Genomic DNA, 57,671 nt, shown 5'->3' on the forward strand with positions numbered 1-57,671 from the left:
TCCCAGTCGCCGATCTTCTGGTTGCCGCCAGCAACGTCGGTGGCAATCGTCTCGATGTTGATACCGGCGTCCTGGAGGTTCTGCTTCACCGCTTCACCCCAGCGCTGCCAGGTTTCGCCATAGGCCAGCGGCAACAGGCGGATCTTCTCGCCCTTGTAGCCGGCTTCCTTCAGCAGCGACTTGGCCTTTGCCGGATCGTACGGGTATTTTTTCACGTCGTCGGTGTAATATTTGATGGTCGAGGCCGACGGGCCGGTCGCGACCTTGCCGAGCCCGTTCCAGATGACGTCCTTGGCGAAATCGCGGTCGATTGCATACATGACCGCCTGCCGCACCCGCTTGTCCGCGAGCGGACCCTGGCGGTTATTGAGCCAGAGCCAGGCCAGCGGGGAGAAGAACTCCCAGCCGGCACCGGTGACGCAGGTGTCTTTCAGCTTGGACAGCCGCGGCACGTCGAAATTCTCGACCGAGCCGCCGGGCAGCACGTCGACCTTGCCGGTCTCATACGCCACCGAGCGCGCCGCGGCGTCAGGAATGATCTGCCAGTAGATCTCGTCGAGATAGGGCTTGCCCTTCTCATGGTAGTTCGGGTTCTTGACCAGGCGGATGAACGAGCCCTTCTGCCACTCCTTGAACATGAAGGGACCGGTGCCGATCGGCGCGTTGTTGTAGGGATTGGTCTTGAAGTCGGTCCCTTCATAAAGATGCTTCGGCACCATCGGCATCGAGCCAACCTCGAAGATGCCGAGAAACGGGCCGAACGGCTGCTTCAGCGTAAAGACCACCGTGTAGTCGTCGGGCGCCTCGACCTTGTCGACCTGGGCGAGGTTGTTGCGGGCGCGCGCGTGGGTCTGCCTCAGCATCTCGACCGAGAACAGCACGTCTGCGGCGGTGAAGGGCTTGCCGTCATGCCAGGTCACGCCCTTCCTGAGCTTGAAGGCGTAGGTTTTCGCGTCCTCGCTTACGCTCCAGCTCTCGGCGAGCTCCGGCTGCGGCTCGAGCTTGGGGCTGTAGCGCAGCAGCCCCTCGAAGATGTTGCCCGACACCATCTGGGTCGGACCGTTCTGGACTATTGCAAGCATCAGGCCGGGCGGCTCGGGCTGGATCACGGCATTGATCACGCCTCCTGTTTTCGGCTCTTGCGCCGGCGCCGGGGCCGTGAGGCCGCAAGCCAGGAGGAGACCAAGCAACACTCGTTTCGGCATGTCTAAACTTTATCAAGCGAGGTCAGCCGGTAACGCTTCGCAACGTGCTCGCGCGCAAAGCGACGGCCGGCCCATCCCAGTCCCCATCCGGTAGCGAGGCTCACATAGTCTCGCTCGGCGCCGCAAGATGAAAGTCGCGACAACGTTCGCACAAAAAATGTACAGCGTGTCCTGTTTTGATTTATCTGCCGCTTATCGCTGTGTAGCGCTGATGTCGGTCGTTGGCCGACATGACCCGCGGCTAGCGACACAGCGTCGCGGGCAGGCCCGTCATCGCAACCCCGCCCGCCGAAATCCTTCCAGATAGTGATTGCGGTCGGCGTCATTGGCCCACGGCAGTTGCGTCGCGATCCAGTGCAGCGAGATTCCGGGCTGGGCGCGGCGGAGTTCGCTCAGCGCCATCTCTGCAAGCTTTGCGTCCCCGGTCATGCCGGCGGAGACCGCGAGCACGCGGTAGGCGCCGGTGAGGTCGCCGCGGTGCCGGATCGCCTCGCGCGCGAGCGCGATCGCCTCGTCATAGTGCCGGTCGGTAAAGCGCGCATAGCCTGCAATGCCGTGATAGATCGCCAGCGAGGGATCGCGCGGCGAGAGCCGGATTGCCGTCTGCGCCGCCTCGAACGATTCCTTCGAGCGTCCGGCATAAGACAGTGCCAGCGCGTAATAGCCCTGCGCCAGCGAGAAGTTCGGATTGAGCGCGAGCGCCTGCTCGAACTCGGACAGTGCGTCGGCCAGCCTACGTGTCGAGAACAGGACGCTCCCGAGCGCGGCATGCGCCCAGGCATCCTCATGGTCGCAGCGCACGGCAGCGAGCGCGGCGGCTTCCGCCACTGGCGCCACCGCGGCAAGCTCGGCCCAGCCGAGATGCACGCCGAACATATGATTTGCCGCCAACACCGACAGCGCCTGACCATAATTCGGATCGATTCCGATCGCGCGCTCCAGCAGCGTCCGGGCGGCCTCGTGATCCTGCCGCGTCACGCGCCAGTAGTGCGACAGTGCCCGCATCAGCAGATCCCAGGCGTCCAGGCTCGCAGGCGGCTTGCGGTGAGCGCGAAAATTTTCGGCCGCGTGGATCTGCGGCTCGATCGCCGCCACGATCGCGTTGGTGATCTCGTCCTGCACGGCAAAGACGTCGATCAGCTCGCGGTCGTAGCGCTCGGCCCAGAGATGGCTGCCCGACGTGGCATCGTTGAGCTGTGCGGTGATGCGCACCCGGTTGTCCGCCTTGCGCACGCTGCCCTCGACGATGTAGCGGACGCCGAGTTCCTCGGCGATCTGCCTGATGTGGACCGCGCGTCCCTTGTAGGTGAAAGACGAGTTGCGGGCGATCACCATGAACCAGCGCTGTTTCGACAGCGCGGTGAGGATGTCCTCGCTGATGCCGTCGCCGAAATAGTCCTGCGCGGGATCGCCGCTCATGTTCTCGAAGGCGAGCACCGCGACTGCCGGGCGGTCTGTGGCGGTGTGCGGCCGGGCAGAAACGGATATGGCGGGCGCAGGCGACGCCGCCACCTCTTCCTGGACCTCGCCGACGAAACGAAAGCCTTTGCGCGGAATGGTCTTGATCAGCCGCTGGGTCGCGCCGTCGTCGCCGATCGCCTTGCGCGCGGCGTTGATCCGGCTGTTCAGGGCGGAATCGGAGACGATGCGGTCGCTCCAGATCTGGCTGATCAGGTCATCCTTACTGACCACACGCGCGCGTTGAGCAACCAGATAGAGCAACAGATCGAACACCTGCGGCTGCAACGGCACGGCTATCCCGGCGCAGGTGAGTTCCCGCAGGTCGCCGTCGAGCACGTTGTTTTCAAAGCAAAATCGCACGTTTTGTGTCGTCTCAAGCAAAAATCAATGGCGTCTCAGGCGAAAATCAATTGTCGGCGAAAGTCTCAGGCCCGTCCGAAGCGCATGGTGGGGCGACCACATAGTGCCGATGTTTTGGCACAACGGAGCTTTCCATGTCTCAGATTGATCAGGTTCATTCGATCAGCCCGGCGGTTGCGGGCTCACGCATGTTCAAGTTCGTCGCCTTTCTGTACGGAATTGCGGCATATCTCGTGTTTTTCGTCACCATTCTCTACGCCATCGGCTTCGTCATGGGGCTGGTCGTGCCGAAGACCATCGACACCGGAACCGCCACGCCCCCGCTTGAGGCCGTCATCATCAATCTCCTCCTGATGACCCTGTTCGCCATCCAGCACAGCGTGATGGCGCGTCAGAGCTTCAAGGCCTGGTGGACGCAGTTCGTCCCGAAGCCGGTCGAGCGCAGCACCTATGTGCTGCTGGCGAGCCTGTCGTTGCTGCTCCTGTTCTGGCAGTGGCGGCCGCTGCCTTCAGTCGTTTGGGAGGTCCAGGATCCCGATTTTGCCGTGACGCTGGTCACGCTGTCCTTCGCAGGCTGGGTGCTGGTTTTCACCTCGACCTACATGATCAACCATTTCGAGCTGTTCGGCCTGCATCAGGTGACCAACCATCTCGTCGGCAAGGAAGCGGCGCCTGCGCGGTTCAAGACCCCGCTGCTCTATAAATTCGTTCGTCATCCGATCTATCTCGGCTTCATCATCGCGTTCTGGGCGGCGCCGGTCATGACCGCGGGCCATCTGCTGTTCGCCGCCGTGACCACGCTCTACATCTTCGTCGGCATCGCGCTGGAGGAGCGCGACCTCGTCGCTCTCTTCGGCGACGAGTACCGGCAGTACAAACAACGCGTGTCGATGCTTATTCCCTGGCGCAGATCGGTATAGTCTTCGCCTCGCGCCAGGCGTCCACCGAAAGGAGGACGCGTGGCTGGCCCGACCAGCAATATCGATCCCAATGGAGACGAGCAAAATGAAACATGTCGGAAACTGCTTCTGTGGCGCGGTCACGATCGAGGTCACGGGCGAGCCGGAGGCGATGGGCTATTGCCATTGCCGTTCTTGCAGGTCGTGGTCGGGCGGACCGGTGAATGCCTTCAGCCTGTGGAAGCCCGAGGCGGTGCGCATCACCGAAGGCGCCCAGAACGTCGAGACCTTCGCCAAGACGCCGCTCAGCCAACGCAAATATTGCAAGAAGTGCGGCGGTCATCTCATGACCAACCACCCGCCGCTCGGCCTGATCGACGTCTTCACCGCCACCATCCCCACGCTCGCATTTTCGCCAGGCGTCCACGTCAATTATGCGGAGACGGTGCTGCCGATGCGCGACGGCCTGCCCAAGCTGAAGGACTTTCCCGCCGAGTTTGGCGGCAGCGGCGAGATGATGCAGGAGTAGGACTTTTCTTGCCCTCCCCTGGAGGCCCCCAGGGGCCGGTAAGCTGTGGCGAGCTACCTCATCCCTGCGCGCCGCAGCCCTTCCAGGTAATGCGCGCGATCCTCGTCGCGTAGCATCGGCAGCTCGCGCGTGATCCAGGCAAGCGAAATGCCGGGCTGGGCGCGGCGCAGGCCGTCCAGGGCGGAGGCGGCAAGGGCCGCATTTCCCGATATACCGGCGGCGGCTGTCAGCACACGATGCGCGCCGACGAAATCGCTGCGTTGCCGCAGCGACTCGCGCGCCATCTGCACGGCTCCTTCGTAGTCGCGGCCGATGAACCGGGCGTAGGCCGCAACTCCACCATAGATCGCGGCGAGCGGATCGCGCGGGCTCAGCCGCAGCGCACGGCGCGCGGCGGCGTCGCCGTCCTGCCATCGCCCCGCGTAGCACAGCGTCACGCCGTAGAAGGCGTACGCCATCGCGAAATTCGGATTGAGCTTGAGAGCCAGATCGAACTCCGCCAGTGCGTCGTCGAAGCGGCGGCGGAACAGATAAGTATAGGCGAGGCCGTGATGCGCCCAGGCATCGTCGCGATCGGCCTCCACCGCGGCCAGCGCTGCGCGTTCGGCGATCGGCACGGTCGCAGCCATTTCCGCCCAGCCCATATGCGCACCGAAGATGTGGCTGGTCGCGAGCAGGCCCAGCGCCTTGCCATAGGCGGGATCGATCGCGATTGCCTTTTCCAGCAGCTCCTGCGCAGCGGCATTGTCCTCGCGCGTGATGCGCCAGTAATGCGACAATGCGCGCATCACCAGATCCCAGGCATCCAGGCTGCCCGGCGGTTTCTGCTGCGCGCGAAAGCTCTCGGCGGCGTAGAGCTGCGGTTCGATCGCCGCGACGATCGCCTCGGTGATCTCGTCCTGCACGGCGAAGACGTCGGCGAGCTCGCGGTCGTAGCGCTCCGCCCACAGATGGCTGCCGGTCGAGGCATCGTTGAGCTGCGCCGAGATACGCAGGCGCTCGCCGCTGCGCCGCACGCTGCCTTCGATCACGTAGCGCACACCGAGCTCGCGTGCGACCTCGTGGATGTGCACAGCGCGCCCCTTGTAGACAAAGGACGAGTTGCGCGCGACGACGAAGAACCAGCGCAGCTTCGACAGGGCGGTGATGATATCCTCGCTGATGCCGTCGGAAAAATAGTCCTGCTCGCGGTCGCCGCTCATGTTGGTGAAGGGCAGCACGGCGATTGCGGGCCGGTCGGGTAGCGCGAGCGTGGTCTGCGCCACCGGCGCCGCGGGACCGGGTTCCTGAACGGCCGCGCCGCGCTTTGCCTCGACGTCGCCAACGAAGCGAAAGCCCTTGCGCGCGATGGTGCGGATCAGCGCCTGGTTCGCGCCATTGTCACCGATCGCCTTGCGTGCCGCGTTGATCCGGCTGGTCAGCGTCGATTCGGAGACGCTGCGGCCGTGCCAGATCTTGTCGATCAGCTCACCCTTGCTGACCACCCGGTCGCGGTTCTCCATGAGATGCACGACCAGATCGAAAACCTGAGGTTCCACGGCAACGGGAACCTGCTCGCGGCTCAGCTCGCGCCGGTCGGTATCGAGGAGATGGTCCCGGAACAGAAATTGCACGTCGAAAACTCAGTCCTTCCCACGACATCGGGCAATACTAAAACCAAATGGATTTCGACTTGAAAATCTGTAAGTCCGCCGAAGGGGCTGTCAGGTTCACCACGATCGCGTGATGCCAGTTATGCTGTCTTCGGATGGGGAATACGACCTCGATAGAATGTGGAGGCTTGGCGCAGAATGCCGCTGGGTTAATCCGCAAGTGTAGCTGCGTCCGCAGTGTCGGACACTTCCCCAGCGTCGTCCTGGCGAATGCCCGGCGAATGCCCGTGGGCATCCGCCAGGACGACCCGGTCGTATGGCAGGCATTGTCGAATAGCATGGCCCGCGTAAGCTGCCTTCACAGAGAACACTCCAACCACGAAGAAATGCCCATGCCCGCTTTTCCCACTGGGACCACCGTGCTCGACTCCATGCTGTTCCGCGACGCCTTCGGCACGCCTGAGATGCGGGAAGTGTTCTCCGATCTCGCGCTGGTGGCGCGCTATGCCGAGGTCGAGGTGGCGTTGGCGAAGGCAGAGGCCAGATGCGGCGTGATACCGCAGGACGCCGCTGATCAGATCTCGGCCGGGACCAATGTTTCCGCGCTCGATTTCGATCTGTTGCGGCAGGAGACCGACATCGTGGGCTATCCGATCCTGCCGCTGGTGCATCAGATGGTGAAGCAGTGCGGCGAGTCTGGCCGCTACGTGCATTGGGGCGCGACCACGCAGGACATCATGGACACCGCGGTGGTCCTGCAACTGCGTGCCGGGCTCGAGATCGTCGAAAGGGACATTGCCGAACTGCGCCGGATTCTTGCAGACCTGTCCAAGCGTTATCGCGATACGCCGATGGCGGGCCGCACCCATCTGCAGCAGGCGCTGCCGGTGACGTTTGGCTACAAGACCGCGATCTGGCTCGCGATGTTCGACCGTCATGCCGAGCGTCTGGCGCAGTTGAAGCCGCGCGTCCTGGTCGGCCAGTTTGCCGGCGCTGCCGGCACGCTGGCTTCGCTCGGCGACAAGGGATTCGAGGTGCAGGAGGCGCTCTGCGCCGAGCTGAAGCTCGGCGTTCCCGCCTCGACCTGGCACGTCGCGCGCGACGGCTTTGCCGAGGCCGTGAACTTCCTGGCGCTCGTCACCGGCTCGCTCGGCAAGATCGCGCTCGACATCATGATCATGGCTTCGACCGAGTTTGCCGAGGTCTACGAACCCTTCGTCAAGGGGCGCGGCGCCTCCTCCACCATGCCGCAGAAGCGCAACCCGATCTCCTCCGAACTGATGCTTGCGGCGTCCAAGGCGGTGCGCCAGCATGCAGGCCTGATGCTGGATGCGATGGTGCAGGATTTCGAGCGCGCCACCGGCCCCTGGCACGCCGAATGGATGGCAATCCCAGAAAGCTTCGTGCTGACCGCCGGCGCGCTGCACCAGGCGAAGTTTGCGCTCGCAGGCCTCATCGTGGATGAGGCGAAGATGAACGACAATCTCGCCATCAGCCGCGGCCTGATCGTGGCCGAAGCGGTCATGATGGGGCTCGCGCCGCAAATCGGGCGGCAGGAGGCGCATGACATGGTCTATGACGCCTGCCGGCTCGCCAGTGAGAAAAGTCTGTCGCTGGCGGATGCGCTTTCATCCGACTCCCGCGTCTTGAACTGCATCGACCGTGCCACAATCGAGGCACTCACCTCGCCAAGAAATTACCTCGGCCTTGCGCCGGCCATGGTCGACCGGGTGTTGAAATCGGCAACGCGTTGAAAACCAACATGCGTGAAACTGCGTATCTTATCGCTGTCGCAAGGTGCTCGCGCACTTGCGCCTTGCGATCCTAGGCTTAGATTGAACGAGAGACGGCAGAGGGCCCCGTATGACTGATCACCGCAATTCCGCTTCTCCCATCGATCCCGCGAAACTCGACCGGCTGGCCGAGGTGGCGGTGAAGGTGGGGCTGGGTTTGCGGCCGGGGCAGGATCTTCTTCTGACGGCGCCTGCGATCGCGCTGCCGCTGGTGCGGCGGATCGCCGTGCACGCCTACAAGGCCGGCGCCGGGATCGTAACGCCGATCCTGTCGGATGAGGAGATGACGCTGGCGCGCTACCGCTTCGGTCACGACGATAGTTTCGATCGTGCTGCCGGCTGGCTGTATGAGGGCATGGCCAAGGCATTCTCGGACAACACCGCACGGCTCGCCATCGTCGGCGACAATCCGATGCTGCTGTCGGGCGAGGATCCCTCCAAGGTGGCGCGCGCCAGCAAGGCCAATTCCATGGCCTATCAACCGGCGCTGGAAAAAATCGTCAATTTCGACACCAACTGGAACATCATTGCTTACCCGAGCCCGTCCTGGGCCAGGCAGGTGTTTCCTGACGATCCTGAGGACGTCGCAATCGGCAAGCTCGCGGATGCAATCTTTGCGGCGTCCCGCGTCGACCGTGAAGACGCGATTAGCAACTGGGCGAGCCACAATGCGGTGCTGCGCGAGCGCACCAGCTGGCTCAATGGCCAGCGTTTCCGCGCGCTGCAATATTCGGGGCCGGGCACCGACCTCACCATCGGACTTGCCGATGGCCATGAATGGGAGGGCGGCGCCTCGCTCTCCAAGAACGGCATCAGCTGCAACGCCAACATCCCGACCGAAGAGGTCTTCACCACGCCGCATTGCCGCCGCGTCTACGGCCACGTCGTGAGCTCGAAGCCGCTGTCCTACCAGGGCACCCTGATCGACAACATCTCGGTGCGCTTCGAGGACGGCAAGATCGTCGACGCAAAGGCCTCGCGCGGCGCGGAGGTGCTGAATAAGGTGCTCGACACCGACGAGGGCGCGCGCCGCCTCGGCGAGGTGGCGCTGGTGCCGCATTCCTCGCCGATCTCGCAGAGCGGACTGTTGTTCTACAACACGCTGTTCGACGAGAACGCGGCGTCCCACATCGCGCTCGGCCAGTGCTACTCGAAATGCTTCGTCAACGGCGCGCAGCTCACGCCGCAGCAGATCGCCGCGCAGGGCGGCAACCAGAGCCTGATCCATATCGACTGGATGATCGGCTCGGCCGAGACCGACATCGACGGCATTCTCGCCGACGGCAGCAAGGTGCCGGTGTTCCGCAAGGGCGAGTGGGCGAAGTAACCTGCTTTACCTCTCTTGTAGGAGAGGTGAGCACGGTGGTTCGCTGTCAGAACCTCGAGCGCGAGGAGCCTCCATGACTCCCTCGATGGTCACGTTCGCGCATTTTGTCGCACCCCCGGAAAAGATGGGTTCACATAGGCCAATTGGCAGGAAATCACGGCGTTAACGCGCTTTGCGGCTTCAACTACGGTCGATTGTCGAGGCCTGCGTAAGGAAGAATTAAAAGCCGATCACTAGCGTTGCGAGGATCATTGAAACAATCCGGGCTCCGACCCGGTCAAACTTATTTCATTCCCTGAGGAAACAGATGTCGCGCGCCATGATTGAGATCGGCAGTTGCAATGTGGATCTGGAGCTGCGGCCGATCGAGCCGTCCTGGATCATCGAGGGTAACCCGGTGTCGCGCTCGCGCGTCCTGTCCACCAGCGCCGACGGCACGGCCCAAACCATCATCTGGGCCTGCACTGAAGGGCGCTTCAACTGGTACTACGATATCGACGAGACGATCATGATCATGGAAGGATCGATCGTGCTCGAAAGCGACGGTATGCCGCCGAAGCGCTACGGTCCCGGCGACGTCATTTTCTTCCGCGACGGCGCGCATGCCAAATGGCATGTCGAAGGGCACGTCAAGAAGATCGCCTTCTGCCGCAAGACCAATCCGGTGATGATCGGCCTTCTGATCCGTGTGGTCAACAAGCTCAAGAAGATGTTCACCTCCAGCGGCGAGCGCCGTCCAGCTTCGTTGATGGGCGCCGGCTAGAGCCCGAACAATACGTTTTCAAGGACGCTTCCCAGCGGCTACGACGGAAGAGGGGTCGGGATCAACATCCCGGCCCCTCTTCTCGTCACGACGGCAGTTCGAGCCGATAGAAATCGATCGCGGTCTGCGAGAACAGCGCCGTCTTTTCGGCCTCGCTCAGGGCCGCTGCGATGCGCTTGAAGGCGTTGAAGATCACGTGATAGCTGCACTGGCCCTTGTCCGGCGGGAAATTGCTCTCGAACATCGCGCGCCTCGGGCCAAATGCCTCGATGCAGGTTTCGACATAAGGCCGCCAGGCTGTGGCAAGCTCCTCGGATGATGGCGGCCTCTCGCGCAGATGGAAGTCATAGCCGAGCAGGCACATCGCGAGCCCGCCGAGCTTAACCACCACGTTCTCGCATTTCGCGATCTCGCGGATCGAGGCGCGCCATTGCGAAAACACCTCCTCGCGCCGTCCCGCAAAGCGGCCGACGCCGGCGGGGCCGCCACAATGGTCGAGCACGATTCTGGTGTCGGGGAAGGCGCGCGCAAGCTCGGTCAACTCCCCGATCTGCGGATGAAACAGCCAGGCATCGAAGCTGAGGTTCAGCGGCGCGAGGCAGGCAAATCCCTTGCGGAAGGTCGAATCCTGCAAAAGGCCCTTCGGCCGGTTCGCATACATGCCGGCGACGACGGGGTCTTCGTCCCAGGCCGAGGAATGCCTGATGCCGCGGAAGCGGCCGTTGCCCGCCGCGATCTCCGCTTCCAGCACCGGCTTGGCCGCGTCGCCCAGCAGCAGATTGGCGTGGCTGACGATGCCCGCACAGATCGCCGCCCTGCCGTAACCACCGCTCGCGCTCATCGCGGCGACGCCATTGGCGAACTCGACCTCGCCGACGGGCCGGAACGCCTCTGGCCCATGCGCACGATACATCGAGCGGCAATCGACGTAGACGGTTGCGACGACGTTGTGGCCGGAGGCGATGTCGGCCGCCATCTCCTCGATCAGATAGCGGTGCCCGCGATTCCAGAGATGGTGGTGAGGATCGACGATCGGCCGGGGCGCATCGATGATCTCCTCCTGGTGCTGCGCAAGCCAGTCCTCGCGCGGCTCGACAAACAGTCCGCTCGTATTGGCGGGCAACCCACTTGCGGCCATCGGCGTTCGCTCCCTCTGTTTTTGTGCTGAGAGCCTAACACCTCATTTCGTCACGCGGCAGCGCGCGTCATGCAACCGCACCCGTCATCGCGAGCACAGCGGCACCCTCGTCAGCCCTCGCGCCGCTTTGCTTTCACATCGACCATCAGCCGCCAGTCCGCTACGGCGGCCGGCCTGACCTCCCCGAGCCAGTGGAAGGAATCGTCGGTGATCTCCGTAAAGCTCCAGCGCGTCAGCTCACCGGCTTCGGTCGTGCCTTCCTGTACGATATCGTCGCCGCGCGGACGGCCGATCTGCTGGCGGAACACGCTGCGGCCTGGATCGAACCAGGAAATCCGCCACGCGGCAATGGTTGGGTCATAGACACGTAGCGTCGTGCCGTACCAATTGCCGGCGATCGGAAAGGCCGGGCTGCCGGCGGGACGAGGAATCATCCAGACGTCCTGCACGGCGCGCCCCTCCAGTACCCAGCCGAAATGGATTTCGCCTGACGCTGTGTGTTTGGTTCCATCGAGCCCGTGGGCGGTGATTTCGGCGTCCCAGTCGCCGACAAAACGACCGTAAAGCTGCAGCGCCGCCGCGTGCTCTGGGTTCGGTCCGTCCGCATGCAACAGTCTCGCAAAATCTGTCATGTCGATCTCCTCTTGCGACGAGATCAGCACGAACGTGCCTTAGTGACTTGGAGAAAATTGCCGTCCGCGGTCGTCAGGTCTGGCGTGGCGACAGATGCCTCACGCCGCGATCGGTCGCGTCGTTCGTTCGCCGGCTCGCTGAACGTTCCGCCAGCCAGATGACGATGATGGAGACAATGACGAGGCCCGCGCCAAGCAGCATCAGACGTGAAAATGGCTCGCCCAGTATGACAGTACCGAGCAGCACTGCGATCACCGGGTTGACGAAAGTGTAGGTCGATACGAACGAGGTCGAGACGTTTTCCAGTAGCCAATTGTAGGCGACGAATCCGATCACGCTGCCTGAGATGATCAGCCAAAGCGCCGCCGCAAGCGAAGTCAGCGAGACGTCGCTCGGCCTGAAGCTTCCGATCTCGCCGGTCAGCCAACTGATTGCGAACAACACGGCACCGCCGATCGTAAGCTGCATGCCCGACAGCAGGATGGCCGACGCCTGGTGCGACATGCTCCGGGACAGGACGGTCCCGACCGACCATGACAAGGCCGCAGCCAGGAGAAGGACGACGGGAAGAATGCTGATGCCGGCCTGCTCGACGTTCTGCCGCGCCACGAGGCCAACGCCGAAGAAGCCGGGCACGAGCGCCAGCAGGGCGAGGGGCTTTGGTCGCTGATCGCCGGGGAACAAGACATCGATCAGCAAGATCCAGAACGGGATGGTAGCGAGCACGATCGCTGCCGCGCCCGAAGGAATCGATTGCTGGGCATAAGCGAGCACGCCGTGGCAGCCGACGAAGAAGAGCAGTCCGCAAAGGCTCGCCCGCGCCCACGCCTGCGAGGATATGCTTGCGACCTGCCCACCGCTCATCGCCAATAGCGCAATGCCGCCGCAGAACGAGCGGAGCGCCATCAGCAAAAATGGCGGGATCGATTTTAGGCCCAATGTGATGGCAAAGTAGGTGGAACCCCACAGCAAATATATCGCGGTGAATGAGCCGAGGATAAGAAACCGTCTGCTCATGATTGCTCCGACCAAGGATGATCTTGAAGCAAACCAAGTCAGAGGACGTTCATGTGTTCCGGCTTCGCGCGTCAGACCCCGTCGAGGATGATCACCGTCGGCTTCGACGGCAGCGCATCCCGCGAGATCCGGAACGACCGCTCGATGCGCTGATCGATCTCGAACTGCTGGCCGATCCGGCGCATGAAATCGTCGAGCGGGGTGGCGAAGCGGTGCATCGGCAGCACCACCGAGGCGCGCAGCCGTTTGGTGATCTCGGAGATGCCGTCCAGTGACATGGTGTAGGTGCCGTCGATCGGCACCATCACGATGTCGAGCCGCCCGATCTGGGCGAAATGGCTGTCGTCGAGCTTGTGATGAAGATGACCGAGATGACCGATGCAGAGGCCGGCGACCTCGAAGATGAAGATCGAGTTGCCGTCGCGGATCATGTCGGCGCCAGAATCGTCGCCGAAATAGCGGCGGATGTCGGTGGTGACGTTGCGGATGAAGGTATCGCCGATGCGCTCCGATATAATCGCCGGCTTGCCATCCACGCCCCAGCCGTGCAGCACATGAGGAATGCGCTTGTCCGGGAATAGGGTGTAGTGCGTGCTGTGCGCACGGTTCATGGTGACGACGTCGGGCAGCGGTCCCACCTGATAGGCGCCGCTATAGTCGGTGGCGATGCGCAGGCCCCCGGGCGTATCGATGAAATAGGTGGAGTGGCCGGCATAGGTGATCTCGACCTCGGCTGAGCCGGCGGCCTGCCGGAACGCGACCGGCAGCGCGCGCGGCGCCGCGTTCGCCATCGCCAGACACTCGCTGAGTTGAGGTGGCTGTTGGGCGAGGGTAGGTGCGAGGGATACGCCGAACAGCACCAAAGCCGCCCAAACCAGTCGCCACATGCATCCGTCCCCGATGACTTCACGAGAAAGTCTAGCGTGCAATGCGGCGCGTGGCCAATGGGCTGCGATCAACAGCGCGTCAGTGTCGCACCTTTCGCTGGCGTGGCTTATTCACGCCGCGGGCTGAACTTCCAGGTGATGGCAATGAGGCTAGCTGTGATCAGGCCGCTGATGAGGCCGGCGATGGGGAGAGCGAGCAGCAGCGCCGCAGTCGCGGCCCAACCGATCGAGGAGAAGGCTTCGGCAAAAGTCGCAAGCCGCGAGGAGGTCTGGCGGCGGCGGAATTGGCTGCGCCGGGCCTGCACCCGGAACCAGAGCTGGATCGCGGTGGCGGAGGCCGCACTGATGATGATTGCGCCGGCGCTAATTGCCGCCTGGATTGGCGAGGCGAAGGCCAGCGCCGCCACCAGAGGGCAGAAGATCACGGCGGTCGCGATCAGCACCACCTCGATCTTGGCACGGATGACGCTGGATGGCGTCAGCGGCGCGGTCGCGACCAGGTCGGGCGCGTCCTCGCCCGAGATGGTCAGCCAGGCAAGCCCGCCGGCGAGCTGTCCGGCCGCCATTACGATGACAGGCGTGATCAGCGTCAGCGCTGCCGAGCTATCGGCAAAATTTCGCCAGAGCAGCAGCGCCGGCGGCACCAGATAGAGCAGCTGCATCAGGGTCTGCGAGATCAGCCAGGGATCGCGCCAGAGCAGCGAAAATTCCTTGCGTCGCAGCGCCTGCTGCCGCGATCCGCCGCGGAACGGGCGCTCCTTCGCGCGCACGCGGCCGGATGCGCCATACGCCGCCGCATCGATGGCAGTATCGGCAAAGCGGCCCGAAAAGATCGCCATGACGCTTCCGAGCAGCACGAGCCCGAGCGCGAGAAGCAGCAACAGCGCCTCGCAGTCGCCCATGGTCGCCCGCGCCGGCCACCACCAGATGCTGTCGACATCGGGCGCGTAGGCGGCGAGGCTACCCGAGGTCAGGATGGTGAAGCGCGACAGCGTGCCGTAGGACATGATCGCGGCGACCTGGAGCGCGATCACGAAGCCAGCGCCGATGACCGCGGCGAGGATCTGGGCGATCAAGCGCGTCCGCGCCGGCCCGATCAGCCGAAACAGGAGAATGGTGACGGCAATAGCGATCGCCGCCGCCGACAGGCCCATCGCGACCACGACGCCCAACGCGCTGAGCCATCGCGCACCGCCGCCGATCACCAGCACGTCGATGAAGGGCGTCGAGAACAGCAGCGCCATCACCGTGACGGTCAGCGCGATCGCGGCAATGCGGACCGAGAACAGGTTGGCCAGCCTCGCCGGCGAGGACATGATGAGGTCGAGATCGGCACGGGCGTAAAACACCCGTGTCACCGATTCGATCGCCTGCGACAGCATCAAGCTCCAGGCCAGAAAGATCGTCGCCGAGATCACGATCAGCGAGGACTTGTCGAGCGGCAGTTGCAGATCGGCGAAGCGGCCGATCACCGCCCAGGCCGGCACGTGCAGGAGTGCTGCGAAGAACAACAGGCCGATGAGGGCGGCGCGCGCTCGCTTGCGCTGGCCGCCGGTCATCATGGCAAACCATTCGCGCCAGGCGAGCCGGAGCTCGTGACGAGCGAACCAGGAGATCGCGGTCGCCGAGCTCATGCGGCGTCCGGAAACGTCACCAGCGCGATGAAAAGGTCTTCCAGGCTGGTATCATCATGGCCGTTCTGCCGGCGCAGTTCGTCAAGCGTGCCTTCGGCGACCAGATGGCCCGATGCGATCACGCCGATGCGGTCGGCCATGCGCTCGGCGACCTCGAGAATATGCGTGGTCATGATGACGGTGCAGCCGGCGCGGACGCGCTCGCTGAGGAGGCCCTTCACATGGCGGGCGGAAACGGCATCGAGCCCCGTCAGCGGCTCGTCGAGGATGATGAGGCGGGGATCGTGCACCAGCGCGCCGGCCAGCGCCACCTTCTGGCGCATGCCTTTGGAAAAGCCTTCGCAGCGTTCGTGCCGATGCGACTCGAGGCCAAGCGAGCCGAGAAGCTCCTGCGCAACAGGTTCCGAGCTGGACGGCGCGATACCCCAGAGACCGGCGACGAACTCGAGATATTCGAGCGGCGTCAGCTTGTCGTAGATCATCGGCTCGTCGGACACCCATGCCATCATCTGCTTGGCGGCGACCGGATTTTGGAGCGCATCGATGCCGAAGATCGAGACGCGTCCGGCATCGGGCCGCAGCAGGCCTGCAACCATGCGCAGGGTGGTGGTCTTGCCGGCGCCGTTAGGGCCGACCAGGGCATAGAATTCGCCGGCATGAATAGTGAGATCGAGGCCATCGACCGCCAAACGGTCAAAACGCTTCGTTAACCCCAGGACTTCCAGCGCCGAGCTGTCCGGCTTCATGACGGCCACACCATCCGGTTTTGCATCGTCCGCGACCATGACTTTAAGATGTTTCGGCACCGTGAATTTACGGCCGACAAATTCCGTCATCCTAAAGGCAAGTCACCGTTTGTTGACAGCGCTTGGCGGTTCAGGCTGAATTGGCCTCGGACAAATGGCGCTGACGCAGCGAAACGACTGCGTAGCGACTGGACACAAGATGCAACAAGGCGGTCAAGAAGAACCGTTGGTTGCGTCGGGAGGATGCGCGGCGATGCTGGATTTCGTTCAGCAGCTGGTCAGCGGTGTTGCGCTCGGCTGCGTCTACGGCCTGATCGCGCTCGGCTTCGTGCTCGTCTACAAGGCCACCGAGGTCGTCAATTTCGCCCAGGGCGACCTGATGATGCTCGGCGGTTTCTTCGCCTTCACCTTCATCGGCATGATGGGTCTGAACTACTGGATCGGCTTTGCCGGTGCCATAGCCGCCATGGCGCTGTTCGGCATGCTGGCGGAGCGCGTGGTGGTGCGGCCGATCCTCGGCTATCCACAATTCTCCATCATCATGGCGACGATCGGCCTCGGCTATTTCTTGCGCTCGATCGCCGGCATGATCTGGGGCACCGACGACTTGAAAATCGAGACCCCCTTCAGCCAGGGGGTGCTGCGCATGGGCTCTCTGGTCCTTGCCTACGACAAGCTCTCGGTGATCGCAGCAACAATGATCCTGTGCGCGCTGCTATGGCTGTTCTTCAACAAGACCACGCTTGGCACTGCGATGCGTGCCAGTTCCGAGAACATGCTGGCGGCCTATTACATGGGTATTCCGGTCAAGCGCGTGGTGTCGATCGTCTGGGCCATTAGCGCGGCGGTCGCCACCTGCGCCGGCGTGCTGCTGGCGCCGATCACCTTCATCCATTCCAATGTCGGCCTCGTGCTCGGCCTAAAGGCCTTTCCCGCCGCCGTGCTCGGCGGCTTCGGCTCGATCCCGGGCGCAGTCGTCGGCGGCGTGCTGATCGGCGTGATCGAGAGCATGGCCGGCTTTTATCTGGCCGAAGGTTGGAAGGACGTCGCACCCTATATCGTGCTGCTCGCCGTGCTGCTCTTGAAACCTGAAGGCCTGTTCGGTCTCCACGTCCGCAAGAAGGTCTGAACGCCATGCGCTTTCTGTTCAAGACCGATTATGAGGACGACATCAAGCTGTTTCCGCACTCGGGCTACGTCGCCACCTATGGCGTCCTGCTCGCACTGCTGCTGATCGCGCCGTATGTGCTCTCCAGCTACCTGATGAGCCAGCTCGTCTTCGTCTGCATCTATGCGACCGTCGGCGTGGCGCTGCTGATCCTGACCGGGTTTACCGGCCAGGCCTCGCTCGGGCACGCAGCGTTCCTCGCGATCGGGGCCTATACCGCGGCGTATTTGCAGAAATACAACGTGCCGTTCCCGGTCTACTTCCTCGCCGCAGGACTGCTGACCGGCATCATCGGCGCGATGGTCGGCTTTCCCGCCCTGCGCCTGACCGGCATCTATCTCGTCATCGCCACCATCTCCTTTGCCTTGATCGTCGAGGAGATCCTGGCGCGCTGGGAGAGCGTCACCAACGGCAATGAAGGCATGCGGGTCAAGACGCTATCGCTGCTCGGCGTCACGGTCCCGCGCGACAGCCCGACCTTCTATTACCTCTGCCTTGCCGTGCTGGTGCTGACCATCGTCGGCACGCTCAATCTGCTGCGCTCGCCGACAGGCCGCGCCTTTGTTGCGATCCGCGACTCCGAGACGGCGGCGCGCAGCATGGGCGTCAATGTTGCGCTCTACAAGGTGAAGTCCTTTGCGATCTCGGCGGCGATCACCGGTTTTGCCGGGGTGCTGTTCGCGCACAAGCTCTCGTTCATCTCGCCGGAGATGTTCACGCTGCAGCTCTCGATCGAGTTCATCATCGTGATCCTGATCGGCGGCGCCTTCAGCCTGCACGGCGCGGTTCTGGGCGCGATCTTTATCGTGATGATCGATCCGTTCCTGACCTATCTCAAGGACGACATGCCCGGCATGATCGCCGGCATCGCCGCGACATTTGGTGCGAGCTCGGCGACTGCGGGCAACATTCAGTCCAAGGTCGCAGCCTTCGCCTCGCTCAACGGCCTGAAAGGCGCGATCTACGGCATCATCATCGTGCTGTTCGTGCTGTTCGAGCCGCTCGGCCTCTACGGCCGCTGGCTCAAGATCAAGCTCTTCTTCCAGCTGTTCCCGCTCTACAAGCGCGCCACCTTCAAGCGGCAGAAGATCTACGTGAAATCGGAGCGCAACCGATGAGCTATTTCCGCGCTGAGAACCTGTCGCTGCACTTCGGCGGTCTCAAGGCGGTCGATGCGGTCTCGTTCGCGATCGAGAAAGGCGAGATCCTCTCCATCATCGGTCCCAACGGCGCCGGCAAGAGTTCGATCTTCAACCTGATCTCGCGGATTTACCGGCCGACCTCGGGCCGCATCTTCTTCGAGGACCAGGACATCACCGAACAGCCGCCCTACGACATCGCCAAGCTCGGTATTGCCCGCACCTTCCAGAACATCGAGCTGTTCGAGAACGCGACCGTGCTCTCCAATCTGCTGGTTGGACGCCACCGCCATTCCACCACGCAACTCTGGCAGGAGCTGCTGTTCCTGCCGAGCGTACGGGCCAACGAGAAGGTGCACCGCCGCCGGGTCGAGCAGGTGATCGAATTCCTCGATCTCGAACCCTATCGCGACAAGCTGATCTCGGGCCTTCCCTATGGCGTGCGCAAGGTCATCGAGCTGGCGCGCGCGCTGTGCTCGGAGCCGAAGCTGATCCTGCTGGATGAGCCGTCCTCCGGCCTCAATGTCGAGGAGACCGACGACATGTCGTTCTGGATCCGCGACATGAAAAACGAACTCGGCGTCACCGTGCTGATGGTCGAGCACGACATGTCGCTGGTCAACCGCGTTTCCGACCGCGTCATTGCCCTCAACTATGGCCGGGTGCTGGCGATGGGCTCGCCGGCCGAGGTGCAGCAGCACCCCGATGTCGTCGCCGCGTATCTGGGGGCCTGAGTCTATGGATGCGACCGCGACACCCGAGACCATCTTGAAACTCTCGAACATCGAGAGCTATTACGGGCCGATCATGGCGATCCGCGGCATCTCGCTGGAGGTACCGCGCGGCCGCATCGTCACGCTGCTCGGCGCCAATGGCGCCGGCAAGACCACGGTGCTGAAGACCATCTCCGGCATCCTCGATCCGCAGAAGGGCGCGATCGAGTTCATGGGCAAGCCGATCCAGCGCATGGAAGCCGACAGGATCGTGCGGCTCGGCCTCAGTCACGTGCCGGAGGGGCGCGAAGTCTTCCCGTTCCTCTCGGTGCGCGAGAACCTGATGATGGGCGCCTATCCGCGCCGGGACCGTGACGGCGTCGCGGAAGATCTGGAGCGCGTCTACGACTATTTCCCGCGCCTGAAGGAGCGCATCAACCAGCCGGCCGGTCAGCTCTCCGGCGGCGAGCAGCAGATGTTGGCGATCGGCCGCGCCCTGATGAACCGGCCGACGCTGCTCCTGCTCGACGAGCCCTCGCTCGGTCTATCGCCGCTGCTGGTGAAGGAGATCTTCACCATCATCCGCCGCGTCAACGAGGAGCAGGGCATGTCGATCCTGCTGGTCGAGCAGAACGCCAAGGTGGCGCTGGAGACCGCGCATGACGGCTATGTCCTGGAGATCGGCCGAATCGTGATGAACGACACCTGCGACCGCTTGATGCATTCCCAGGACATCCAGGAATTTTACCTTGGCGCCAAGGAAGTGGGCGCTAGAGGCGAACGGCGCTGGAAAAAGAAGAAAACGTGGCGTTAGATGGACGAGCCCCTCCGCAAGACATAGACCGCCGGCAAGGCAGGCGACGGAGGGGATCGCGACAAGGAGGAGAGGTGCATGGCCCGACCGGCGGTGCTGACGGTCGCTGATACGATCGCGAAGAGCTTCCTGCGCGCCGTCGAGACGCGGGGCGACAGGCCGGCGATCCGCGAGAAGAAGTTCGGCATCTGGCAGCCGACGAGCTGGCGCCAATGGCTGGATATCTCAAAAGAGGTCGCCTATGCGCTTCGCGCGATCGGCTTCTTGCCCGGCGACGTCGCCTCCATCATCGCCAATGCCGTGCCCGAATGGGTCCATGCCGACATGGGCATCCTGTGCGCCGGAGGCGTCTCCTCCGGGATCTATCCGACCGACGCATCCTCCCAGGTCGAATATCTCGTCAACGACTCCAGAACAAAGGTGATCTTCGTCGAGGACGAGGAGCAACTCGACAAGGTCCTCGCCTGCCGGGCGCGCTGTCCGACCTTGCAGAAGATCATCGTGTTCGACATGGAGGGCCTCGGCGGCTTCTCCGACGACATGGTGATGTCGCTCGACGAGTTCCGCGCGCTCGGCCGCAACCACATGGTCGGCCGCGAGACGCTGTGGCAGGAGATGATCGACAGCCGCGGCGCCAGCGATCTCGCAATCCTCGTCTACACGTCGGGCACGACAGGGCCGCCCAAAGGCGCGATGCATGCCAACCGCAGCGTGACGCATCAGATGCGGCACGCCAGCGACTTCATTCCCGCGCAAGAGGACGAGGACCGGCTGATCTTTCTGCCGCTCTGCCATGTCGCCGAGCGCGTCGGCGGCTATTACATCTCGGTCGCGCTCGGCTCGGTGATGAACTTTGCCGAGAGTGCGGAGACCGTGCCCGATAATTTGCGCGAGGTGCAGCCGACCGTTTTCCTCGCAGTGCCACGGATCTGGGAAAAATTCTATTCCGCCATCACCATCGCGCTGAAGGATGCGACGCCGCTTCAGCAATGGGTCTATCGCCGCGCCATCGGCATCGGCTACCGCATGGTCGATTGCCGGCTCGAGGGCAGGAGGCCGCCGCTGACGCTGCGCCTCGCCAACCGTCTCGCCTATCGCGTCGCTTTCCGCAACATTCGCCGCATGATTGGGCTCGACCGCTGCCGCATCGCCTTCACCGGCGCCGCGCCGATCGCCCCCGAACTGATCCGCTGGTATCTCGCGCTCGGCATCGACATGCACGAAGTCTATGGCCAGACCGAGAATTGCGGGGTTGCCACCATGATGCCGGCGGAGCGGATCAAGCTCGGCTCGGTCGGCACGGCCGTCCCCTGGGGGGAGGTCGCACTGTCGTCCGACGGCGAGATCCTGATCAAAGGTGACTTCCTGTTCATGGGTTACCTGAACCAGCCGGAGAAGACCGCCGAAACCATCGATTCTCGCGGCTGGCTGCACACCGGCGATGTTGGCACCATCGACAATGAAGGCTTCGTCCGCATCACCGACCGGATGAAGGACATCATCATCACCTCGGGCGGCAAGAACATCACGCCGTCTGAGATCGAGAACCAGCTCAAATTCTCGCCCTACATCTCGGATGCCGTGGTGATCGGCGACAAGCGGCCTTATCTCACCTGCCTCGTGATGATCGACCAGGAGAATGTCGAGAAATTTGCGCAGGACCACGACATCCCGTTCACCAATTACGCCAGCCTGTGCCGGGCGACGGAGATTCAGGACCTGATCTGGCGCGAGATCGAACGGGTCAACGGCAATTTTGCCCGCGTCGAGACCATCAAGAAGTTCTACCTGATCGAGCGCCAGCTCACCCCGGAAGACGAGGAACTGACGCCGACCATGAAGCTGAAGCGCGGCTTCGTGAACAAGCGCTACGCTGCCGAGATCGAGGGGATGTATCGCCAGCGTGCGGTAGCGTGACCCACATGCCCCCCGAAGAGTGGGAATCGGTTTTCCGACAGGGCGCATGTGCAGAAAAGAAAAGCCAGCCATTCGAGCAAGCGGAGGAGCGATGGCCCTCGCCCTTCGTCCAACACGGGCCTTTAGGAGAGGAGACGTCAATGTCGAAATCGTTCAGCGCGTTCGGCCTTGCTGTGAGTGTCGTAGTGCTCACCTGTCTGCCGGCCGCGGCGCAAACCAAGGTCACCAACGAAGGCATCTCGCCATCCGAGATCGTCATCGGCACTCACCAGGACCTGTCGGGACCGATCAAGGGTTGGGGCGTCCCGGTCGCAAACGGCATGAAGATGGCGACCGAGGAGATCAATGCGTCCGGCGGGATCAATGGCCGCAAGATTCGACTGGTCATCGAGGACAGCGGCTATGATCCGAAAAAGGCCGTGTTGGCGTCGCAAAAACTGATCGAGCGCGACAAGATCTTCGCGATGGTGGGGCCTATGGGATCACCGACGGTCCTCGCCGCGCAGGACATCCTCTTCGACGCCGGCGTACTGCAGCTCTTCCCGCTGACGGCGGCCGAGTTCACCTTCAAGTTCGATCCGGCCAAGCCGCAGGAGCGGTTGAAGTTCAACAACCTGTTGCCTTACGTCGAGAGCACGCGGGCCGCGCTGAAATTCATGATGGAGTGGAAGGGCTTCAAGAAGCCCTGCATCATGCATCAGGATGACGAGTACGGTAAGAACGTGCTCGACGGCTTCAACCAGCAGCTCACCGCGATGAAGGCTCAGCCGGCTTCGATCACGAGCTACAAGCGGGGCGCCTCCGACTTCAGCGCGCAGATCGCCAAGATGAAGTCCGACGGCTGCGACCTCGTCGTGCTCGGCACTGTGCTCCGCGAGACCATAGGAGCGATGACCGAAGCCAAGAAACTCGGCTGGGACGTCACCTTCCTCGGTGCCACGCCGACCAACGTGATGGAGGTGCCGATGCTCGGCAAGGAAGCCGTCGAAGGTCTCTACGCCGCCAGCGGCTTCGAGATTCCTTACGAGGACACCGCTAAGGGCAAGGTCAAGGACTGGCTGGTCAACTACAAGAAGATGTTTGGCACCGACGCCAACACGCAGGCGATCATCGGCTACAACGCGGTGATGACCTTTGCGTTCTACGCGGAGAAGGCGGGCAAGGATCTCACAGGTCAGAAGATGCTGGACGCGCTCGAATCGGGCGAGAAATTCCTCGACATCTTCAACTCGCCCCCGACCAAGTTCTCCAAGACCGACCACCTCGCCAACACCATCACTCAGGTACAGCAGGTCAAGGGCGGCCGCTGGGTGCTGGTGAAGGACAATCTGATGTTTTGATGCGCTCGCTCTGCCGCGCGAACGCTTCACCCTCTCCACTCGCCGGAGAGGGTGGCTTCGCGAATGCGACGTCGGTGAGGGGTTCTATCCTCACGAGCAGTCTTGCGAGCGGAGACAGAGCCGGCGCTTCGCGCCACCTTCTGCCGCAAGGGGAGAAGGAAGAAAGCGCGACCGGCTACGATCCCCACCCGCCGTCCCCGAATTCACCGGGGCCAGTTCGTCCTCCCTGCAACGGCAGCGGGCAGCGCCTTGCGCCGGCCCGTTGTCTTCATGCGCGCTACAAAGTCGATCACCGCGGCTCGGTGGCTGCGATCGAGAACCGCGCGGGTTCGTCGACATATTTCATCACGGCCGACTGGTAGAGCACGAACAGCGGCTGATAGCTCCGCGCAGCGTCGTCCTCGACCATTGCCATGCGGCGATTGTCGAGCATCAGCCAGTGGCCGTCGAGCCGCGCGGCGGCCACAGCATGCGCCTCGCCGGCGCGGGTGTCGCGCACCACGACGATGCGGAGGTCTTCAGCGGCAATGCCGGCGAGCCGCAGTGCGGCGAGCTTGGCAATAGCGTAGTCTTCGCAATCGCCGGCGCCGCGCTGGAAGGTCGCAAGCGGCGAGCTCCAGACGTCATCGGTGCCGTCATTGACGGCTCGGACGGCGAGGTTGATGGCGCGGTTGGCTTCGCCCAGCCGTGCACGGCCGTCGCGATCACGAGCCTGGTCGACGATGGCGAGCAGCTTCAGGGCCGCAGGCGATGCGCAATTGTCCCGATCGCCATCGCACAGCGCGAGCTGCACCATGTCGTCGTCGAGCTTGTCCTTCAGCGCGAGCCATTTCCGTTGCAGGCCGCCCGACGAGATGGCGAAGGCGAACACGCCGAACGGCTCGGCGGATTTGCGCACAAGGACGCCGGCGCCGGGCGATAGCAGCGTCCCGGCGCGAAGCTCAGCGGCCGATCCGAGCAGGACCAATCCGCACATGACAAGGATTGCGCGCCAAGCGCGCCAGCGAGCAGCGGTCTCCATCTGACATCCCCTTCCGGGCTTCGCGAGATCCCTCTCGATCTCGACGTGCCGGCTTCGTTGCTTTCGGGCAGATAGTGCGAGATGGGCCGTTTTGTTCTGCTTAACGCGCCCGGCAGGGGTCACAAAACCGGGGAACAGGCTGAAACGCGCCTGCTCATATTGCGTAAAATTTTACGGGCCGCAGGCGAGGGGGGACGCCACCGACGCGAAATGGAGCCAACTGCAAGTGATGGTTGTGCATTCGTGATTTCACGCGCTATGGCTAACGACTCGCTATTTCACGCGTTCTGTTAACTGGATCACAGATTTGGCTCCATATTTGCCCCAGTGTGCTGCCGGGCATCCGAATAAAAGCTGACACAAGTATTCCTTACCTATTCTATACTATAGAATACGTGGAGATCGACGAAATGAGCTCGGGCAGCTGAAAATTATACTTCCGAATGTTGCCGGTATTGCCGCGCGTCCTCCAGGAGACTTGGTTCGATGGGCCTCTGCGGCTTCGGTGACGCCAAATCACACAAGCAATAGATGGTTTCGCTAAGGAGTTGGTAATGCTATGCAAGCTTAGGCAGTCGATACTTACTTAGATTTTAACCCTTTTTACGGTGCGCGGTTGAACTACGCTGGCAAATTTGACGCCGCGATCTCCTTGGACGGCCCGGGTTCCCGTTTACCCGCCGATGTTCATGTCGATTTCTCTGCCGCCAAGCCCTTTATCGCAAAGGCACATGGCAATGTGCCCGATGGCGCGTTCGTTGTTCCTGACCCCAGGCTGATCTTCAACGGCGAGTTCAAGCGCGCAGGTCTCGACCTCGTGCTGTCCCATGAGGGTCGCGAGTTCGTCGTTCACGATTATTTCAGGGGCGACAAGCGGACAGCGATCGCCTCGCAAGACGGCGCCCATCTCACCGGCGACATCGTCAATACCCTCACGGGCCATGTACAATATGCGCAGGCTGCGCCCGGCACCGCAGCGGCCCAGGTCATCGGTCACGTCACAAAACTCTCCGGCAGCGCGACCGCGATCCGTAACGGCGTATCGGTCATCCTGAACAATGGCGACAATGTCGAGAAGGGCGACGTGGTCTCGACCGCCGCCGATTCGACGCTCGGCATCACCTTCATCGACGGCACCGTGTTCGGCCTGTCCTCCAATGCGCGGATGGTTCTGAACGAGATGGTCTACGACCCCAACGGGTCGAGCAATTCCTCGCTGCTGAGCCTGGTCGCGGGTACCATCACCTTCGTCGCCGGCGAGACCGCCAAGCACGGCGACATGAAGGTTGACACGCCGGTCGCCACGATGGGCATCCGCGGCACTGCGGTGCTGACCCAGATCAACTTCGTCGTCCCCGCCGGCGGGGGCGATCCGCAGCCGCAGGCGAGCTTCCAGGTGCTGGTCGAGCCGAACGGCACCACGGGCTCGTACATTCTGTTCGACAAGATCACGCTGCTGCCGATCGCGACGGTCAACCAGGCCGGCCAGATGATCCAGATCAGCGGCGGCAACGTCTCGATCACCAATGCGCTGATGTCGCCCGACGTGCAGAAGCTGATCACGGACGTGTTCACGCTGAAGTTCACCGACAACAACAGCAACACCAAGCTGACCACGAACTTCACCGACACGATCACGCAGACCAGCGACGGAATCTTGATCAAGACCCCGGCCGGCTACATCGTGACCGCGGTCTTCACGAACTTCAATCCGCAGGGACAGGAAGCCCCTAGCAACTCCACGCCCACGGCCACCCGTGTTCCCGGCCAGCCGCTGGTGCAAAGCCTCGATTCCAGTGGCAATGTGAAGACCGCGTTCGCGCTCACCGAGCGCGCGGACGCCACGGGCGACACAACGCATGCCGACACTGTCTCAGGCCGGATCACCTTCGTCGACCAAAACCTTGGCGACCGGCCGTCGGTGTCGGTGAGCCTCGCCGAGGCGCCGAACTACGTCTACAAGAACGCCGGCCAGCAGGACGTCACCGGCTCGCTCACCGCGCTCCAGAAGCAGGACATCGCGGCGACGCAGATCCAGATCAGTGTCGTCGCCGATGGCGGCAACACCAACAACGGCTCCGCGGTCTGGACCTACACGATCCCCGACAACGTTTTCGACTTCCTCGCGGCCGGTGAAACGCTGACGCTGACCTACATGGTTCGCGTCGATACCAATTTCGCGGTGAGTCCGGAGTCCAAGTTCATCCCGATCACCATCACGATCACCGGGACGAACGACAAGCCCGCCATCGCGACATCGGGTGGCACCGTCATCGAGAAGGTCGGGACCGGCAACCAGGCTCTGGACACCATCACGGGCACGGTCACCTTCACCGACGTCGATCTGACGGACCGGCCGATCGTGAGCGCGGCGCTCTCGTCGACCCAGCCGTTCAAATATCTCGATGCGGAAGGCAACGATATCACCGCGACGCTGACGCCGGAGCAACGCGCCGCGATCGCCGCCGTTGAGGTGCCGCTGACCGTGGTGCAGGGCGCGGGAAACAGTAACAACGGTTCGGCGATCTGGACCTACAGCGTTCCCGACCATCTCTTCGATTTCCTCGCCGAAGGCGAGACGCTGACCCTCAACTATGTCGTGCAGGTCGATGACGGGCACGGCGGTGTGGTCAGCACGCCGATCACCGTGTCCATCAACGGTGCGGACGTCAATGTCGAGGGCACCAACGACCTGCCGACGATCGTCGAAGACTCCACGATTCCAACCGGCGCGGTGATCGAGGACACGGCGGGGACGCTCGCGGCGAGCGGCACCATTGCCTTCAACGACCCCGATCTCACGGACACGCACACCGCGAGTTTCGCGCTGAAGTCGACGACGTCGAGCGCGCATCTACCCGGCTTCAGCGACGGCACCTCGCATGTCGGCACTTTCGCGCTTGCGGCGGTGAGCGAAAGTCCCGGCGTCAGCACGCGAGGTTCCGTGGGCTGGACCTTTACGCTCCACGATAGCGATCCGGTGCTCCAGTCGCTGGCCGAAGGCCAGACCATCACGCAGGTCTACACCGTTACGGTCGACGATCATCACGGCGGGACGGTCACCCAGGACGTCACGGTGACCATTACCGGGACCAACGATGCGCCGACCGTTACGAGCGATGCCGACGCGGCAAGGGGCAAAGTCATCGAGGACACGGGCCTGACGCTGTCGATCGGCGGCACGCTGGCGATCCAGGATCTGGACCTGATCGACACCCATACGGCGCAGGCGGTGTTCAAGTCCTCGTCCTCGAGTGCGCATCTGCCTGGCTTTGCTGAGGGCGCCACGAATATCGGCACCTTCACGATCGATCCTTCGGTGCTCGAATCCAACACCGACACCAACAATGGCGCCACGCTGGGTTGGCACTTCACGCTCGACAACGGCAATGCGATGCTGCAGTCGCTGGCGGAAGGGCAGACTATCACCCAGGCCTACACCGTCACCTTCACTGACGATCACAATGCGACGGTCACGCAGGACGTCACCGTCACCATCACGGGCGTCAACGACGCGCCGACCATCACCAGCGATGCCGCGGCGGCAACGGGCGCGGTCACCGAGGATGAGGGCTCGTCGCTGTCGGCATGCGGCACGCTGGCGATCCAGGACGTCGACCTGATCGACACCCATACGGCGCAGTGGTCGTTCAAATCGTCGTCCGTCAGCTCGGCTCTGGCGGGCTTCGGGACCGGTTCGCATATCGGCACTTTCTCGATCGATTCGTCGGTGGCTGAATCCAGTAGCGACACCGGCAACGCTGCGACGCTGGGCTGGCACTTCACCTTGGACAACAGCGATCCCGTGCTGCAGTCGCTGGCGGAGGGACAGACCGTCATCCAGGTCTACACCGTCACGTTCGACGATCATCACGGCGGCACCGTCAGCCAGGACGTTACCGTCACGATTACGGGCACCAACGATGCGCCGGCCGTTTCCTATGTGACGTCGAACTACATGAATTTCGACGGCGAGACGATCGCGGTTGGCGACGTGCCGACCGTCGCTACTGATGACGTCACGCTGGACGGTTGGGTGAATTGGAGCGGGGCCGCCCATCCCGGCGACGGCCAGATCCTGTTCTACAACGGCAACACCTCGACCACCGGTTTCGGTCTCCTCGGTACGGTCAACCACGATGGTACCCTGGAGCTGCAGATTCTTGCAGGCGGCGTCGATATCGAAGATACCGGCGTGGCGCTCACGGCGTCGCAGTGGCACAACATCGCGCTGACCCGCGACAACGGCACCTTCACGCTCTATCTGGATGGAAAGCTCGAATATTCGCAGTCATGGGCGTTCAATCCGATCGACGGCAGCCCGTCGAATCCGTCGGCGTCCTACATGATGATCGGTGCGGCCAGTCATGAATGCGGACCCGGCTATAAGGGGGAGGGCTTCACCGGCTCGATCGCCGATGTTAGCGTTTGGACCACCGCGCTCACGCAGACGCAGATCCAGTCGATCGATTTCACCGGTCTCACCGGCAACGAGGCGAATCTTGCCGCGTATTATCAGCTCGGCGACGGCAGCGGGACCATGGCCGCCAATACGGTCAACTCCGCCCACAGCCTCGCGATCGAGGGCACTGCGGCTTGGGCCAGCGGGACCTCCGGGCCGGGCGGCGCCGTTGCCGGTCTGATGGAAACCAACGCCGGCCAGCTCTCGCATGGCGTGCTGACGGTCTCCGACGTCGACGCGATCGACCACGTCACCGTGTCGGTCAGCCAGGTACAGGTCTCTCTCGACGGCGTGCCACAAACCGGCTGCGTCGGCGGGCTGTCGCATGCAGATCTTTTGAACTATCTCACCGTGCCGTCCCGCGACATCCTCGATGGCACGGCCACTTATGCCCAGTTCTCCTGGTGTTTTAATTCGGGTAGCCAGGCCTTCAACTTTCTCGCCGTCGGCCAGACTCTGTCGCTGCAATACACGATTGTTCCGTCGGATGCCGAGGGCGCTGGCACAGGCGCTATCGTCACAGTCAACATTGCCGGCAGCAACGATGCGCCGACGCTGTCCGATCTTCAGATCGGCCCGCTCACGGACACCGCCGAGGACGACACCTTCTCCAACCTCACCGGGCAACTGGCCGGCACCGACTCCGATAGCGGCGAGACGGCGACGCTGACCTTTGCCGTCTTGAACGCGGATCACCATGCCACGACGACGGTTGCGGGACTGTACGGTTCGCTCACGGTCAACCCGGACGGCAGCTACAGCTACGTTCCCAATGCAGGGGCCATCAACGCGCTGTCGGACGGGTCCTATGCAGATATTTTCACGGTCCAGACCACGGACGCGCATGGTGCCACCGGCACGGCAACGCTCACGGTAGACGTGATCGGCGCCGACGACGCCAGCGGCCCGGTTATCGACACCGATGCCGACGCTGCGACGGATGAGTTCCAGATCAGGACCGTAACTGCACATGATCCGGACAGCAGTGTCGCCCCGGGGGCGGCGTGCGGCTCTCTCGATGACATCAACTCGGCCCTCGCGGATGGGGTCACTTATGATCCGGGCCAAACGCCGCCGGACAACGATCAGATCACGCTGACGGTGAAGGACAAAACCACCGGCCTGTTCGATACCGTTCACTTCATCTTCAACGAGGCGGGCGACGCCAGGCACGGCATCATCCTGCAGGGCACCGACGGCAAGGACGTCATTTTCGCGACCGAGACGGGCGATACGTTGACCGGCGGCGGCGGCAAGGACCAGTTCGTGTTCTCGCCGGGTTCGATTGGTTATGGCCACGGACACCATACGGATTTCACGCACACCATTGCCGATTTCGCGATAGGTCTGGACAAGATCGATCTCCGCGAGTTCTCGGACATCAGCTCCATCGGCAATCTCACCATCGTCCAACAGTCTGAGGATACGTCGGCTGCGTGGCAACAACAGATCACTCATCGCGAGGGTCCATCGGTCACGGAGCACGAGTCGCTGCTGCTGAAGAACGTGATCGCGGCAAATCTCAAGGCCAGCGATTTCATCTTCCACATGACTTGATCGCCCCCCGGGGCTCCCGGCGCCGGCTCGCGGCCTGACCACGGCAAAAAATCCATAATCCTCAGTAGCCAGGGCATAGTAAATCGCGCGCGGACGCTCCATGATCGGTGCGCACGGCAGGAGGCGGGACAGGAAGCCCGACCGGCATGAAACGTCTAAAAATCCTGCGGCGGTGGTTTGCGCGCAAGTTCGGCTTTGCGCGGCTGATGTGCCTCGCGCTGCTGGTCCTGTTTGCCGGCGCTCGTCTCTGGGATCCGCCGCCGATTGAGGAATTGCGGCTGCGCACCTTCGACATGTTCCAGCTGATCGATCCGCGCCACAAGACGGCGCGGCCTGTTACCATCGTCGATATCGACGACAAGAGCCTCGCCAAGCTCGGGCAATGGCCGTGGCCGCGCACGCGAATTGCCGATTTGATCCAGAACCTCACCAAGAACGGCGCGGTGGCGATCGGCTTCGACGTGGTGTTTTCCGAGGCCGATCGGCTCAATCCGGATCTGGTCGCGAACCAGATGCGCTATCTCGACGACGCCACCCGTGCCAAGCTGCGCGAGCTGCCGACCAACGACCAGATCCTCGCTGAGGCGATCAAGGGCTCCCGCGTGGTGCTGGGCGAGACCGGGCAGCCGGCGATCTCCTCCGAACTCGACAAGTCCCTGCCCTTCACCGGCGTCGCCACGGTCGGCGAAGAGGGCGCTGAGCGCTTCCTGTTCGAATTCCCCGGCCTCTTGCGCAACGTGCCCGTCATCGAAAAGATCGCCGCCGGCCGCGGCCTGTTCACGATCAAGACCGAGCGCGACGGCCTGATCCGCCGCGTGCCGATGGTGATGCGCGCCCAGGGCAACATCATGCCTTCGCTCAGCCTTGAGATTCTGCGCGTCGCCACGGGCACGCCGACGCTCCTGATCCGGACCGACAAGACTGGCATCAGGGCCGTGCGCCTCAAGGGCCTCGAGATCCCGACCGACAAGAACGGTCAGCTCTGGGTGCATTATGCGCGGCAGGATCCCTCGATCTACGTCTCGGCGGCCGACGTGCTCGACAGCACCGCGCCGCCCGCCAAGCTCGCCGGCAAGCTGGTGCTGGTCGGCACCTCCGCGGTCGGGCTCAACGACATCAAGACCACCCCGGTGTCCTCGACCATGCCGGGGGTCGAGATCCATGCTCAGGTGCTCGAGAGCGTGCTGAGCGGCGCCGTGATCTCCCAGCCGAACTATGCGCTCGGGGTCGAGCTGATAGCGGCGCTAATCATCGGCCTCCTCGTCATCATCTTTACGCCAAACCTCGGCCCAGTGCGCCTCGTGCTGGCGGGCGCGGCCTTCGCCGTCATTCTGGTCGGCGTGTCCTGGTTCTTCTACGCGCAGTACCGCTACCTCATCGATTTCACCTATCCCCTGCTGTCGACCACCGCGATCTATCTGACGCTGATCTTTGCCAGTTTCGTGCGCGAGCAGCGACAGCGCGTGCAGATCCGCGGGCAATTCGCGCAATACATGTCGCCGGTTCTGGTCGAGCAACTCGTGCAGTCGCCGGAGAAGCTCGTGCTCGGCGGCGAGGAGCGCGAGATGACGATCATGTTCTCCGACGTGCGCGGCTTCACTACCATCTCGGAGAGCTACAAGCACGACCCGCAAGGGTTGATCGCGCTGATGAACCGCTTTTTGACGCCGCTGACCGACGTCATCATCGAGCGCAAGGGCTACATCGACAAATACATGGGCGACGCCATCATGGCGTTTTGGAACGCGCCGCTCGACGATGCCGAGCACGAGGTCAACGCCTGCGAGGCCGCGATCCAGATGCTGGAGCAGATCGACGCCGTCAACAAGGAGCGCGAGCAGGAAGCCGCCGACGGCGGCCACGTCTACATTCCGCTCAATGTCGGCATCGGTCTCAACACCGGCATCGGCGTGGTCGGCAACATGGGCTCCGATCTGAAGAAGAACTATTCCGTGCTCGGCGACAGCGTGAACCTCGCCTCGCGCCTTGAGGGGCAGACCAAGGAATACGGCTTCCCGATCATCGTCGGCTCAAGAACTGCGCTCGCGGCCAAGGACAAGTTCGCGATCCTCGAGCTCGACTTCATCATGGTCAAGGGCAAGACCGAGCCGGAGGTGATCTATGCCATCGCCGGCCGCGAGGACGTGATGCATTCGGGCGCTTTCCAGCGCCTGCGCAACATCACCATCGAGATGCTCGGCTGCTACCGCAATCGCGACTGGCAGGGCGCACTGGACGCCATCGAGCGCGGCCGCCGCAGCGAAGACGCCGACACCCTGGAGAAGCTGTTCAGGCTCTATGAAGCGCGAATCAGGGATTTCCAGCTCACGCCGCCACCGGAAGGGTGGACCGGGGCTTATGCGCTGCTGGCGAAGTAGGGGCGTGTGACTTAGCTCCTTCCGAGCGTCATAAAGGACGACAGTTGATGCTTTGCGCAAGTCCGCAGCCGCACCAAAATGTCGTCCCGGCTTCCCGTGCACTAGGCTGGGAAGACGCCGGTAGGTTGCGCGCAGCCCCTCACTCCACGCCGATCGTCGTCAAATCCTGGAACCAGTGCTGCGCCTGCACGAACTGCTTGATCTTCGGCGAGAGCGCATGCGGATTGGTGTCGTGGACCACCCAGACCAGCGTGGCATCGTTCACGATCAGCGCATGCGCCTGCGCCAGCAGAGCGTCCTGTTTGGCGGAATCGAACGTCTGCTTGGCCTCGTCGATCAGTGCATCGACCTCAGGGTTCTTGTAGCCACCCCAGTTGACGCCGACCGGCGCGATCTGCCCGGAATGGAAGAAGCGAACGATGGCGTAGAGCGGATCGGAGGTGACATAGGCGATGTTGTTGGCGGTGATGCCGGCGTTCATCTCGTCAGCCGCGCCTTTGCGCCAGTGTGTATATAATGTCTCGAGCTCGACCACCTTGAAGTCGATCTCGATGCCGATCTCCTTGAAGCTCTGCTGCAGGAATTCATTCATCGGCAGCGACAGCATCTGGCCGGTGCCGCCCTGCGCAATGATGAAGGTGGTCTTCAGTGGCTTCGCCTTGGAGTAGCCGGCCTCTTCGACCAGCTTCTTGGCCGCGGCGAGATCATATTTCAGCTCGAAGCTCGGCTTGCCGAACCACGGGCTGGAGGGATCAACCTGACCCTTGGCAGGTTTTGCCAAGCCGTTCATCAGGGCGACCACCGCCTCGCGATCGATCGCGAGGTTCAGTGCTTTGCGCAGGCGGATGTCCGTCCAGGGCGAGCCCGGCAGCACGCTCAGATGATAGTTCCAGACATGCGGCGTGACGTTGTCGACGAGCTTCATGCCGGCCGCTTTCAGCTGCGGCACGGCGTCTGGCGCCGGCGTCTCGATCAAATCCACTTGGCCGGCAAGCAGCGCGTTGGTGCGCGTCAGGGCCTCCGGCATAGGCACCAGCACGATCTTGTCGGCTTTCGGAATGCGCTTCTTGTTCCAGTAGTCCGGGTTCTTGGTGAGCTCGGCGAGCTCGCGCGGCACCAGCTTTGTCAATTTGAATGGACCGGTCCCGGAGGGCTGGCTTGCGAACCTGTCCCAGTCCTTTCCGAGCTTTTCGTATTGCGCCGGGCTCGACACCAGGAACCACAGCATCTGATAGGGAAAGAAGGAGTCGACCGTCTTGGTAGTGATCTCCACCGTGACATCGTCGATTTTGGCGTAGCTAGCGACCGAGGGAAGACGAGTCTTCACCTGCGCGCTCTGCCGCTTGTCGAATTGCGGCGCCTTGTCGTTGAGCACCTTGTCGAGATTCCAGATCACTGCATCGGCATTGAACTCGCTGCCGTCGTGAAACGTCACGCCTTTGCGCAAAGCAAAGCGCCATTTGGTCTTGTCGGTATCATCGACCTTCCATTCGGTGGCGAGCCCCGGCACCAGCCTGCCGGGGCGGTCGGCGACGTCCATCTCCCAGGCCACCAAGGGATCGTAGATCGTGTAGGCGGTGAACTGATAAGCACCGGCACCGCGATCCGGCTGGCCCGTCGTCAGCGGAATATCCGCCATCGAGATGCCGTAGCGCACCACCGTTTCGGCGCGCGCCGCCATCGCGGACAACGCCAGCGCAAGCACGGCGAGACAGGTCGACAATCGAATACGCATTGGCCCAAAGCTCCCAGGAGACGTCGGGGCCGAACCTGCAATCTTGATGCCAGAATAGGCAGCGCGATGCATTCGCCCGCGCGCCAGCCACAAGGACTTGTCGTCGCAGTGACAAATGGCAGAATAAGTTTCTCTTTGGCATAGCCATTGCATACGATTGCATCAAAAATAGTCATCCAGGCCGGAAAAGGATTGAGGCGATGCTTATCAAGAAGACCACACGCGCGGCATTGATCGCGGTGCTCGCTCTAACGACCGCCGCCGCATGGCCGCGCGTGGCCAGTGCCGAAACTGTGCTGCGCATTGGCATGACCGCCGCCGATATTCCGCGCACGCTGGGCCAGCCTGACCAGGGTTTTGAGGGCAATCGCTTCACCGGCCTTACCATGTATGACGGGCTCACCGGCTGGGACCTGTCCTCGGCCGACAAGGCGAGCGTGGTAATCCCCGGCCTTGCCACCGAGTGGAAAGTCGACGATGCCGACAAGACCAAGTGGGTGTTCAAACTGCGCCCCGGCGTCACCTTCCATGACGGCTCGCCGTTCAATGCGGACGCCGTGGTGTGGAACGTCGAGAAGGTCTTGAAGCAGGACGCGCCGCAATTCGACGCCAGCCAGGTCGGCGTTACGGCCTCGCGCATGCCGACGCTGACGTCAGCGAAGAAGATCGACGACATGACGGTCGAACTCACCACCAAGGAACCCGACAGCTTCCTGCCGATCAACCTCACCAACCTGTTCATGGCGAGTCCGACGAAGTGGCAGGCCTTCTACGACAAGGCGGAAGGCCCTGACGCCAAGGCGAAGTCGCAAGCTGCCTGGACGGCGTTTGCCAGGGACGCCTCGGGCACCGGCCCGTGGAAGATGGCGAGCTTCACCCCGCGCGAACGGCTCGAACTGGTCAAGAACGCGAACTATTGGGACAAGGCGCGCGTGCCGAAGATCGACAAGATGGTGCTGTTGCCGATGCCCGAAGCCAATGCGCGCACTGCCGCGCTGCTCTCCGGCCAGGTCGATTGGGTCGAGGCCCCGGCGCCGGATGCGCTGCCCGAGCTCAAGCAGCGTGGCTTCAAGCTCTACGCTAACGAGCAGCCGCATGTCTGGCCCTGGCAGTTCTCGCGTGTCGAGGGCTCGCCCTGGAACGACATCCGCGTGCGCAAGGCCGCGAACCTTTGCGTTGATCGCGAGGGCCTCAGGGACGGCTTGCTCGCCGGCCTGATGGTGCCGGCGACCGGCACCTTCGAGCCCGGCCATCCCTGGCGCGGCAAGCCGAGCTTCGAGATCAAGTACGACAAGGCGGCTGCGCAAAAGCTGATGCAGGAGGCCGGCTTCGGCCCGAACAAGAAGCTGACGGTGAAGACCCAGACATCAGCCTCCGGCTCGGGCCAGATGCAGCCGCTGCCGATGAACGAATATCTCCAGCAGGCGCTGGCCGAATGCTATTTCGACGTGCAGCTCGATGTCATCGAATGGAACACGCTGTTCACCAACTGGCGCCGCGGCGCCAAGGACGCTAGCGCCAACGGCGCGAACGCGACCAACGTCACCTATGCGGCGATGGACCCGTTCTTCGCGCTGGTGCGCTTCCTGCAATCGGGCATGGCGCCGCCGGTGTCGAACAATTGGGGCTTCATCAACAACCCCAAGTTCGACGAGCTCGTGAAGAAGGCGCGCCAGACCTTCGATCCTGCCGCGCGTGACGCCGCGCTCGCCGAGCTGCACGCAGCCTCCGTCGACGACGCCGCCTTCCTCTACGTCGCCCACGACGTCGGCCCGCGCGCCATGAGCCCGAAGGTAACAGGCGTCGTGCAGCCGAAGAGCTGGTTCATCGACTTCTCGCCGGTGTCGATCGCGCGGTAGTTCGCGCAACACGCTCGGTGCACCCTCTCCCCTTGTGGGGGCCCCTTGTGGGAGAGGGTGTCTCGCCGCGCAGCGGCGAGACGGGTGAGGGGTTCTCTCCGCGGGAGCCGCTCTTGCATTCGGAATGATTGTACTCGCGGATAAAACCCCTCATCCGGCGTGCTGCGCGCGCCACCTTCTCCCACAAGGGGAGAAGAAAGAAAGAACTCAACGTGCTCGCCTACACTGCCAGACGCATCGTCTATGTCGTCCCGATCGTCATCAGCGTGGCGCTGGTGTGCTTTCTGCTCGTGCACATCACGCCTGGCGATCCCCTGGTCGCCGTGCTGCCAGCCGATGCCTCGCAGGAGCTCGCAGCGCAGCTGCGCGCCGCCTATGGCTTCGACCGACCGTTACCGGTGCAGTTCGGGCTTTGGCTGCTGCGTGCGCTCCACGGCGATCTCGGCAATTCCATCGCTACGGGCCGTCCCGTGCTGGCCGAGGTCATGCGCGCGGTCGGCAACACCGTCACGCTGGCGATTGCCGCAGCCATCATCGGCTTCACCATGGGCGTCCTGCTCGGCTTGATCGCCGGCTATTTTCGCGAGACCTGGATCGACAAGGTCGCGACCTCCTTTGCGATCGCCGGCGTCTCGGTGCCGCATTACTGGCTCGGCATGCTGCTCGTCATCATCTTCTCGGTGCAGCTGAACTGGCTGCCCGCGATCGGCGCCGGGCCCAACGGCTCCAACTCGTGGGCCTGGGACTGGGCGCACCTGAAATATCTCGTGCTGCCGGCGATCACGACCTCGGTGATCCCGATGGGCATCGTCACCCGCACCGTGCGTGCGCTCACCGGCGACATTCTCAGCCAGGATTTTGTCGAAGCATTGCGCGCCAAAGGCCTGCGTGAAACCGGCGTATTCCGCCACGTCATCAAGAATGCAGCGCCGACCGGGCTCGCGGTGATGGGGCTTCAGCTCGGCTACATGCTCGGCGGCTCGATCCTGATCGAGACCGTGTTCTCCTGGCCGGGCTCCGGTTTCCTGCTCAACTCCGCGATCTTCCAGCGCGACCTGCCGCTGCTGCAAGGCACGATCCTCATCCTGGCGCTGTTTTTCGTGTTCCTCAATCTGCTGGTCGACATCGCGCAAGCCGCAATCGACCCGCGCATCAAGCGGGGCTAGCGGGATGAGCGAGCTTCCGTTGTCCGCCACCAGCGACGCCGCACTTCAGGCCGCACCCGCAACAAAGGCGCGCGGCTACTGGGCGACTGTCGGCCGCCGCATCATGCGCGACAAAGTCAGCATGGCCTGCGCGCTGGTGCTGCTGCTGATCTTCCTGTCCGCGATCCTCGCGCCATGGCTGGGTCTCGAAGATCCCTATAAGGGCTCGATGATCCGCCGCCTCCGCCACATCGGAACGACGGGCTATCCGCTCGGCACCGACGAGCTCGGTCGCGACATGCTGGCGCGCTTGATTTATGGCGGGCGGCTGTCGTTGCTCATCGGCATTTTGCCCGTGATCCTCGCCTTCTGCATCGGCACCTCGCTCGGCCTCCTCGCCGGCTATGTCGGCGGCAGGCTCAACACCGCGATCATGCGCACGGTCGACGTGTTCTATGCCTTTCCGTCCGTGCTGCTCGCCATCGCCATCTCCGGCGCGCTGGGGGCGGGGATCCTCAATTCCATCGTGTCGTTGACCGTCGTGTTCGTGCCGCAGATCACCCGCGTCGCCGAAAGCGTCACCACCGGCGTGCGCAACATGGATTTCGTCGAGGCCGCACGCGCGTCCGGCGCCGGCGCCTTCACCATCATGCGCGTGCACATCCTTGGCAATGTGCTCGGCGCGATCTTCGTCTATGCCACCAGCCTGATCTCGGTCTCGATGATTTTGGCGGCAGGTCTGTCCTTCCTCGGCCTCGGCACCAAGCCGCCGGAGCCGGAATGGGGCCTGATGTTGAACACCTTGCGCACGGCGATCTACGTCAATCCCTGGGTCGCAGCGCTCCCGGGCGCCATGATCTTCGCGGTCTCGATTTGCTTCAATCTGCTCTCGGACGGCCTGCGCAGCGCCATGGACATCAGGAATTAGACAATGGTGATGCAAGAGCGAACTGCCGCGGCATGCTCCGTACACCTCTCCCCTAGGGAGAGGTCGGATTGCATCGCGAGATGCAATCCGGGTGAGGGGTCACGCTGCATCGAGTTTGCCGCGCCCCCTCACCCGGCGCTGCGCGCCGACCTCTCCCCGATGGGGAGAGGTGAAGGATCGCGGCCATGAGCGAGAGCAACACATCTGTTGAAATGCTGGAGCCGATCGAGGACCGCGGCGGCGTCGCGCAGCCGCTGCTTCAGGTCAATGGCCTGACCAAACACTTTCCCGTGCGCGGCGGACTGTTCGCCGCCAAGCGCACCGTGCGTGCCGTCGACAACGTCTCCTTCGCCGTCGCCAAGGGCGAGACCGTCGGCATCGTCGGCGAGTCCGGCTGCGGCAAGTCGACCACCGCGCGCCTCCTGATGCATCTGATGCCGCGCGACACCGGCGACATCATCTATGACGGCATGACCGTCGGCCAGTCGCTGAGCTTGCGCGAGCTTCGCCGCGGCATGCAGATGGTTTTCCAGGATTCCTACGCCTCACTTAATCCGCGGCTGACGATCGAGGAATCCATTGCCTTCGGCCCCAAGGTTCACGGCATGGCCGATAACGCAGCGCGCACGCTGGCTCGCGATTTGCTCGGCAAGGTCGGCCTGCGCCCCGAAAACTTCGCCAGCCGTTATCCGCACGAAATCTCCGGCGGCCAACGCCAGCGCGTCAACATCGCGCGCGCCCTAGCCCTGTCGCCGCGACTGCTGATCCTGGACGAAGCCGTCTCCGCGCTCGACAAGTCCGTCGAGGCGCAGGTGCTCAATTTGCTGGCCGATCTCAAGCGCGAGTTCGGCCTAACCTATCTGTTCATTAGCCACGACCTCAATGTCGTCCGCTACATCAGCGACCGTGTGCTGGTGATGTATCTCGGGGAGGTCGTCGAGCTCGGCCCGGTCGACCAGGTCTGGGACCAGCCGGCGCATCCCTATACGCGCGCGCTGCTGGCGGCGATGCCGTCTTCCGACCCTGATAGCCGCACCGAGACGCCGCCGATCACGGGCGATCCGCCCAATCCGATCGACCCGCCCTCGGGCTGCCGCTTCCACACCCGATGTCCGTTTGCGGAGCCGCTCTGCGCAAATGCGACGCCAAAGCTAACTGCGCTCGATAATATGGGGCACGAGGCCGCGTGCTACATGGCGATCCCAGATTCAGGCCATAGCAGCGCGCCGAGGGAGAAGACCGCATGACGAGACCGACACCGAAAGAGATCAAGCCGATAGCACGGATCGCTGGCGTTCCCGTGGATGACGAGATCGCAACCCGCATCTCCAACTCCATCGGGCCTGCCTTCGAGGGCTTTGCGGCCATTGCCGGCACGCTGCCGTTCGATCTCGAGCCCGCCGGCTATGTGCTCGCGCAGATGCAGAAGGTGTCGAAATGAGCACCGAGCCTGCCTTGATGACGCTCACCGAGGTCGCGCGTGCGATCGCGATGAAGCAGGTCTCCTCTCATGAGGTCACACGCGCGTTGCTGCAACGCATCGCGCAGTGGCAGCCGCATCTCAATGCCTTCATGTCGATCGAGGCGGAAGCCGCGCTGAAGGCGGCCGAGGCCGCCGACGCCGCGCTTGCCAAGAGCAACGTTCGTGGTCCGCTGCACGGCGTGCCGCTCGCGCACAAGGACATGTATTACGATGCCGGTAAGGTTACGACCTGCGGCTCGCTGATCCGCCGCGACTTCGTTCCGACCGTGACCTCCACCGCCTTGCAGCGGCTGAAGGATGCGGGCCAGGTCCGGCTCGGCACGCTGCACCTCGCTGAATTCGCCTACGGCCCGACCGGGCACAACGCCCATTACGGTCCGGTGCGCAATCCCTGGAACGTGGCCCACATCACCGGCGGGTCCTCATCCGGTTCCGGTTCGGCGGTTGCTGCGCGTTTGACTTATGCGGCGCTCGGCTCGGACACCGGCGGCTCAATCCGCATGCCCGCGCATTTCTGCGGCGTCACAGGCCTCAAGACCACCGTCGGGCGCGTCAGCCACGCCGGCGCGATGCCGCTGTCGCAATCGCTCGACACGGTCGGCCCGCTCGCCCGCACCGCCGAGGATTGCGCGCTGCTGCTGGCCCTGATGGCCGGTGCGGACCCCTTGGATTCGACCTGTAGCCACGAGCCGTTGTCGGATTACGTGGCTGCGACCAAGGGCTCTCTGAAGGGTCTGAAGTTAGGGGTGCCGGCGTCCTTCTATGTCGACGATCTCGACAGCGAGGTCGCGCGCGTGCTGGACGAGACTATTGCCGTGCTCAAGCGCGAGGGCGCCGACATCGTCACGGTCGAGCTTCCGGACCAGCGGCAATTGTCCTCGGCGAGCCAGCTCGTGCTCGCGGCCGAAGCCGCCGCGTTCCACAAGCGCTGGATGATCGAGCGTCCGCAAGATTATGGCGCGCAGGTCCTGATGCGGCTTCAGAACGGGCTCGCCGTTCCCGCCATCACTTATCTCGAGGCGATGCGCTGGCGCGGCCCAGCACTTGCTGCCCACAACGCGGCCACCGCGGCCGTCGACGCGGTGATCGCGCCGGCGTCCCCCGTGCCGGCGCCGACAATCGAGGAGAGCGACGTCGGCGGCGGCCCGAACGCGCCGGCGCTGTTGCAGCGGCTGACGTTGTTCACCCGCCCGGCGAACTTCCTCGGCCTGCCGTCGCTCACGGTGCCGTCCGGCTTCACCAAAAGCGGCCTGCCGATCGGCATGCAGCTGATCGGCCGCTCGTTCGATGAGGCCACTTTGCTCACCATCGGCGCCGCGTTCCAGCGCGTCACCGACTATCACGATCGATTACCGAAACTGCCGTGATGACAAAACTCGTCGAGATCTCACACCTCAACATCCGCTTCACCGGCGAGCGCACGGTCTATGCCGTGAACGATCTCAGCCTCTCGCTCGGAAACAGTGAGGTGCTGGGCCTGCTCGGCGAATCCGGCTCGGGCAAGAGCGTGACATTGCGTGCGCTGATGCGGCTGTTGCCGAAAAAGCGCACGCAGATTTCGGGCACGGTCAACGTAATGGGCCGCGATGTGCTCGCCATGAACGACGAAGAGCTTTCGTCCTTCCGCGGCCAAACCGTCTCGATGATCTTCCAGGAGCCCGCGCTCGCGCTCGATCCGGTCTACACCATTGGCGCGCAGATCGCCGAAAGCGTCGTGCGCCATGAAGGCAAGAGCTTTGCGGAAGGGCGGGCGCGAGCGCTCGAAATGCTCGAGGTCGTGCGCATCCCCTCGGCCAAGCGGCGGCTGGATGCCTATCCGCATGAGATGTCCGGCGGCATGCGCCAGCGCGCGATGATCGCGCTAGCGCTCGCCTGCCGGCCGAAGATTTTGCTCGCGGACGAGCCGACCACCGCCCTCGATGCCACCGTGCAGATCCAGATCCTCTTGCTGCTGCGCGAGCTGCAGCGCGAGTTCGGCATGTCCGTCATCTTCGTCACCCACGACATCGGCGTCGCCATCGAGATCTGCGACCGCGTCGCGGTGATGTATGCCGGCCAGATCGTGGAGCAGGGAAGCCTGCGCGACATCGTCCGTTCGCCGGTGCATCCCTACGCCAAGGGCCTGCTCGCCTCCACCATCCACGGCGCCAAGCGCGGGCAGCGGCTCGAAACCATCCCCGGCACGCCGCCGTCGCTGGCCGAAAAACCCCACAATTGCTCCTTCGCCTCCCGCTGCAAGCTCGCCGAGCCACGCTGCCTGGAGCAGTTGCCTGCGAATGTGGAGGTCGCGCCGGGCCGGGCGGCCAGATGCGTGCTGGCGGAGCCGGTGGTCGCGTCGTAGGCGTTGCATTCATCTCGCAGCGTCTACCGTCGGGCGCGGCGAACACCCATTCAGACCCCATTCATCCGGCTTCGGTTCCATAGGCCATTCACGGAGAGGGATGTAACCGATGCACATTTCCAACGAAGGCTTGCTCGTCATCCTGTTCGTCGGCCTGGTTGCTGGCTGGCTTGCCGGCAAGGTGGTGCGCGGGACCGGATTCGGCATCATCGGCGACATCGTGGTCGGCATCGCCGGCGCCCTGGTCGCGAGCTTCCTGTTTCCAAAGCTCGGTATTCGTCTCGGCACCGGGCTCGTGTCCGAGATCGTCTATTCCGCCATCGGCGCGGTCATTCTGCTTCTCGTGGTGCGACTGGTGCGCGGCGGGGGCCGGTTTTAGCCCGGCGTTCGTCGATCGGAACTTTCAGCCTTTTGCGGGAAGAGCCTGAAAGCCTGCAAGAAAAAAGCCGCAAGCCTGTGAAATTCCGGACTTGCGCGGAAGGCTGCCAGGGGTAGATGTGGCTCATCGGGCCCGGATTAGGTCGACTGCGTTGGACGCGCGGAAAACGCGTTGTTAATCCGGGTCAAGTACCCTTAATTCGCCTTTGAAATCAGGGGGCTTTGCCCCTCACCCGAAAGAGATCAGACTGATGGCAGCCATCCCTGGCGTCCGCCGTTCAGAGCTCGGTGACGCCTTGCGAGCTTGTCGCTCGGCGTTCGTCGGCGTCGGCTTGATGAGCTGCATGATCAACCTGCTCTATCTGACCGGATCGGTCTTCATGCTGGAGGTCTACGACCGGGTGCTGCCGAGCCGCAGCATTCCGACCCTGGTCGGCCTCATCATCCTCGCCAGCTTCCTCTACATGGCGCAGGGCGTGCTCGACATGATCCGCAACCGGATCTTGGGTCGGATCGGAACCGCGCTTGACGAGGCCCTCAACAAGCGCGTGTTCGACACCATCGTGCGCCTGCCGCTCATCGTCGGCAGCCGCAACGAGGGCCTGCAGCCGCTGCGCGACCTCGATAACGTCCGCTCCTTCCTCGGCGGCATGGGGCCAAGCGCGTTTTTCGACCTGCCCTGGCTGCCGCTCTATCTCGCCATCTGCTTCGCCTTCCACGTCCTCATCGGCGTCACTGCGCTGGCCGGTGCCATCATCCTGGTGGGACTGACGCTCGTCACCGAGTTCATGTCCCGCCAGCCGGCGCGCGAAGCGATGGGGCTTGCCGCCCAACGCAACGATCTCGCCCAGGCCAGCCGCCGCAATGCCGAAGTCATGGTGTCGATGGGCATGGCCGGCCGGATGAACCAGCGCTGGAGCGAGGCCAACGAAAAATATCTCGCCGGCAATCAGCGGGCGAGCGACGTCGCCGGCGGTCTCGGCGCGGTCGCAAAGGTGCTGCGCATGATGCTGCAATCGGCCGTGCTCGCGGTCGGCGCCTATCTCGTGATCCATCAGGAGGCGACCGCCGGCATCATCATCGCCGGCTCGATCCTCTCCGCCCGCGCGCTGGCGCCGGTCGATCTTGCGATTGCGCACTGGAAATCCTTCGTCGCGGCTCGCCAGAGCTGGCAGCGTCTCACGCGGCTCCTCGAACAGATGCCGGCGCAGGCGATGCCGACCCAATTGCAGGCGCCCACCAGCCGGCTCTCGGTCGAAGGCGTCGCCATGGTGGCCCCCGGCGACCAGCGCCTCATCGTGCAGGACGTCACCTTCGCGCTCGCCGCCGGCAACGGCCTCGGCGTGATCGGGCCGAGCGGCTCCGGCAAGTCGTCGCTGATCCGCGCGCTGGTCGGCGTCTGGCAGCCGGTGCGCGGCAAGGTGCGTCTCGACGGCGCCGCGCTCGACCAATGGTCCTCCGACATGCTCGGCCGCCACATCGGCTATTTGCCGCAAGACGTCGAATTGTTCGGCGGCACCATCGCGCAGAACATCAGCCGGTTCGATCCCGAGGCCACCTCCGACGCGATCATCGCCGCGGCCAAGGAGGCCGGCGTGCACGAGATGATCATCAAGATGCGCGAGGGCTACAACACGCAGGTCGGCGAGCAGGGCGCCGCGCTGTCCGCAGGTCAGGCGCAGCGTGTGGCGCTGGCGCGCGCGCTCTACGGCAATCCGTTCCTGATCGTGCTCGACGAGCCCAACTCAAATTTGGACACCGAAGGCGACGAGGCGCTGACCCGCGCCATCCGCTCGGCGCGCGAGCGCGGCGCCATTGTCGTCGTGGTGGCGCACCGCCCGATCGGCGTCGAGGCGGTCGACCAGATCCTGGTGCTGCGCGACGGCCGCATGCAGGCCTTCGGCCCGAAGGAGCAGGTGCTGGCCCAGGTGCTGCAGCCGCGCGTGTCGCCGCCGGCGCCGATCAAGATCGTCAGCGAAGGTGGAGTGCCAAAGTCATGAGCACGTTGGCGATCGGCGGCACGAAGCCCGCCGCGAAAAAGACCGTGCGCGATTCGATCAAGTTCCACCTGTTGCTCGGCCTCGCCATCGTGGTGGTCCTCGTCGTCGGTCTCGGCGGTTGGGCTTCAACGGTGCTGATTTCGGGCGCGCTGATCGCGCCAGGGCAGATCGTGGTCGAGTCCAATGTCAAGAAGGTGCAGCATCCGACCGGCGGCGTGGTCGGCGAGGTGCGCGCCCGCGATGGCGACGTGGTCAAGGCCGGCGATATCGTGGTGCGGCTCGACGATACCGTCACCAAGGCCAACCTCGCCATCGTCACCAAGAATCTCGATGCCGCGCAAGCGCGCGCGGCGCGACTGCAGGCCGAGCAGCGCGGTCTCGACAAGATCGAATTCCCGCAAGCCCTCCTCGAGCGCGCCAACGATCCTGACGTCAGGGTGCTGCTCTCCGCCGAAACCAAGCTGTTCGACGTCCGTGTCAACGGTCGCACCGGGCAGAAGGCCCAGCTGCGCGAGCGCATCACGCAGCTCAACGAGGAAATTTCCGGCCTCAGCGCGCAGGAGAAGGCCAAGGATCAGGAGATCGCGCTGGTGCAGAATGAGCTCACCGGCGTGCGTGAGCTCTACGACAAGCGCCTTGTGCAGATCTCGCGCCTGACCCAGCTCGAACGCGACTCGGCGCGCCTCAACGGCGAGCGCGCGCAGTACATCGCTTCGCGCGCCCAGGCCAAGGGTAAGATCACGGAGACCGAGCTCCAGATCATCCAGATCGACAAGGACGTCGTCAGCGAGGTCTCCAAGGATCTGCGCGAGACCAACGACAAGATCGGCGAGCTGATCGAGCGCAAGGTCGCCGCCGAAGACCAGCTCCGCCGCATTGATATCCGCGCGCCGCAGGACGGCATGGTGCTGCAATCGACGGTGCACACCGTCGGCGGCGTCGTCACCGCCGGCGATGCCCTGATGCTGATCGTGCCGCAGGCCGACGACCTCCAGGTCGAGGCCAAGGTCAACCCGGTCGACATCGACAAGCTCCAGATCGGCCAGAAGACGCTGTTGCGTCTGTCCGCCTTCAACCAGCGCACCACGCCTGAGCTCAATGGCGTCGTCAGCCGCGTATCACCCGACGTCACCAGCGACCAGCGCACCGGCCAGAGCTATTACACGATCCGCGTCTCGATGCCGGCGCAAGAGATCGCCCGTCTCGGCGACATCAAGATGATCCCGGGCATGCCCGTGGAAGCCTTCGTCCAGACCGGCGACCGCACCATGCTGTCGTATCTGATGAAACCGCTGCACGACCAGCTGATGCGGGCGTTCCGGGAGAAGTGACGCGCGAAAGCGGGCCATCTCCACGACTTGGCTGTCAGTTTGTTATACTGCGATTGCAAACAGCAACCCTCGGTCGAGCATGCAATCTCCACCCTCCATCGCCACTGAATCCTTCTCCGACGCCGGCCTTGCCGTCGCCCGTCTCGAAGAGATCTACGAGCGCAACACGAAATTCCTGCGCGACCGGTTCGAGGCCTATGTTGGCGGCGAAGCGGTCACGACGCGGGTACGGGCCTATTATCCCTTCGTCCGCGTCACCACCGCGACGCATGCGCGGCTGGATTCGCGCCTGTCCTACGGTTTCGTCGCCGGTCCCGGCGTGCACGAGACCAGCGTGACGCGGCCGGATCTGTTCCGCGCCTATCTCACCGAGCAGATCGGCCTGCTGGTTCAGAACCACGGTGTTCCCGTCGAGATCGGGGAATCCGCCGAGCCGATCCCGATCCACTTCGCCTATCGCCGCGACATCAACATCGAAGCCGCCATCACCACCAGCGAGAACTCGGCCATCACGCGCTCGCTGCGCGATGCGTTCGATGTGCCTGATCTCGCCACGATGGACGATTCGATCGCCGACGGCACCTTCGAGCTCCAGCCCGGCGCGCCCGAGCCGCTATCCCTGTTCCGCGCTGCGCGCGTCGATTACTCGCTGCGCCGACTCTATCACTACACCGGCACGGATCCCGAATACTTCCAGAACTTCGTCATCTTCACCAATTACCAATTCTATGTCGACGCCTTCGCGCAGCTCTGCCAGCAACGGCTTCAGTCCGGCGAGGCTGGCCTCGAAGCCTTTGTTGCGCCGGGCAATGTCATCACGCGCAATGGTGGCTCGATCAGCGGCACGCCGCCATTGCGCGTGCCGCAGATGCCGGCCTTCCATCTGGTCGCGCCCGGCTATCGCGGCATCAGCCTGATCAATATCGGCACCGGCCCGTCCAATGCGCGCAACGTCACCGATCATGTCGCCGTGCTGCGCCCGCATGCCTGGCTGATGCTCGGCCATTGCGCAGGCCTGCGCAACACGCAGCGGCTTGGCGATTACGTGCTCGCGCATGGTTATGTGCGCGAGGATCATGTGCTCGATCGCGAGCTACCGCTGTGGGTGCCGATCCCGGCCCTGGCCGAGATGCAGGTTGCGCTCGAGGAGGCGGTCGAGGACGTCACCGGGCTGGAAGGCTTCGAGCTCAAGCGGCTGATGCGCACCGGCACCGTCGCGAGCGTCGACAACCGCAATTGGGAGATTTCCGGGCCGGCGGTGATCCGCCGCCTGTCGCAATCACGTGCGGTCGCGCTCGACATGGAATCGGCCGCGATCGCCGCCAATGGCTACCGCTTCCGCGTCCCGTACGGCACGCTGCTCTGCGTCTCCGACAAGCCGCTGCACGGCGAGATCAAGCTCGCGGGCATGGCCAGCGAGTTCTATCGCCGTCGCGTCGGCCAGCATCTCGAGATTGGCCTGAAGGCCCTGGAGCGGCTCAAGCAGCAGGAATCGGAGCGGCTGCATTCGCGAAAGCTGAGGAGTTTCGCCGAGGTCGCGTTTCAGTAGCGCGTCCCTCCCGCTTGCCGGCAGGATCTGGCAGCAAGACTGTCGCACGCCCGACGCTGGCGTCTCCGTGAGAGCGCAATCATTCCGGAATATCGCCGCCATGACAGGGTTATCACGTCATCCGGGGCCGCAGAAGCAGGAGATAGGAATGATCACAGCGATGATCAGAATCGTCGTGCTGGGAACGTTCGCAGCGGCGCTGTTCGCTTCGCCGGTCTTGGCCGCGGGCGGTGGAGGAGGCGGTGGAGGTGGTGGCGTCAGCTCCACGGACCCCTATGCGGGCGCCTATTCGGATCAGAAAGCGCAGCCCAGCTACCCGAAACGCTCCAACCCAAGGGCAACCCAGAAAGGCAAGAAGCCGAACAGCCAGTCCAGCATCGGTGATCCCGCATTCGCGGCCGGCTACCGCGCGGCCTATGACACGATCTACGAGCGCAACGATTATGCGGTCGCGATCGAGCAATTGAAGGCGCTCGGCCACGACGATCATCCTGCCGTCGCCAATCTCATCGGTTACTCATATCGCAAGCTCGGCGACTACAAGCAGTCGCAGATTTGGTACGAGCGCGCGCTGAAGGCCGATCCGAATCACGTGCTGACTTGGCAGTATTATGGGCTTTGGCAGCTCGAGCAGGGCAACCGCGAGCAGGCAATGTTTCACCTGGACCGCATCGCTGCGATCTGCGGGCGTGATTGCGAGGAGTACAAGTCCCTGGCGACTGCGCTGGAGAAACCCACAGGCGCTGCCCTCGTTTACTGAGAACGCAGGCGGGTCAGGCCTGCCGCTGTACGAAGCGCAGTCCGCTCGGCGTAGTTCACTATCGCGACAATAGGTGGGTTACGCCCTAGGCTAACCCACCCCTGGACATGGTGACAAGCGAAGAAATTTTCAGCATTGTCCGGCGCGGGGGCTCGACCGGGACGACTTGATGCCACTCATGCGCGACAAGATCATTGGCCATGATCTCGAACGGCTGGCCTTTCGCTTCACCATGCTGAACGATGGCGATGTGGTGCAGTGCCAGATCAGCGACGCCGCGATGGACGAACTCGCGGGCATGCAGGGCACCGAAAGCAGCGCGCGCCAGGCGCAATTCCTGTCGCTGCGCGAGACCATCGAGCGGATCGCGTCAGACCTCTACGACGAAGCGCCGCGGGTGAAGGGGCACGTGGTGCGGATTTTCACGCGGCATTTGGCGAGGTGAGATCCATTGAACCACGAGCGCCAGCCCCCGCCGTCGTTCTTCAAAGCTCTGTTTGCGATGGCAGGGCGATCGCAACACTCCTCGCCTGCGGCCATCCTTCGAGACGCCCGCCTTCGGCAGGCCCTCAGGATGAGGGCGGAGTGTGCGGGAACAGTTTCAACGAGCGCCAACGTGGCCTCATCCTGAGGAGACCGCTGGAAGCGGTCGTCTCGAAGGACGAGGCGTGCGCTCAGGCGCCTCCAAAAGTCATATGCGATCGCCCTACCTTGCGTCAGGCTTGCAGCTTCTTCAGCAACAACCTCAGCGCCGCTGCCGCGAACACCTGCATGTTGCCGAACCGGTCGTTGCTGCCCGTCTCCAGCGTCATCACCTCTGCCGTAGGGCCCGCCACCGCCATGCAGCTATGGCCGGCGGCGTCGCCGTAGCGGTTGCCGGTGGGACCGGCGGCGCCGGTTTCGGACAGGCCCCAGTCGCACCCGAAGCGCGTTCGCATCCGCTCGGCAAGCAGTTTCGTGTAGGGCTCCGATGAGGATCGAAAGCCCTTCATGCCGTCGTCCGAAATATCCATCAGCACGCGCCTGGCGTCGCGCGTGTAGACCACGGTCCCACCGAGGAAATAGGCGGACGCGCCGGGCACGGCGAGCAGGCTGGCCGAGATCAGGCCACCGGCCGAGGATTCTGCCACCGCAATCGTCTGTTTGCGCGCGATCAGTTTGGCCGCGACCTGTTCCGCAATGCCGACGAGTTCTTTCATGTCCTTCACCTCTGATCCTCGCAACTGTGATCAGCCTTGCTAGCATAGACGGAAGCCTTGGCCGAGTTGCAGGCGGCGGGCAGGCCTGCTTGAATGGCGGAGACAAAGCGGGGCGGCCAGGCGCTGCCCGCGAGAAGACGAGATTAAGAACTCCACAGGGAAACGTGAAGGAGATGTCATGGCGTCCCTGATCGCCGGCGCTGTCGATTGCGACGTGCATCCGGCCGTGCCGCATCTGACCAGTCTGCTGCCGTACCTGAACGATTATTGGCGCGATCAGGTGACGACGCGCGGCATGGTCGATCTCGTCTCGCAATCCTATCCGCAGAACTCGCCGATCGTGGCGCGTCCCGATTGGCGCCCCGAGAAGGGCAAGCCCGGCGAAAGCCTGCAGGACATGCAGCGCCATGTGCTCGATCGTTTCCAGCTCAAGCTCGCCATTTGCAATCCTCTGTACGGCGTGCAGATGGTGTTCTCCGAGGACATGCAGGCGGCCTTCTGCCGCGCGCTGAACGACTGGCTCGTGAAGGAGTGGCTCGATCGCGATCCGCGCCTGCGCGGCTCGATCGTGATCCCCACGCAAAGCGTCGAGAAGGCGGTCGCCGAGATCGAGCGCTGCGCGCAAGATCGCCGCTTCGTGCAGGTGCTCATGCTGGTCATGGGCGACATACCGCTCGGCAAGCGTGCGCTGTGGCCGATCTACGAAGCTGCGGAACGGCTGGAACTCCCGGTCGGCGTCCACGCCGGTTCCGCCTACCACAATCCGCCCACTGCTGTGGGGTGGGGGTCTTATCACATCGAGGATTATGTCGGTCAGGCCCAGGCGTTCCAGACCCAGCTCACCAGCCTGATCGTCGAGGGCGTGTTCGCCAAATATCCGCGACTGAAAATGGTGATGCTGGAGTCCGGCGTCTCCTGGATCGCGCCCTATCTCTGGCGCCTGCACAAGTTCTGGCGCGGGGTGCGGATGGAGACGCCCTGGGTCGATCGCGCGCCGCTGGAGATTGTGCGCAGCAACATTCGCTTCTCGTTACAGCCCTTTGATGCGCCGCCGGAACCGGAGACATTAATTCGGCTGTTTGATCATATGCAGTCGGACGAATTGGTCCTATTCTCCACGGACTATCCGCACTGGCAGTTCGATGGCCAGGAGGCGCTGCCCGAAGGTCTGTCCCCCGATCTCGTGCGCAAGATCATGATCGACAATCCGTATGCGACCTATCCCCGCCTGACTTAGCCCGCTGCCAAAGGAGGCAAGGCGATGAATATCCAGTTTCGCGAAAGTCCAGAAGCTGCTTCCCCACTGACTGCGAAAACCGCGATCGCGGATTGCGACATCCATCCGGCCCGCGCCACCCACACCGAGCTCTATCCCTACCTCGCCAAACGCTGGCAGCATCACCTCGACATCTATGGCGTCCACGCCTATCAGGGCATGATGGAAGGCCCGCCCTATCCGAAGGCCCAGCCTAACGCCTCGCGCCGCGACGCCTATCCGCCGGAAGGCGGCCCGCAGGGCTCTTCGTTGTCTTTCATGCAGAAGCAACTGCTCGACCCTAACAACGTGCAACTCGGCGTGCTCAATCCGCTCAACACCGGCCAGGGCATCCGCAATCACGAACTCTCGGCCGCGCTGTGCTCGGCGATCAACGACTGGCAGATCGACAAATGGACCAGCAAGGACAAGCGCCTGAAGGCCTCGATCGTCGTCGGCAATGAAGATGGCCTGACGGCCGCCGCCGAGATCCGCGAGCGGGCCGGCGACAAGAACTTCGTGCAGGTGCTGCTGCTCAGCCGCAACGTCGAGCCGCTCGGCCAGCGCCGCTACTGGCCGATCTATCAGGCCGCAGAAGAAGCCGGCCTTCCCGTCGGCGTGCACGCCTTCGGCTTCGGCGGCAATCCGATCACGCCGTCGGGCTGGCCTTCCTATTACATCGAGGAGATGGTGGGACATTCGCAGTGCCAGCAATCGGCGCTCGCGAGTCTGGTTTTGGAAGGTGTGTTCGAGCGTTTCCCGAAACTGAAGATGGTGATGATCGAAGCCGGCTTCGGCTGGGCGCCGTCGCTGGCGTGGCGGCTCGACAAGGCTTGGCAGCGGCTGCGCAGTGAGGTGCCGCATGTGAAGCGGCCGCCGTCCGAATATATCCGCGAGCAGGTGTGGTGGACGACGCAGCCGATGGAGGACCCGGAGCGCCGCGAGGAGCTGTTCGACGTCATCAACTGGATCGGTTGGGATCGCCTCCTGTTTGCGACCGACTATCCGCATTGGGACTATGATGAGCCCTCGCGCGTGCTGCCGGCCGGCGTCAGCGAAGCCAATCGCGAGGCGTTCTATCTCGGCAATGCCAAGAAGCTCTACGGACTAGCCGCATGATCCGAAAAAGTGTGAAGCGGTTTTTCGATAAGATCATGCGGAAGAGACAGATATGGCGCGCCATGTGATTGCCGCGGTCGACGAGCTTCCGCCGGGCACGCGAAAATTACTGGAGATCGACGGACGGCCGATCGCGGTGTTCAACGTCAAGGGCGAGTATTTCGGCCTGATGAACCGCTGCCCGCATCAGGGCGCGGCGCTGTGCGAGGGCCCGCTGATCGGCCTCGCGCAATCGAACGATCCCGGCGAGATCCAATATACGAAACTCGGCGAGATCATCCGCTGCCCCTGGCACGGCTGGGAGTTCGACATCCGCACCGGCCAGTCCTATTGCGATCCCCGCCGCTTCCGCGTGAAGGCCTATCCGGCCCATGTCGAGCCGGGCGCGACCGTGGTGAAGGGGCCGTATGTCGCGGAGACTATCCCGGTGAAGGTCGAGAGCGACTACGTGGTGGTGGAATTGTAGCCTGAACTGCGACCGCAGCGGAGGTGTGCTCCTTCGCCCCGTTTTTACGGGAGAGGTGAAGGAGCGTGCCTCCGGAGTGACCGTCAGTGTCCCGCCACCGGCTCCGGCACGGCATCGTAGGTCGGTACTGCCTTGCCGCCGCCGCGATACACCGTCGACGCCGCGATGATGCCGAGCAGGGCTGCGAACATCAGCCAGAAGCCGGGCGAGGCCTTGTCGCCGGTCCCCTCAATCAACCAGGTCGAGGCGAGGGGCGTGAAGGTGCCGAACAGCGCGGCGGCGAGCGCGAACGCAAGCGAGAAGCAGGTGGTGCGCACATGCGCCGGCACGATCTCGACGAGAGCACCGAGCATGGTGCCGCTGTAGACGCCGAAATAGAACGAAAACATCATCTCAACTGCGAGCAGCTTGCCGAAAGTCGGCGCCGCCACCAGCCAGTGCAGCGCAGGATAGGCGGTGACGAGTGAGAGGCCGGCGATGGCGAGCAGCACCGATTTGCGGCCGATGCGATCGGACAGCGCACCGCCGACCGGATTCCAGATGAAATTGGTGACTGCCACGAGCAGCGTGACCAGCAACGCGTCCTGTGTCGACAGCTTCAGCACGGTCTTGCCGAAGGTCGGCGTGTACACCGTGACGAAATAGAACGTCGTGGTGGTCAGGATCGCGATCATCATGCCGAGGATGACGATGCGCCAGTTGGCGAGCGCGGAGGCGAACACCTCGCTGGCCGTCGGGTGCTTCTTCATGGCGAGGAAGGCTGGCGTCTCCTCCAGCGTCCGCCGCAGGACGAAGATCAGCGGAATGATCAGGCAGCCGACGAAGAAGGGAATGCGCCAGCCCCAAGCGGCGACGGTGTCGGCCGGCATCACCTCGGAGAGGATGAAGCCGAGGATCGAAGCCACGAAGATCGCGACCTGCTGGCTCGACGATTGGAACGAGGTGTAGAAGCCGCGATTGCCGGGCGTTGCGATTTCCGCAAGATACACCGACACGCCGCCGAGCTCGACACCGGCGGAGAAGCCCTGCAGCAGGCGCCCGATCAGCACGATGACGGGTGCCGCGATACCGATGGTCGCGTAGCTCGGGCAGAACGCGATGACGACGGTGCCGAAGGCCATGATGCCGAGCGTGACGATCAGGCCCTGGCGGCGGCCGATGCGGTCGATGTATGCGCCGAGCACGATCGCGCCGACGGGGCGCATCAAGGCGCCGAGCCAGAACACGCCGAAGGTGTTGAGCAGCGACGCTGTTTCATCGGTGGAGGGAAAGAACGCCTTGCCGATCGCGGCGGCGTAGAAGCCGAACAGGAAGAAGTCGAACTGCTCGAGGAAATTGCCGGAGGTGGCGCGCAGGATGGCGCCAATGCGCGACTTGATTGCGGGTGGATTGGTCGATGCGGCTGATCCAGCCATTGCGGTCTCCCCCTTTGGAAAGGCGTGGCCGGCCGGAACTCATCTTCACGGCAAGGCGACAGATTGATGCTGCGACAATCTGTCATACCCCTTCCCGCAGGGTGGGAGGCGAGTCAATCGGTTTTGCCGAGAAAGCTGATGATTGTTCAGGTCTTGTTTTGCGTCGCAGCGATCATCCAGTCCCGGAAAGCGGCCAATTTCGGCGCTTCGCGGCGGCCCTCCGGCGAGACGAGGTAGAAGCCGGCATCGGCCGGCAGCGCGATCTTGAAGGGCACCACGAGGCGGCCCTTGGCGATATCGTCCTGAACGTAGGAGGTCCGGCCCATCGCGACGCCGATGCCGTCGATCGCGGCCTGGATGGTCATGAAGATCATGTCGAAAGTGATGCCGGGCTGCCTGGCGATATCGGCTGGCTGGCCCGCCGCCGTCAGCCACAGCCGCCAATCGTCGCTGTTGGCATTCGAGGTGTGCAGCAGCGAATGGTTTCGCAGGTCTTCGGGCCGGCGTAGCGGCTTGTCGCCGCGCAGTAGGGAGGGACTGCACACCGGAAACAGCTCGTCCGCCATCAGCCAGTCGGCACGCAAGCCCGGCCACTGGCCGCGGCCGTAGCGGATCGCGGCATCGACGTCGTCGCGCTGGAAGTCGACAAGACTGGTCGAGGTGGTGATGCGTACGTCGATGCCGGGGTGCTGCTCCTGGAAATCGGTTAGCCGCGGCAGCAGCCATTTTGCGGCGAGCGAAGCCAGCGTCGACACGGTCAGCACCTTGTCGTCGTCCTTGCGCAGCAACCGGTCGGTGGCGAGGCGGAGATCGTTGAAGGCAGCGCGGACGCCCGGCAAATAGTCACGCGCTTCCGGCGTGAGCGTCAGCGCGCGGTTCTGCCGGACGAACAGGCGGATGCCGAGCTCCTCCTCCAGCCTGCGGATCTGATGGCTGATCGCGGTCTGGGTCACGTTCAGTTCGGTCGCCGCCAACGTGAAACTGAGATGGCGCGCGGCGGCCTCGAACGCTCGCAATCCGTTCAGGGATGGCAATCTGGCAGTCATTTGGCAGCAGGATGTATGACGTTATTTCATGCGGAAAGGTACAAATTGTCGTTTGTCGCGGCGCAGCAGCAGGCAGATATTAGCGCTCAGGTTAGCTCTAGGAGCTGAAGATGTCTACCTTGACCCAAAATTCGATGACAAATCATCATGCGCCGAGCCTGATCCACCAGATCGGCGACACCCTCCACATCTGGCACGAACGCTACCGGACCCGGCGCGAGCTCACCAACTGGACTGCGCGTGATCTGCAGGACGTCGGCCTGACTTGGAGCGATGTGGCTTATGAAGCCGACAAACCCTTCTGGCGGGCCTGATCGGCCGCCAGGCCGGCGCCGCCTGATCACAGGGGCGCCGGCGGTCCCTTTCCCTTTGCGGCATGTGTCATGAGTACGCTTCGTCTGGAAGACCTGAGGCAATATTCCGATTCGCTGCGCACCCGGCAGGGTGAGACGCTCAATGTTCGCTTCGCCGAGCCGCGCAACACAGAGGAGCTCCAGCATTATTTCCGGTCGCTCTCGACCCGGTCCCGCTACAACCGTTTCTTCGGCGCGATCAGCGAATTGCCGAAGGGACTCCTGCACGATTTCCTCGATGTCGGAGAGCGCGAGCGCTTCACCGTGGTGGCGACCATGATGGTCGACGGCTTCGAGACTATCGTCGCCGAAATGCGCTATGCGCTCCATGCCGAGACCGCAGCGGTCGAGTTCGGCCTGTCGGTCGACGACCGCTGGCACGGTCACGGCATCGCCACTGCGCTTCTGAAGAACCTGGAATGCCGCGCCGCTGCGCTGCGCGCCGAGCACATCTTTGGCGAGACGCTGCGCTCCAACGAGACCATGATCTCGCTCGCCCGCAAATCCGGCTTCGCTTTCGTCAATCATCCCGACGATTGGAAGCTGGTGCGCTTCGACAAGAAGATCGCGGTCGCACCGAAAGACATTCCCTGTGCGAGCTGGCGCCTCGCCGCCCTTTCCCGTCAGGCCGACAGCCCCTCAGCCTCGGCCTGACACACTCCGAGCCCGGCCTGGCCAAGCCAGAGCCGGGCATTTTTTTGCCTTCACGCAGCCTTCTTCGGCCTACTTCCCCGTGAACACCGCCTTGCGCTTCTCGATGAAGGCCTGCACGGCCTCCTTGTGATCGGCGGTCGCGGTGAGGCGCACCAGCCGCTCGGCCTCGTGGTCGCGCGCGGTCTCGAAGTCGAAGAGCAGGGCTTCGTCGAGATTGTCCTTCATGTAGCGCAGCGCGAGGCGAGGGCCTTCGGCGAGCGATTTGGCCAGCGCGAAAGCCTCGGCTTGCAGCAAGTCGTCGGGCACGACGCGATTGACGAGGCCGATCGCCTCGCAGCGCGCGGCATCGACGCGATCGCCGGTGAACATCAATTCGCGCGCCCGCGCGGTGCCGACCAGCCGGGTCAGCAGCCAGGCGATGCCGTAATCACCGCTGAGCGCGATGCGGGCGTAGCCGGTGGCAACGAACGCAGATTGCGCGGCGATGCGGATGTCGCAGGCCATGGCGATGGCAAGCCCGGCGCCGACTGCGGGGCCGGGTAGGGCGGCGATGGTGGGCTTGCGCACCGACACCAGCGCGCCGGTGAGCAGGCGCTGCCGCTCCTGGAGATCGGCGATGCGATCCTCAAGCGACATCTCCAGCTTCTTTGAATCGCGATGCGCACCCATGCCCTTGACGTTGCCGCCGGCGCAGAACGCTTCGCCCGCGCCGGTGAGCAGCAGTGCGCCGACATCAGGGTTCTCGCCGCAGCTCCGGATCATCGTGCGCAGCGCCGGCGTTAACGTATCGGACAGCGAGTTGCGCGCCTCCGGCCGGTTCAGCGTGATGACAGCGACGCGCTCGCGGATGACGCAGAGCAGCTCGTTGGTGCCGGTATCGATGGTGGTTTCCGTGGTCATGTCGCTCCCTCTCTTCGTCATGGCGAGCAGCCCGCGACAAAATTGCGACGCAAGTCTGCGCTGGCGACGAAGCAATCCAGTTTGTCTCCGCGAAGATATCTCGATTGCTTCGCTTCGCTCGCGATGACGATTGTTGTGACGTTATTGCCTCAAAACACCGCCTCAAAACGTCTCCACCCATGGCCGCAGCTCCAGCTCCCAGCTCCAGGCGCTGCGCGGCTGCTGCAACACGTTCCAATAGCTCTGCGCGATGGCGTCAGGGTCGAGCATCGAGTCCGGCTTGTCGGCCGGCTCGGTCCGCGTCGCGCTGCGGATAGCGCCGTCGATGACGAAATGCGCGACATGGATGCCCTGCGGCGACAATTCGCGCGCCATGCTCTGTGCGAGTCCGCGCAGCGCGAACTTGCCCATCGCAAACGACGCCGACTGCGCATAGCCCTTGACGCTGGCGGAGGCGCCGGTGAACAGGATCGCGCCGTGCCTGTTCGGCAGCATACGCTTGGCCGCCTGCTGCGCCACCAGGAAGCCGCCATAAGCGCTGACCGCGATGGCGTGCGCGACATCGGCAGGGACCAGGTCGACGAGCGGTCCGCGCGTGCGCCCGCTGGCGTTGTAGACGACGAGGTCGGGCGTGCCGATCTCGCGCTCGACCAGGCCGAACAATCGCTCAACCTCCTCTGGCTCCGTGGCGTTGCAGGCATAGGCTTTGGCCCCGGTCTCGGTGCAGAGCGCGCCCAGCTTCTCGATCTTGCGCGCGGCAAGGGCGACGCGGATGTTCTGGGCCGCAAAGAGCCTTGCCAGCGAGGCGCTCAATCCTTCGCCGGCGCCGATGATGAGCGCGATCCTGTATTTTGGGTGTTCCATGGCGTGATCTCTCGCAGACAAGGAGCCGTTGATCTAAGCATGGTCTGCGCGGACGACCAGCCGGGGCGGTCACAATTCCGCAGAGTGAATTGCTCCCTCACGGCGATCATGCCGCCCTGACGATTTGCGGCTTTATCCGCATTCGCCTCTGGAGCATGATCGACATCATCCCAAGCGGCAAGCGCAAAGAATTGCCGTCGGGCGGAAACGAGAGGACGATCATGCACAAGCCGATCCCAGCGCCGCCAGCACGTATCGCGGTCGAGCCATCCGGCCTGCTGGCACCCGATACCACTGGCATGAATTTCTACCGCGCCGATCCCGGACTGACGGACCTCTTGCGCATCCATCTGCCGGACACGCTGTTCCGCCATATCGAGCCGCATCTCGATCGCCTC

Annotated in this window: 48 protein-coding genes (2 of these 48 cut by a window edge); 32 read left to right on the forward strand and 16 right to left on the reverse strand. The window is 63.5% G+C overall.

Annotated features, from left to right (window positions below):
- Window positions 1-1,205 carry the 5' portion of an ABC transporter substrate-binding protein gene (locus IVA98_RS12230; RefSeq protein ID WP_247308004.1) on the reverse strand. 346 nt of this gene lie to the left of the window's left edge, so only the first 1,205 of its 1,551 coding nucleotides appear in the window; its start codon is at window positions 1,203-1,205; its stop codon lies off the left edge, out of view.
- 270 nt (window positions 1,206-1,475) lie between these two features.
- Window positions 1,476-3,026 (reverse strand): winged helix-turn-helix domain-containing protein, encoded by a 1,551-nt coding sequence (locus IVA98_RS12235; protein WP_247308007.1) that lies wholly within the window; start codon window positions 3,024-3,026, stop codon window positions 1,476-1,478.
- Window positions 3,027-3,160: 134 nt separating this feature from the next.
- Between IVA98_RS12235 and mddA the strand changes: the two genes are divergently transcribed.
- On the forward strand, window positions 3,161-3,946 hold the full coding sequence (gene mddA / locus IVA98_RS12240) for a methanethiol S-methyltransferase (RefSeq protein WP_247308020.1): 786 nt from the start codon (window positions 3,161-3,163) through the stop codon (window positions 3,944-3,946).
- An 85-nt stretch (window positions 3,947-4,031) separates the two neighbouring features.
- Window positions 4,032-4,454 carry a GFA family protein gene (locus tag IVA98_RS12245; RefSeq protein ID WP_247308022.1) on the forward strand — a complete coding sequence of 141 codons (423 nt, stop codon included), beginning with the start codon at window positions 4,032-4,034 and terminating at the stop codon, window positions 4,452-4,454.
- Window positions 4,455-4,507: 53 nt separating this feature from the next.
- On the opposite strand, the gene IVA98_RS12250 is transcribed toward IVA98_RS12245, so the two are convergent.
- Window positions 4,508-6,067, reverse strand: coding sequence for a winged helix-turn-helix domain-containing protein (locus IVA98_RS12250; protein WP_247308025.1), 1,560 nt, complete (start codon window positions 6,065-6,067; stop codon window positions 4,508-4,510).
- Window positions 6,068-6,438: 371 nt separating this feature from the next.
- On the opposite strand from IVA98_RS12250, the gene pcaB reads away from it, so the two are divergent.
- The 3 genes from pcaB (at window position 6,439) to IVA98_RS12265 (ending at window position 9,929) form a co-directional block, all read left to right on the forward strand.
- The gene (gene pcaB, locus IVA98_RS12255) at window positions 6,439-7,800 is read left to right on the forward strand and encodes a 3-carboxy-cis,cis-muconate cycloisomerase (protein ID WP_247308028.1); all 1,362 of its coding nucleotides are present in this window, start codon (window positions 6,439-6,441) and stop codon (window positions 7,798-7,800) included.
- A gap of 109 nt (window positions 7,801-7,909) precedes the next feature.
- The gene (locus IVA98_RS12260; protein WP_247308030.1) at window positions 7,910-9,166 is read left to right on the forward strand and encodes an aminopeptidase; all 1,257 of its coding nucleotides are present in this window, start codon (window positions 7,910-7,912) and stop codon (window positions 9,164-9,166) included.
- 307 nt (window positions 9,167-9,473) lie between these two features.
- A complete protein-coding gene (locus IVA98_RS12265; RefSeq protein ID WP_247308033.1) occupies window positions 9,474-9,929 on the forward strand; it encodes a cupin domain-containing protein in 456 nt (151 codons plus the stop codon).
- Between the two features lie 85 nt (window positions 9,930-10,014).
- On the opposite strand, the gene IVA98_RS12270 is transcribed toward IVA98_RS12265, so the two are convergent.
- The 6 genes from IVA98_RS12270 to IVA98_RS12295 all read right to left on the reverse strand — a co-directional run bounded on the left by IVA98_RS12270 (window position 10,015) and on the right by IVA98_RS12295 (window position 15,984).
- Window positions 10,015-11,067 (reverse strand): amidohydrolase family protein, encoded by a 1,053-nt coding sequence (locus IVA98_RS12270; protein ID WP_247308036.1) that lies wholly within the window; start codon window positions 11,065-11,067, stop codon window positions 10,015-10,017.
- Window positions 11,068-11,177: 110 nt separating this feature from the next.
- Window positions 11,178-11,699, reverse strand: coding sequence for a hypothetical protein (locus IVA98_RS12275; RefSeq protein ID WP_247308039.1), 522 nt, complete (start codon window positions 11,697-11,699; stop codon window positions 11,178-11,180).
- Window positions 11,700-11,772: 73 nt separating this feature from the next.
- The gene (locus IVA98_RS12280; protein ID WP_247308042.1) at window positions 11,773-12,717 is read right to left on the reverse strand and encodes an EamA family transporter; all 945 of its coding nucleotides are present in this window, start codon (window positions 12,715-12,717) and stop codon (window positions 11,773-11,775) included.
- A gap of 71 nt (window positions 12,718-12,788) precedes the next feature.
- Window positions 12,789-13,604 carry an MBL fold metallo-hydrolase gene (locus tag IVA98_RS12285; protein ID WP_247308045.1) on the reverse strand — a complete coding sequence of 272 codons (816 nt, stop codon included), beginning with the start codon at window positions 13,602-13,604 and terminating at the stop codon, window positions 12,789-12,791.
- A gap of 107 nt (window positions 13,605-13,711) precedes the next feature.
- Window positions 13,712-15,238: a permease gene (locus IVA98_RS12290; protein WP_247308048.1), complete on the reverse strand. Its 1,527-nt coding sequence runs from the start codon at window positions 15,236-15,238 to the stop codon at window positions 13,712-13,714.
- Window positions 15,235-15,984, reverse strand: a complete 750-nt coding sequence (locus IVA98_RS12295; RefSeq protein ID WP_247308163.1) for an ABC transporter ATP-binding protein — start codon at window positions 15,982-15,984, stop codon at window positions 15,235-15,237. The genes IVA98_RS12290 and IVA98_RS12295 overlap by 4 nt, the downstream gene beginning before the upstream one ends.
- Window positions 15,985-16,237: 253 nt before the next feature.
- On the opposite strand from IVA98_RS12295, the gene IVA98_RS12300 reads away from it, so the two are divergent.
- The 6 genes from IVA98_RS12300 (at window position 16,238) to IVA98_RS12325 (ending at window position 23,075) form a co-directional block, all read left to right on the forward strand.
- Window positions 16,238-17,113 (forward strand): branched-chain amino acid ABC transporter permease, encoded by an 876-nt coding sequence (locus IVA98_RS12300; RefSeq protein WP_247308050.1) that lies wholly within the window; start codon window positions 16,238-16,240, stop codon window positions 17,111-17,113.
- 5 nt (window positions 17,114-17,118) lie between these two features.
- Window positions 17,119-18,270 (forward strand): branched-chain amino acid ABC transporter permease, encoded by a 1,152-nt coding sequence (locus tag IVA98_RS12305; protein WP_247308052.1) that lies wholly within the window; start codon window positions 17,119-17,121, stop codon window positions 18,268-18,270.
- Window positions 18,267-19,025 carry an ABC transporter ATP-binding protein gene (locus IVA98_RS12310; RefSeq protein ID WP_247308053.1) on the forward strand — a complete coding sequence of 253 codons (759 nt, stop codon included), beginning with the start codon at window positions 18,267-18,269 and terminating at the stop codon, window positions 19,023-19,025. The genes IVA98_RS12305 and IVA98_RS12310 overlap by 4 nt, the downstream gene beginning before the upstream one ends.
- A 4-nt stretch (window positions 19,026-19,029) precedes the next feature.
- Window positions 19,030-19,818 carry an ABC transporter ATP-binding protein gene (locus IVA98_RS12315; protein ID WP_247308055.1) on the forward strand — a complete coding sequence of 263 codons (789 nt, stop codon included), beginning with the start codon at window positions 19,030-19,032 and terminating at the stop codon, window positions 19,816-19,818.
- A 78-nt stretch (window positions 19,819-19,896) separates the two neighbouring features.
- Window positions 19,897-21,735, forward strand: coding sequence for an AMP-dependent synthetase/ligase (locus tag IVA98_RS12320; RefSeq protein WP_247335263.1), 1,839 nt, complete (start codon window positions 19,897-19,899; stop codon window positions 21,733-21,735).
- 140 nt (window positions 21,736-21,875) lie between these two features.
- Window positions 21,876-23,075, forward strand: coding sequence for an ABC transporter substrate-binding protein (locus IVA98_RS12325; RefSeq protein WP_247308060.1), 1,200 nt, complete (start codon window positions 21,876-21,878; stop codon window positions 23,073-23,075).
- Window positions 23,076-23,364: 289 nt separating this feature from the next.
- Here IVA98_RS12325 and IVA98_RS12330 read toward each other — a convergent pair whose 3' ends face one another.
- The gene (locus IVA98_RS12330; protein WP_247308063.1) at window positions 23,365-24,096 is read right to left on the reverse strand and encodes a transglutaminase-like cysteine peptidase; all 732 of its coding nucleotides are present in this window, start codon (window positions 24,094-24,096) and stop codon (window positions 23,365-23,367) included.
- A gap of 616 nt (window positions 24,097-24,712) precedes the next feature.
- Between IVA98_RS12330 and IVA98_RS12335 the strand changes: the two genes are divergently transcribed.
- The gene (locus IVA98_RS12335) at window positions 24,713-30,115 is read left to right on the forward strand and encodes a VCBS domain-containing protein (RefSeq protein WP_524536368.1); all 5,403 of its coding nucleotides are present in this window, start codon (window positions 24,713-24,715) and stop codon (window positions 30,113-30,115) included.
- Between the two features lie 146 nt (window positions 30,116-30,261).
- Window positions 30,262-32,493 (forward strand): CHASE2 domain-containing protein, encoded by a 2,232-nt coding sequence (locus tag IVA98_RS12340; protein WP_247308068.1) that lies wholly within the window; start codon window positions 30,262-30,264, stop codon window positions 32,491-32,493.
- 139 nt (window positions 32,494-32,632) lie between these two features.
- Here IVA98_RS12340 and IVA98_RS12345 read toward each other — a convergent pair whose 3' ends face one another.
- Window positions 32,633-34,228: an ABC transporter substrate-binding protein gene (locus IVA98_RS12345; RefSeq protein ID WP_247308071.1), complete on the reverse strand. Its 1,596-nt coding sequence runs from the start codon at window positions 34,226-34,228 to the stop codon at window positions 32,633-32,635.
- Between the two features lie 200 nt (window positions 34,229-34,428).
- Here IVA98_RS12345 and IVA98_RS12350 point away from each other — a divergent pair, with 200 nt between their 5' ends.
- The 13 genes from IVA98_RS12350 (at window position 34,429) to IVA98_RS12410 (ending at window position 48,447) form a co-directional block, all read left to right on the forward strand.
- Window positions 34,429-36,087 carry an ABC transporter substrate-binding protein gene (locus IVA98_RS12350; protein WP_247354894.1) on the forward strand — a complete coding sequence of 553 codons (1,659 nt, stop codon included), beginning with the start codon at window positions 34,429-34,431 and terminating at the stop codon, window positions 36,085-36,087.
- Between the two features lie 212 nt (window positions 36,088-36,299).
- On the forward strand, window positions 36,300-37,253 hold the full coding sequence (locus IVA98_RS12355) for an ABC transporter permease (RefSeq protein ID WP_247308077.1): 954 nt from the start codon (window positions 36,300-36,302) through the stop codon (window positions 37,251-37,253).
- A gap of 4 nt (window positions 37,254-37,257) precedes the next feature.
- On the forward strand, window positions 37,258-38,160 hold the full coding sequence (locus IVA98_RS12360; RefSeq protein ID WP_247308080.1) for an ABC transporter permease: 903 nt from the start codon (window positions 37,258-37,260) through the stop codon (window positions 38,158-38,160).
- A gap of 185 nt (window positions 38,161-38,345) precedes the next feature.
- Window positions 38,346-39,407, forward strand: a complete 1,062-nt coding sequence (locus IVA98_RS12365) for an ABC transporter ATP-binding protein (protein WP_247354896.1) — start codon at window positions 38,346-38,348, stop codon at window positions 39,405-39,407.
- Window positions 39,404-39,601 carry a hypothetical protein gene (locus tag IVA98_RS12370; RefSeq protein ID WP_247308085.1) on the forward strand — a complete coding sequence of 66 codons (198 nt, stop codon included), beginning with the start codon at window positions 39,404-39,406 and terminating at the stop codon, window positions 39,599-39,601. Before IVA98_RS12365 ends, IVA98_RS12370 begins: the two co-directional genes overlap by 4 nt.
- Window positions 39,598-41,010, forward strand: coding sequence for an amidase (locus IVA98_RS12375; protein ID WP_247308088.1), 1,413 nt, complete (start codon window positions 39,598-39,600; stop codon window positions 41,008-41,010). The genes IVA98_RS12370 and IVA98_RS12375 overlap by 4 nt, the downstream gene beginning before the upstream one ends.
- Window positions 41,010-41,984, forward strand: a complete 975-nt coding sequence (locus IVA98_RS12380; protein ID WP_247308090.1) for an ABC transporter ATP-binding protein — start codon at window positions 41,010-41,012, stop codon at window positions 41,982-41,984. The genes IVA98_RS12375 and IVA98_RS12380 overlap by 1 nt, the downstream gene beginning before the upstream one ends.
- Window positions 41,985-42,093: 109 nt before the next feature.
- Complete coding sequence (locus IVA98_RS12385; RefSeq protein WP_028140658.1) at window positions 42,094-42,363, forward strand: GlsB/YeaQ/YmgE family stress response membrane protein; 270 nt, start codon at window positions 42,094-42,096, stop codon at window positions 42,361-42,363.
- Window positions 42,364-42,613: 250 nt separating this feature from the next.
- The gene (locus tag IVA98_RS12390; RefSeq protein ID WP_247308093.1) at window positions 42,614-44,362 is read left to right on the forward strand and encodes a type I secretion system permease/ATPase; all 1,749 of its coding nucleotides are present in this window, start codon (window positions 42,614-42,616) and stop codon (window positions 44,360-44,362) included.
- Entirely contained in the window at window positions 44,359-45,693 is a 1,335-nt protein-coding gene (locus IVA98_RS12395; protein WP_247308096.1) for an HlyD family type I secretion periplasmic adaptor subunit, read from the forward strand. The genes IVA98_RS12390 and IVA98_RS12395 overlap by 4 nt, the downstream gene beginning before the upstream one ends.
- A 79-nt stretch (window positions 45,694-45,772) precedes the next feature.
- On the forward strand, window positions 45,773-47,242 hold the full coding sequence (locus tag IVA98_RS12400; protein ID WP_247308099.1) for an AMP nucleosidase: 1,470 nt from the start codon (window positions 45,773-45,775) through the stop codon (window positions 47,240-47,242).
- Between the two features lie 148 nt (window positions 47,243-47,390).
- A complete protein-coding gene (locus tag IVA98_RS12405) occupies window positions 47,391-48,002 on the forward strand; it encodes a tetratricopeptide repeat protein (protein ID WP_247308102.1) in 612 nt (203 codons plus the stop codon).
- Between the two features lie 178 nt (window positions 48,003-48,180).
- The gene (locus tag IVA98_RS12410) at window positions 48,181-48,447 is read left to right on the forward strand and encodes a DUF1488 family protein (RefSeq protein ID WP_247308104.1); all 267 of its coding nucleotides are present in this window, start codon (window positions 48,181-48,183) and stop codon (window positions 48,445-48,447) included.
- A 271-nt stretch (window positions 48,448-48,718) separates the two neighbouring features.
- Here the strand turns inward: IVA98_RS12410 and IVA98_RS12415 are convergent, their stop codons facing one another.
- Window positions 48,719-49,201: a CinA family protein gene (locus IVA98_RS12415; protein ID WP_247308107.1), complete on the reverse strand. Its 483-nt coding sequence runs from the start codon at window positions 49,199-49,201 to the stop codon at window positions 48,719-48,721.
- Window positions 49,202-49,379: 178 nt separating this feature from the next.
- Between IVA98_RS12415 and IVA98_RS12420 the strand changes: the two genes are divergently transcribed.
- The 3 genes from IVA98_RS12420 to IVA98_RS12430 are packed head-to-tail and all read left to right on the forward strand — an operon-like array spanning window position 49,380 to window position 52,041.
- Window positions 49,380-50,438, forward strand: a complete 1,059-nt coding sequence (locus IVA98_RS12420; RefSeq protein WP_247308109.1) for an amidohydrolase family protein — start codon at window positions 49,380-49,382, stop codon at window positions 50,436-50,438.
- 24 nt (window positions 50,439-50,462) lie between these two features.
- Window positions 50,463-51,575 carry an amidohydrolase family protein gene (locus IVA98_RS12425; RefSeq protein ID WP_247308112.1) on the forward strand — a complete coding sequence of 371 codons (1,113 nt, stop codon included), beginning with the start codon at window positions 50,463-50,465 and terminating at the stop codon, window positions 51,573-51,575.
- Window positions 51,576-51,627: 52 nt separating this feature from the next.
- Window positions 51,628-52,041 carry a Rieske (2Fe-2S) protein gene (locus IVA98_RS12430; protein ID WP_247308115.1) on the forward strand — a complete coding sequence of 138 codons (414 nt, stop codon included), beginning with the start codon at window positions 51,628-51,630 and terminating at the stop codon, window positions 52,039-52,041.
- A gap of 83 nt (window positions 52,042-52,124) precedes the next feature.
- Here the strand turns inward: IVA98_RS12430 and IVA98_RS12435 are convergent, their stop codons facing one another.
- Window positions 52,125-53,456 (reverse strand): MFS transporter, encoded by a 1,332-nt coding sequence (locus IVA98_RS12435; RefSeq protein ID WP_247308118.1) that lies wholly within the window; start codon window positions 53,454-53,456, stop codon window positions 52,125-52,127.
- 146 nt (window positions 53,457-53,602) lie between these two features.
- Complete coding sequence (gene gcvA, locus IVA98_RS12440; RefSeq protein WP_247308121.1) at window positions 53,603-54,502, reverse strand: transcriptional regulator GcvA; 900 nt, start codon at window positions 54,500-54,502, stop codon at window positions 53,603-53,605.
- Window positions 54,503-54,612: 110 nt separating this feature from the next.
- Here gcvA and IVA98_RS12445 point away from each other — a divergent pair, with 110 nt between their 5' ends.
- Both IVA98_RS12445 and IVA98_RS12450 read left to right on the forward strand, forming a co-directional pair.
- Window positions 54,613-54,816: a DUF1127 domain-containing protein gene (locus tag IVA98_RS12445; protein WP_247278962.1), complete on the forward strand. Its 204-nt coding sequence runs from the start codon at window positions 54,613-54,615 to the stop codon at window positions 54,814-54,816.
- Window positions 54,817-54,885: 69 nt separating this feature from the next.
- Window positions 54,886-55,509, forward strand: coding sequence for a GNAT family N-acetyltransferase (locus IVA98_RS12450; protein ID WP_247354897.1), 624 nt, complete (start codon window positions 54,886-54,888; stop codon window positions 55,507-55,509).
- Between the two features lie 69 nt (window positions 55,510-55,578).
- Here the strand turns inward: IVA98_RS12450 and IVA98_RS12455 are convergent, their stop codons facing one another.
- Together IVA98_RS12455 and IVA98_RS12460 are read right to left on the reverse strand one after the other, a co-directional pair.
- Window positions 55,579-56,409, reverse strand: coding sequence for an enoyl-CoA hydratase (locus IVA98_RS12455; protein ID WP_247308127.1), 831 nt, complete (start codon window positions 56,407-56,409; stop codon window positions 55,579-55,581).
- 162 nt (window positions 56,410-56,571) lie between these two features.
- The gene (locus IVA98_RS12460; protein WP_247308132.1) at window positions 56,572-57,273 is read right to left on the reverse strand and encodes an SDR family NAD(P)-dependent oxidoreductase; all 702 of its coding nucleotides are present in this window, start codon (window positions 57,271-57,273) and stop codon (window positions 56,572-56,574) included.
- Between the two features lie 221 nt (window positions 57,274-57,494).
- On the opposite strand from IVA98_RS12460, the gene IVA98_RS12465 reads away from it, so the two are divergent.
- Window positions 57,495-57,671: the beginning of an acyl-CoA dehydrogenase family protein gene (locus IVA98_RS12465; protein ID WP_247308135.1), read on the forward strand. The gene runs 1,608 nt beyond the window's last position; the window shows 177 of its 1,785 coding nt (coding positions 1-177); the start codon lies at window positions 57,495-57,497; its stop codon lies off the right edge, out of view.

This window comes from Bradyrhizobium sp. 160, from assembly GCF_023073735.1.
GTDB lineage: Bacteria > Pseudomonadota > Alphaproteobacteria > Rhizobiales > Xanthobacteraceae > Bradyrhizobium.

What these genes read in the sequence shown, in the direction of transcription:
- IVA98_RS12420 (WP_247308109.1), top strand. Translation starts at nt 49,380, where the DNA reads ATGGCGTCCCTGATCGCCGGCGCTGTCGATTGCGACGTGCATCCGGCC.
- IVA98_RS12295 (WP_247308163.1), bottom strand. Translation starts at nt 15,984, where the DNA reads ATGAAGCCGGACAGCTCGGCGCTGGAAGTCCTGGGGTTAACGAAGCGT.
- IVA98_RS12430 (WP_247308115.1), top strand. Translation starts at nt 51,628, where the DNA reads ATGGCGCGCCATGTGATTGCCGCGGTCGACGAGCTTCCGCCGGGCACG.
- IVA98_RS12310 (WP_247308053.1), top strand. Translation starts at nt 18,267, where the DNA reads ATGAGCTATTTCCGCGCTGAGAACCTGTCGCTGCACTTCGGCGGTCTC.
- IVA98_RS12385 (WP_028140658.1), top strand. Translation starts at nt 42,094, where the DNA reads ATGCACATTTCCAACGAAGGCTTGCTCGTCATCCTGTTCGTCGGCCTG.
- mddA (WP_247308020.1), top strand. Translation starts at nt 3,161, where the DNA reads ATGTCTCAGATTGATCAGGTTCATTCGATCAGCCCGGCGGTTGCGGGC.
- IVA98_RS12345 (WP_247308071.1), bottom strand. Translation starts at nt 34,228, where the DNA reads ATGCGTATTCGATTGTCGACCTGTCTCGCCGTGCTTGCGCTGGCGTTG.
- IVA98_RS12290 (WP_247308048.1), bottom strand. Translation starts at nt 15,238, where the DNA reads ATGAGCTCGGCGACCGCGATCTCCTGGTTCGCTCGTCACGAGCTCCGG.
- IVA98_RS12365 (WP_247354896.1), top strand. Translation starts at nt 38,346, where the DNA reads ATGAGCGAGAGCAACACATCTGTTGAAATGCTGGAGCCGATCGAGGAC.
- IVA98_RS12415 (WP_247308107.1), bottom strand. Translation starts at nt 49,201, where the DNA reads ATGAAAGAACTCGTCGGCATTGCGGAACAGGTCGCGGCCAAACTGATC.
- IVA98_RS12280 (WP_247308042.1), bottom strand. Translation starts at nt 12,717, where the DNA reads ATGAGCAGACGGTTTCTTATCCTCGGCTCATTCACCGCGATATATTTG.
- IVA98_RS12450 (WP_247354897.1), top strand. Translation starts at nt 54,886, where the DNA reads ATGAGTACGCTTCGTCTGGAAGACCTGAGGCAATATTCCGATTCGCTG.
- IVA98_RS12285 (WP_247308045.1), bottom strand. Translation starts at nt 13,604, where the DNA reads ATGTGGCGACTGGTTTGGGCGGCTTTGGTGCTGTTCGGCGTATCCCTC.
- IVA98_RS12395 (WP_247308096.1), top strand. Translation starts at nt 44,359, where the DNA reads ATGAGCACGTTGGCGATCGGCGGCACGAAGCCCGCCGCGAAAAAGACC.
- IVA98_RS12330 (WP_247308063.1), bottom strand. Translation starts at nt 24,096, where the DNA reads ATGGAGACCGCTGCTCGCTGGCGCGCTTGGCGCGCAATCCTTGTCATG.
- gcvA (WP_247308121.1), bottom strand. Translation starts at nt 54,502, where the DNA reads ATGACTGCCAGATTGCCATCCCTGAACGGATTGCGAGCGTTCGAGGCC.
- IVA98_RS12360 (WP_247308080.1), top strand. Translation starts at nt 37,258, where the DNA reads ATGAGCGAGCTTCCGTTGTCCGCCACCAGCGACGCCGCACTTCAGGCC.
- IVA98_RS12455 (WP_247308127.1), bottom strand. Translation starts at nt 56,409, where the DNA reads ATGACCACGGAAACCACCATCGATACCGGCACCAACGAGCTGCTCTGC.
- IVA98_RS12260 (WP_247308030.1), top strand. Translation starts at nt 7,910, where the DNA reads ATGACTGATCACCGCAATTCCGCTTCTCCCATCGATCCCGCGAAACTC.
- IVA98_RS12435 (WP_247308118.1), bottom strand. Translation starts at nt 53,456, where the DNA reads ATGGCTGGATCAGCCGCATCGACCAATCCACCCGCAATCAAGTCGCGC.
- IVA98_RS12325 (WP_247308060.1), top strand. Translation starts at nt 21,876, where the DNA reads ATGTCGAAATCGTTCAGCGCGTTCGGCCTTGCTGTGAGTGTCGTAGTG.
- IVA98_RS12270 (WP_247308036.1), bottom strand. Translation starts at nt 11,067, where the DNA reads ATGGCCGCAAGTGGGTTGCCCGCCAATACGAGCGGACTGTTTGTCGAG.
- IVA98_RS12400 (WP_247308099.1), top strand. Translation starts at nt 45,773, where the DNA reads ATGCAATCTCCACCCTCCATCGCCACTGAATCCTTCTCCGACGCCGGC.
- IVA98_RS12320 (WP_247335263.1), top strand. Translation starts at nt 19,897, where the DNA reads ATGGCCCGACCGGCGGTGCTGACGGTCGCTGATACGATCGCGAAGAGC.
- IVA98_RS12300 (WP_247308050.1), top strand. Translation starts at nt 16,238, where the DNA reads ATGCTGGATTTCGTTCAGCAGCTGGTCAGCGGTGTTGCGCTCGGCTGC.
- IVA98_RS12445 (WP_247278962.1), top strand. Translation starts at nt 54,613, where the DNA reads ATGTCTACCTTGACCCAAAATTCGATGACAAATCATCATGCGCCGAGC.
- IVA98_RS12315 (WP_247308055.1), top strand. Translation starts at nt 19,030, where the DNA reads ATGGATGCGACCGCGACACCCGAGACCATCTTGAAACTCTCGAACATC.
- IVA98_RS12425 (WP_247308112.1), top strand. Translation starts at nt 50,463, where the DNA reads ATGAATATCCAGTTTCGCGAAAGTCCAGAAGCTGCTTCCCCACTGACT.
- IVA98_RS12405 (WP_247308102.1), top strand. Translation starts at nt 47,391, where the DNA reads ATGATCACAGCGATGATCAGAATCGTCGTGCTGGGAACGTTCGCAGCG.
- IVA98_RS12375 (WP_247308088.1), top strand. Translation starts at nt 39,598, where the DNA reads ATGAGCACCGAGCCTGCCTTGATGACGCTCACCGAGGTCGCGCGTGCG.
- IVA98_RS12350 (WP_247354894.1), top strand. Translation starts at nt 34,429, where the DNA reads ATGCTTATCAAGAAGACCACACGCGCGGCATTGATCGCGGTGCTCGCT.
- IVA98_RS12380 (WP_247308090.1), top strand. Translation starts at nt 41,010, where the DNA reads ATGACAAAACTCGTCGAGATCTCACACCTCAACATCCGCTTCACCGGC.
- IVA98_RS12410 (WP_247308104.1), top strand. Translation starts at nt 48,181, where the DNA reads ATGCGCGACAAGATCATTGGCCATGATCTCGAACGGCTGGCCTTTCGC.
- pcaB (WP_247308028.1), top strand. Translation starts at nt 6,439, where the DNA reads ATGCCCGCTTTTCCCACTGGGACCACCGTGCTCGACTCCATGCTGTTC.
- IVA98_RS12370 (WP_247308085.1), top strand. Translation starts at nt 39,404, where the DNA reads ATGACGAGACCGACACCGAAAGAGATCAAGCCGATAGCACGGATCGCT.
- IVA98_RS12305 (WP_247308052.1), top strand. Translation starts at nt 17,119, where the DNA reads ATGCGCTTTCTGTTCAAGACCGATTATGAGGACGACATCAAGCTGTTT.
- IVA98_RS12275 (WP_247308039.1), bottom strand. Translation starts at nt 11,699, where the DNA reads ATGACAGATTTTGCGAGACTGTTGCATGCGGACGGACCGAACCCAGAG.
- IVA98_RS12460 (WP_247308132.1), bottom strand. Translation starts at nt 57,273, where the DNA reads ATGGAACACCCAAAATACAGGATCGCGCTCATCATCGGCGCCGGCGAA.
- IVA98_RS12340 (WP_247308068.1), top strand. Translation starts at nt 30,262, where the DNA reads ATGAAACGTCTAAAAATCCTGCGGCGGTGGTTTGCGCGCAAGTTCGGC.
- IVA98_RS12245 (WP_247308022.1), top strand. Translation starts at nt 4,032, where the DNA reads ATGAAACATGTCGGAAACTGCTTCTGTGGCGCGGTCACGATCGAGGTC.
- IVA98_RS12265 (WP_247308033.1), top strand. Translation starts at nt 9,474, where the DNA reads ATGTCGCGCGCCATGATTGAGATCGGCAGTTGCAATGTGGATCTGGAG.
- IVA98_RS12390 (WP_247308093.1), top strand. Translation starts at nt 42,614, where the DNA reads ATGGCAGCCATCCCTGGCGTCCGCCGTTCAGAGCTCGGTGACGCCTTG.